The sequence below is a fragment of the Kitasatospora sp. NPDC056783 genome, assembly GCF_042789895.1.
Taxonomy (GTDB): Bacteria; Actinomycetota; Actinomycetes; order Streptomycetales; family Streptomycetaceae; genus Kitasatospora.
In genome coordinates, this window is sequence record NZ_JBHUAF010000012.1 from 1 (window position 1) to 52060 (window position 52060).

Annotated in this window: 46 protein-coding genes; 30 read left to right on the forward strand and 16 right to left on the reverse strand. The window is 73.6% G+C overall.

Going from position 1 to position 52060, the window contains the following annotated elements:
- Positions 1-36: 36 nt before the first annotated feature.
- A complete protein-coding gene (locus tag ACFRMQ_RS03905; protein ID WP_380726595.1) occupies positions 37-1308 on the reverse strand; it encodes a PLP-dependent aminotransferase family protein in 1272 nt (423 codons plus the stop codon).
- Positions 1309-1495: 187 nt separating this feature from the next.
- Between ACFRMQ_RS03905 and ACFRMQ_RS03910 the strand changes: the two genes are divergently transcribed.
- Positions 1496-2158 (forward strand): LysE family translocator, encoded by a 663-nt coding sequence (locus ACFRMQ_RS03910; protein ID WP_380726597.1) that lies wholly within the window; start codon positions 1496-1498, stop codon positions 2156-2158.
- A gap of 102 nt (positions 2159-2260) precedes the next feature.
- On the opposite strand, the gene ACFRMQ_RS03915 is transcribed toward ACFRMQ_RS03910, so the two are convergent.
- The 4 genes from ACFRMQ_RS03915 to ACFRMQ_RS03930 all read right to left on the reverse strand — a co-directional run bounded on the left by ACFRMQ_RS03915 (position 2261) and on the right by ACFRMQ_RS03930 (position 5264).
- Complete coding sequence (locus tag ACFRMQ_RS03915; RefSeq protein ID WP_380726599.1) at positions 2261-3340, reverse strand: serine hydrolase domain-containing protein; 1080 nt, start codon at positions 3338-3340, stop codon at positions 2261-2263.
- Positions 3337-4275: a DUF6895 family protein gene (locus ACFRMQ_RS03920; protein WP_380726601.1), complete on the reverse strand. Its 939-nt coding sequence runs from the start codon at positions 4273-4275 to the stop codon at positions 3337-3339. The genes ACFRMQ_RS03915 and ACFRMQ_RS03920 overlap by 4 nt, the downstream gene beginning before the upstream one ends.
- Positions 4272-4994, reverse strand: coding sequence for a hypothetical protein (locus tag ACFRMQ_RS03925; protein ID WP_380726603.1), 723 nt, complete (start codon positions 4992-4994; stop codon positions 4272-4274). The genes ACFRMQ_RS03920 and ACFRMQ_RS03925 overlap by 4 nt, the downstream gene beginning before the upstream one ends.
- A 66-nt stretch (positions 4995-5060) precedes the next feature.
- Positions 5061-5264, reverse strand: coding sequence for a hypothetical protein (locus ACFRMQ_RS03930; protein WP_380726605.1), 204 nt, complete (start codon positions 5262-5264; stop codon positions 5061-5063).
- Positions 5265-5419: 155 nt separating this feature from the next.
- On the opposite strand from ACFRMQ_RS03930, the gene ACFRMQ_RS03935 reads away from it, so the two are divergent.
- Positions 5420-6193 carry an SDR family NAD(P)-dependent oxidoreductase gene (locus ACFRMQ_RS03935; RefSeq protein ID WP_380726607.1) on the forward strand — a complete coding sequence of 258 codons (774 nt, stop codon included), beginning with the start codon at positions 5420-5422 and terminating at the stop codon, positions 6191-6193.
- 309 nt (positions 6194-6502) lie between these two features.
- Positions 6503-8425: an ABC transporter ATP-binding protein gene (locus ACFRMQ_RS03940; protein ID WP_380726609.1), complete on the forward strand. Its 1923-nt coding sequence runs from the start codon at positions 6503-6505 to the stop codon at positions 8423-8425.
- Positions 8426-8429: 4 nt separating this feature from the next.
- On the opposite strand, the gene ACFRMQ_RS03945 is transcribed toward ACFRMQ_RS03940, so the two are convergent.
- Entirely contained in the window at positions 8430-9098 is a 669-nt protein-coding gene (locus ACFRMQ_RS03945) for a lysophospholipid acyltransferase family protein (protein WP_380726611.1), read from the reverse strand.
- 176 nt (positions 9099-9274) lie between these two features.
- On the opposite strand from ACFRMQ_RS03945, the gene ACFRMQ_RS03950 reads away from it, so the two are divergent.
- Complete coding sequence (locus tag ACFRMQ_RS03950; RefSeq protein WP_380726613.1) at positions 9275-9487, forward strand: EF-hand domain-containing protein; 213 nt, start codon at positions 9275-9277, stop codon at positions 9485-9487.
- A 109-nt stretch (positions 9488-9596) separates the two neighbouring features.
- On the opposite strand, the gene ACFRMQ_RS03955 is transcribed toward ACFRMQ_RS03950, so the two are convergent.
- Positions 9597-11855 carry a CDP-glycerol glycerophosphotransferase family protein gene (locus ACFRMQ_RS03955; RefSeq protein WP_380726615.1) on the reverse strand — a complete coding sequence of 753 codons (2259 nt, stop codon included), beginning with the start codon at positions 11853-11855 and terminating at the stop codon, positions 9597-9599.
- An 861-nt stretch (positions 11856-12716) separates the two neighbouring features.
- On the opposite strand from ACFRMQ_RS03955, the gene ACFRMQ_RS03960 reads away from it, so the two are divergent.
- A complete protein-coding gene (locus tag ACFRMQ_RS03960) occupies positions 12717-12983 on the forward strand; it encodes a hypothetical protein (RefSeq protein WP_049650625.1) in 267 nt (88 codons plus the stop codon).
- A 283-nt stretch (positions 12984-13266) separates the two neighbouring features.
- A complete protein-coding gene (locus ACFRMQ_RS03965) occupies positions 13267-13728 on the forward strand; it encodes a YjbQ family protein (protein WP_380726617.1) in 462 nt (153 codons plus the stop codon).
- Positions 13729-13798: 70 nt separating this feature from the next.
- Here ACFRMQ_RS03965 and ACFRMQ_RS03970 read toward each other — a convergent pair whose 3' ends face one another.
- Positions 13799-14353 (reverse strand): DUF1990 family protein, encoded by a 555-nt coding sequence (locus ACFRMQ_RS03970; protein ID WP_380726619.1) that lies wholly within the window; start codon positions 14351-14353, stop codon positions 13799-13801.
- A 234-nt stretch (positions 14354-14587) separates the two neighbouring features.
- On the opposite strand from ACFRMQ_RS03970, the gene ACFRMQ_RS03975 reads away from it, so the two are divergent.
- Positions 14588-14806, forward strand: a complete 219-nt coding sequence (locus tag ACFRMQ_RS03975) for a hypothetical protein (protein ID WP_380726621.1) — start codon at positions 14588-14590, stop codon at positions 14804-14806.
- Between the two features lie 52 nt (positions 14807-14858).
- Here the strand turns inward: ACFRMQ_RS03975 and ACFRMQ_RS03980 are convergent, their stop codons facing one another.
- Together ACFRMQ_RS03980 and ACFRMQ_RS03985 are read right to left on the reverse strand one after the other, a co-directional pair.
- The gene (locus tag ACFRMQ_RS03980; RefSeq protein ID WP_380726623.1) at positions 14859-17897 is read right to left on the reverse strand and encodes an AAA family ATPase; all 3039 of its coding nucleotides are present in this window, start codon (positions 17895-17897) and stop codon (positions 14859-14861) included.
- A complete protein-coding gene (locus ACFRMQ_RS03985; protein ID WP_380726625.1) occupies positions 17894-19063 on the reverse strand; it encodes an exonuclease SbcCD subunit D in 1170 nt (389 codons plus the stop codon). Before ACFRMQ_RS03985 ends, ACFRMQ_RS03980 begins: the two co-directional genes overlap by 4 nt.
- A gap of 697 nt (positions 19064-19760) precedes the next feature.
- Between ACFRMQ_RS03985 and ACFRMQ_RS03990 the strand changes: the two genes are divergently transcribed.
- The 3 genes from ACFRMQ_RS03990 to ACFRMQ_RS04000 all read left to right on the forward strand — a co-directional run bounded on the left by ACFRMQ_RS03990 (position 19761) and on the right by ACFRMQ_RS04000 (position 23071).
- Positions 19761-20648: a hypothetical protein gene (locus ACFRMQ_RS03990; protein ID WP_380726627.1), complete on the forward strand. Its 888-nt coding sequence runs from the start codon at positions 19761-19763 to the stop codon at positions 20646-20648.
- Positions 20649-20954: 306 nt separating this feature from the next.
- The gene (locus ACFRMQ_RS03995) at positions 20955-21614 is read left to right on the forward strand and encodes an NUDIX domain-containing protein (RefSeq protein ID WP_380726629.1); all 660 of its coding nucleotides are present in this window, start codon (positions 20955-20957) and stop codon (positions 21612-21614) included.
- A 659-nt stretch (positions 21615-22273) separates the two neighbouring features.
- Entirely contained in the window at positions 22274-23071 is a 798-nt protein-coding gene (locus tag ACFRMQ_RS04000) for an SGNH/GDSL hydrolase family protein (protein ID WP_380726631.1), read from the forward strand.
- An 88-nt stretch (positions 23072-23159) separates the two neighbouring features.
- Here the strand turns inward: ACFRMQ_RS04000 and ACFRMQ_RS04005 are convergent, their stop codons facing one another.
- From ACFRMQ_RS04005 to ACFRMQ_RS04015, 3 genes are all read right to left on the reverse strand, one after another.
- The gene (locus ACFRMQ_RS04005) at positions 23160-24122 is read right to left on the reverse strand and encodes a nitroreductase/quinone reductase family protein (protein WP_380726633.1); all 963 of its coding nucleotides are present in this window, start codon (positions 24120-24122) and stop codon (positions 23160-23162) included.
- A gap of 552 nt (positions 24123-24674) precedes the next feature.
- The gene (locus tag ACFRMQ_RS04010; protein WP_380726677.1) at positions 24675-25784 is read right to left on the reverse strand and encodes a polysaccharide deacetylase family protein; all 1110 of its coding nucleotides are present in this window, start codon (positions 25782-25784) and stop codon (positions 24675-24677) included.
- 177 nt (positions 25785-25961) lie between these two features.
- Entirely contained in the window at positions 25962-27788 is a 1827-nt protein-coding gene (locus ACFRMQ_RS04015; RefSeq protein WP_380726635.1) for an AMP-dependent synthetase/ligase, read from the reverse strand.
- A gap of 574 nt (positions 27789-28362) precedes the next feature.
- On the opposite strand from ACFRMQ_RS04015, the gene ACFRMQ_RS04020 reads away from it, so the two are divergent.
- The 6 genes from ACFRMQ_RS04020 to ACFRMQ_RS04045 all read left to right on the forward strand — a co-directional run bounded on the left by ACFRMQ_RS04020 (position 28363) and on the right by ACFRMQ_RS04045 (position 35069).
- A complete protein-coding gene (locus ACFRMQ_RS04020) occupies positions 28363-31362 on the forward strand; it encodes a nitrate- and nitrite sensing domain-containing protein (RefSeq protein ID WP_380726637.1) in 3000 nt (999 codons plus the stop codon).
- The gene (locus ACFRMQ_RS04025) at positions 31359-31778 is read left to right on the forward strand and encodes a roadblock/LC7 domain-containing protein (protein ID WP_049652175.1); all 420 of its coding nucleotides are present in this window, start codon (positions 31359-31361) and stop codon (positions 31776-31778) included. Before ACFRMQ_RS04020 ends, ACFRMQ_RS04025 begins: the two co-directional genes overlap by 4 nt.
- 260 nt (positions 31779-32038) lie before the next feature.
- Entirely contained in the window at positions 32039-32368 is a 330-nt protein-coding gene (locus ACFRMQ_RS04030; protein WP_380726679.1) for a DUF742 domain-containing protein, read from the forward strand.
- A 136-nt stretch (positions 32369-32504) separates the two neighbouring features.
- Complete coding sequence (locus ACFRMQ_RS04035) at positions 32505-33053, forward strand: ATP/GTP-binding protein (RefSeq protein WP_380726681.1); 549 nt, start codon at positions 32505-32507, stop codon at positions 33051-33053.
- A gap of 421 nt (positions 33054-33474) precedes the next feature.
- Positions 33475-33678 (forward strand): hypothetical protein, encoded by a 204-nt coding sequence (locus tag ACFRMQ_RS04040; RefSeq protein ID WP_380726639.1) that lies wholly within the window; start codon positions 33475-33477, stop codon positions 33676-33678.
- Between the two features lie 488 nt (positions 33679-34166).
- A complete protein-coding gene (locus tag ACFRMQ_RS04045; RefSeq protein WP_380726641.1) occupies positions 34167-35069 on the forward strand; it encodes a winged helix-turn-helix domain-containing protein in 903 nt (300 codons plus the stop codon).
- A gap of 194 nt (positions 35070-35263) precedes the next feature.
- Here the strand turns inward: ACFRMQ_RS04045 and ACFRMQ_RS04050 are convergent, their stop codons facing one another.
- Positions 35264-36043, reverse strand: coding sequence for an IclR family transcriptional regulator (locus ACFRMQ_RS04050; RefSeq protein ID WP_380726643.1), 780 nt, complete (start codon positions 36041-36043; stop codon positions 35264-35266).
- 477 nt (positions 36044-36520) lie between these two features.
- On the opposite strand from ACFRMQ_RS04050, the gene ACFRMQ_RS04055 reads away from it, so the two are divergent.
- The 6 genes from ACFRMQ_RS04055 (at position 36521) to ACFRMQ_RS04080 (ending at position 42479) form a co-directional block, all read left to right on the forward strand.
- Positions 36521-37630, forward strand: a complete 1110-nt coding sequence (locus ACFRMQ_RS04055) for an ABC transporter substrate-binding protein (RefSeq protein ID WP_380726645.1) — start codon at positions 36521-36523, stop codon at positions 37628-37630.
- Positions 37631-37708: 78 nt separating this feature from the next.
- Positions 37709-38737, forward strand: coding sequence for an NrtA/SsuA/CpmA family ABC transporter substrate-binding protein (locus tag ACFRMQ_RS04060; protein ID WP_380726647.1), 1029 nt, complete (start codon positions 37709-37711; stop codon positions 38735-38737).
- Positions 38734-39600: an ABC transporter permease gene (locus ACFRMQ_RS04065; protein WP_380726649.1), complete on the forward strand. Its 867-nt coding sequence runs from the start codon at positions 38734-38736 to the stop codon at positions 39598-39600. Before ACFRMQ_RS04060 ends, ACFRMQ_RS04065 begins: the two co-directional genes overlap by 4 nt.
- The gene (locus tag ACFRMQ_RS04070) at positions 39597-40346 is read left to right on the forward strand and encodes an ABC transporter ATP-binding protein (protein ID WP_380726651.1); all 750 of its coding nucleotides are present in this window, start codon (positions 39597-39599) and stop codon (positions 40344-40346) included. The genes ACFRMQ_RS04065 and ACFRMQ_RS04070 overlap by 4 nt, the downstream gene beginning before the upstream one ends.
- A gap of 141 nt (positions 40347-40487) precedes the next feature.
- Complete coding sequence (locus tag ACFRMQ_RS04075) at positions 40488-41393, forward strand: ABC transporter substrate-binding protein (protein WP_380726653.1); 906 nt, start codon at positions 40488-40490, stop codon at positions 41391-41393.
- 3 nt (positions 41394-41396) lie between these two features.
- On the forward strand, positions 41397-42479 hold the full coding sequence (locus ACFRMQ_RS04080) for an LLM class flavin-dependent oxidoreductase (protein ID WP_380726655.1): 1083 nt from the start codon (positions 41397-41399) through the stop codon (positions 42477-42479).
- 185 nt (positions 42480-42664) lie between these two features.
- On the opposite strand, the gene ACFRMQ_RS04085 is transcribed toward ACFRMQ_RS04080, so the two are convergent.
- The gene (locus tag ACFRMQ_RS04085; protein ID WP_380726657.1) at positions 42665-43657 is read right to left on the reverse strand and encodes an aldo/keto reductase; all 993 of its coding nucleotides are present in this window, start codon (positions 43655-43657) and stop codon (positions 42665-42667) included.
- Positions 43658-44167: 510 nt separating this feature from the next.
- Between ACFRMQ_RS04085 and ACFRMQ_RS04090 the strand changes: the two genes are divergently transcribed.
- From ACFRMQ_RS04090 to ACFRMQ_RS04115, 6 genes are all read left to right on the forward strand, one after another.
- Positions 44168-45187 carry an LLM class flavin-dependent oxidoreductase gene (locus ACFRMQ_RS04090; protein ID WP_380726659.1) on the forward strand — a complete coding sequence of 340 codons (1020 nt, stop codon included), beginning with the start codon at positions 44168-44170 and terminating at the stop codon, positions 45185-45187.
- Positions 45188-45493: 306 nt separating this feature from the next.
- Positions 45494-46060, forward strand: a complete 567-nt coding sequence (locus ACFRMQ_RS04095; protein WP_380726661.1) for a TetR/AcrR family transcriptional regulator — start codon at positions 45494-45496, stop codon at positions 46058-46060.
- Positions 46061-46154: 94 nt separating this feature from the next.
- Positions 46155-46778, forward strand: a complete 624-nt coding sequence (locus ACFRMQ_RS04100; RefSeq protein WP_380726663.1) for a DUF4865 family protein — start codon at positions 46155-46157, stop codon at positions 46776-46778.
- A 17-nt stretch (positions 46779-46795) separates the two neighbouring features.
- Positions 46796-47341 carry a carboxymuconolactone decarboxylase family protein gene (locus ACFRMQ_RS04105; RefSeq protein WP_380726665.1) on the forward strand — a complete coding sequence of 182 codons (546 nt, stop codon included), beginning with the start codon at positions 46796-46798 and terminating at the stop codon, positions 47339-47341.
- The gene (locus ACFRMQ_RS04110) at positions 47338-48318 is read left to right on the forward strand and encodes a phosphotriesterase (RefSeq protein ID WP_380726667.1); all 981 of its coding nucleotides are present in this window, start codon (positions 47338-47340) and stop codon (positions 48316-48318) included. Before ACFRMQ_RS04105 ends, ACFRMQ_RS04110 begins: the two co-directional genes overlap by 4 nt.
- A 71-nt stretch (positions 48319-48389) precedes the next feature.
- Entirely contained in the window at positions 48390-48890 is a 501-nt protein-coding gene (locus ACFRMQ_RS04115) for a GNAT family N-acetyltransferase (RefSeq protein ID WP_380726669.1), read from the forward strand.
- 127 nt (positions 48891-49017) lie between these two features.
- Here ACFRMQ_RS04115 and ACFRMQ_RS04120 read toward each other — a convergent pair whose 3' ends face one another.
- Positions 49018-49782 carry an SDR family NAD(P)-dependent oxidoreductase gene (locus ACFRMQ_RS04120; RefSeq protein ID WP_380726671.1) on the reverse strand — a complete coding sequence of 255 codons (765 nt, stop codon included), beginning with the start codon at positions 49780-49782 and terminating at the stop codon, positions 49018-49020.
- Between the two features lie 137 nt (positions 49783-49919).
- Here ACFRMQ_RS04120 and ACFRMQ_RS04125 point away from each other — a divergent pair, with 137 nt between their 5' ends.
- Both ACFRMQ_RS04125 and ACFRMQ_RS04130 read left to right on the forward strand, forming a co-directional pair.
- The gene (locus ACFRMQ_RS04125) at positions 49920-50540 is read left to right on the forward strand and encodes a TetR family transcriptional regulator (RefSeq protein ID WP_380726673.1); all 621 of its coding nucleotides are present in this window, start codon (positions 49920-49922) and stop codon (positions 50538-50540) included.
- Between the two features lie 288 nt (positions 50541-50828).
- Positions 50829-51971, forward strand: coding sequence for an alpha/beta hydrolase (locus ACFRMQ_RS04130; RefSeq protein ID WP_380726675.1), 1143 nt, complete (start codon positions 50829-50831; stop codon positions 51969-51971).
- Positions 51972-52060 lie beyond the last annotated feature (89 nt).

A 52060-nucleotide genomic window follows, 5' to 3' on the forward strand; every position in this document is an offset into this window, starting at 1 on the left:
ATGGCGGTGACTCTGCGGTCTCGACCTGGTCGAGGGTCAAGCGGAGCGGTCGGTGAGGGGATCCACGGCGAAGGCCGCCGCAGGAGTGATCGAGATCCCGGCGCGCGCCGCCTCCGCCACGAAGGCCTCCGCCCGCCACCCCGCCGGCAGTTCCCACCACAGGTAGTACGAGCACGGATCGGACCGCAGCCGCTGCCCCGCCAGTACCTCGCGTGCCAGTAGTTGCCGGGCCGCCGCGTCGGCCCGCTTCGCCGCCTCCACCGAGGCCAGTGTGCCGTCCCCGATCCAGCGCACCGCCGCCTCCACCGCGAAGCCGCTCGGCGTCCAGCCGCCCGAGCGCAGCGCCCCCGCCACCCGCTCGCGCAGCGCCGCCGGGACGACCGCGAAGCCCGTGGTCAGTCCCGGAGCGAGCCGTTTGGAGAGACTGTCCACGAGCACGACGCGCTCCGGGGCGAGGGCGGCGAGCGGCGTCAGCTCGGGCCGGAGGAAGGACCAGACGGCGTCCTCGACCGCCGGCAGGTCGAGCCGCCGCAGCACCTCGGCCAGCGCCGCCGCCCGCTCGTCCGACAGGCTCGCGCCGAGCGGGTTCTGCAGCCGCGGTTGGACGTACAGCGCGCGCAGCGGTGCGGCCCGGTGGGCGGCCGCGACCGCGTCCGGCAGCAGCCCGTGCCCGTCCACGGCCAGTGGTACCAGCACGATGCCCAGCCGCTCAGCCACCGCCTTGACCACCGGGTAGGTCAGCTCCTCCACGCCCAGTCGCTGTCCGGGCGGCACCAGCGCGGACAGCGCCCCGGCGACGGCCTGCCGCCCGTTGCCGGCGAACAGCAGCCGTTCCGCCCCGACTTCCCAGGCCCCGGTCTCCCCGGCGCCGGTCTCCCGGGCCCCGGCCGACACCAGCCCCGCGAAGGCCCGTCGGGCCGCGTCCGTCCCGGCCGCGCCAACCGGCCGCAGGGCCTCGCCGAGCGCGTCCGGCCGCAGCAGCGGCGCCAGTCCGCCCGTCAACAGCTCGGCCTGTCCGGGGACGACGGGGTAGTTGAGCTCCAGGTCCACCGGGGAGTCGCCCGGTTCGGCGAGCGCCACCCGGACGCCCTCCATCGCGCGCCCGGCCCGGACGAAGGTGCCGCGCCCGACCTCTCCGACGGTCAGCCCGCGCCGGGCCAGCTCCCGGTAGACGCGCCCCGCCGTCGAGGCGGCGATGCCCCTGCTGCGGGCGAACGCGCGTTGGGTCGGCAGTTGCCGGCCGGGCCGCAGCCGTCCGTCCGCGATGTCGGCGGCGATCCGGTCGGCGATCAGGCGGTAGTCGTCCATCGGCGTTCAGCCCTCCCCGAGCCGTGCGGGTCCGGTCCGGAATCCGTTCCGGAACTTCCTGGAGCCCCTACGGAATCCGTTCCGGAACCCCGTCCCCGCGGTGGCGGCAGCGCCGTGGCGCGCCCACATTGCACCGAGGGCAAAGTCATCATTGCATCGACCCGGCGGCCCGTCCTAGCCTCCTCGCATGGACGCGTTGACATCCGCCCTGGACATCCACGCCGTGCTCGGGATCGCCGCCGTGGCCCTGGGCATGGTGCTGTCGCCCGGGCCGAACATGATCTACCTGGTCTCGCGCTCGATCGCGCAAGGCCGCCGCGCCGGGCTGATCTCGCTGGTCGGGGTCGCGGCCGGCTTCCTGGTCTACCTGGTCGCGGTGACGGCGGGGGTGGCCGCGGTGTTCTCGGTGGTGCCCGTCCTCTACACCGCGATCAAGCTGGCCGGCGCCGGGTACCTGCTCTGGTTGGCCTGGAAGGCGGTCAAGCCGGGCGGCGAGGCGGTCTTCGCCCCGCAGCAGCTGTCGCCGGACCCGCCGCGCCGACTGTTCACGATGGGCTTCCTGACCTGCCTGCTCAATCCCAAGATCGCCATCATGTACATCTCGCTGCTGCCCCAGTTCGTGGCCCCCGAGCGCGGCCACGTCGCCGTGCAGAGCCTGGTGCTGGGACTGGTCCAGATCGCGATAGGCGTGACCGTCAACGGCCTGATCGCGTGGAGCGCGGGCAGCATCGCGGTCTTCCTCGACCGTCGCCCCGGCTGGCTGCGGATCCAGCGCTACGTGATGGGTACCGTCCTCGCGGGTCTCGCCGTGCACATCGCCGCCGACCGCGCCAAGGCCGTCGCCGTCTGATCCCCTGATCCCCTGATCCCCTGATCGCCGTCCAGCCGCCCAGCGGCCCGGCCGTCCGGCCCTCCAGTCGTCCAGCCGTCCGGCGGTCCCGCCGCTGAACGGCTAAGCCCCTCGGCCGGCGTCGGGCTGCCCGGACCGCGTGACACCGGCGGCGCTCCGCAGCAACTCGTACCCGGCCTGGACGAACCGGCCGTCCAGCGCCGGGGCGGTGTTGGCCAGGACCGCGACGCCCGCCGAGCCGTCCGGTGAGAATCCCACGAAGGCGGTGAACCCCCGGGTGCCGCCGCTGTGGAAGCAGAGGTCGCGTTCGCCCGAGCGGCGGCGGTTCCAGATCAGGCAGAGCTCGTCGCCCGAGTGGCGCAGCCGCAGCCGGGGCCGCTGGACCTCGCGCAGCGCGACCGCCAATTCGGCGCGTTCCCGGCCGAGGTGCCGGCCCCGGTCGAGGTGCGCCCGGAGGTACCGCAGGAGGTCGGCCCCGCTGGAGCGGACACCGCCCGCTCCGGGCAGTCCGGGGATGCTCCAGGCCGGGAGCGGCTGCCCGCGCCGGTGCCCGGTCGCCCGCCCCGGCTGGTTCGGGGAGCAGGTCGTGTCGCGCAGGCCCAGCGGCCCGCAGATCCGCTCGGTGAGCAGTTCCCCGTACGGGAGTCCACCCGTTTCGGCGAGCGCGCGGCCGAGCAGTCCGGCTCCGTAGTTGGAGTAGCGGAACCGGCTGCCGGGCGTGCCGCGCACGGTGGTTCGGGCCAGACCGTCTCTCAACCGTTCGTCGTGGAACGTCTCGTACGGGTTGCTGAACCAGGTCGGCGCGGCTGTGGCGAGCAGGCCCGGGGGGAGGCGGGGCAGGCCGGAGGTGTGGGTGGCCAGGTGCAGCAGCCGGATGGGTTCGGCCGAACGGACCCGCGCCGTGCGCCAGTGGCGCGGCAGTCGCTCCTCGAGGAGGTCGTCCAGGGCGAGTTCGCCACGCGCGGCCAGGTCGGCGAGCAGCAGGGCGGTGAACGTCTTGCTGACGGAACCGAGTTCGAAGACGGTGTCGGGGGTGCAGGGCGGAGCCGAACGGTCCCGTCCGACCCGACCGAAGCAGCGCACTTGCGCCCGGGCTCCGTCGGCCAGGACGACCGTCACGGCGGTGGCGTACGGCCGGGCCGCCCGCACCACCGCCGTGACAGCGGCGTCCAGCCCGCTCAAGGGGCGGCCACCGGGGTGCCGCCGAGCGCCCGGGAGAGCGCGACGTCGGCGGCCACGACCCCGACCACCGCGGTGTGGCAGTGCTGGCGGAAGTCCTCCTCCGGGTCGTCGTTCTCGGGCGCGGAGCCCTCACACTTGATCATCCCGTCCTCCTGCTGGGCCGCGGTCAGCGCCTCCCAGCCGACTCGTCCGGTGACCGGCTCGCCGATGCAGGAGTCCACGATGAGCAGTTCGCCGGCGAGGTCCCACTGCTCGATCTCCAGCCAGATGTCGAGCCAGACGGGCAGCCAGTCGCGCAGGTAGTCGCGCATCGGCTCGGGCAGGCACTCCGGCCGGGCGCCCCAGTCGGTGAGGTGGAAGACGGTGTGGGTGACCTGGTAGGCGATCACCCAGGCGATGGTCCACGGTTCGGGCAGGGCGCCGAGCCAGGTGTTCCGGGCCAGTGTGGGCCAGTCCGGCTGGGGTTCGAGGCCCGAGATCCGCCGGGCGTTGGCGAGCGCGAGGTGGCGGCTGCCCTGGATCTCGACGGCGTGCACGGCGCGGAGCCGGCCGATCGAGGTGAGCAGTTCCTCCATGGCGGCGTGGCGGAATCCGGCCCGGGCGAAGTGGCCGTACGTCTCCAGCGGGTCGACGAGGGTCACGTGCCGCAACTGCCGTTCGAGCAGCAGGCCGCCCTCGCCCAGCTGGGCCCAGGCGGCTTCGAGGAGCTCCCGGGCGAGGCGGGTGTCGTGCGGGCCGGCGACGCCGTCGCGCAGTACCAGCGAGGAGGCCAACGCGGCCTCGCAGAGCGGCTTGTAGACGTCCTCCGGGTCGGCCAGGTCGACGATGGTGCTGTCCTCCAGCCGGCTGTAGCCGCGCTGGTAGCCGGCGTGCAGCCAGGCCAGTGACCGGGAGCCGAGCTGTTGGGCGGTGGCGAGCACCTCGGTGTCGGTCATCCCGTCACCCCGTTCAACAGTCGTTGGGCAATGGTGAGTTCGAGGAGAGAGCGGGCGGTCCCGTCGCCGGCCAGACGGATCCGGTCCAGGACGGGTTCGATCTCCAGGCGGAGCGGTCGGCCGTCGGCACGGGCCCAGGCGAGCCAGCGGGCGAGCCGGACGGCGGTGGTGGGATCGCGTCGGAGCATGCAGCGGACGGCGCCGCGGGCGAGGTCCAGGGTGTTGGCGCGGGCCGCCTCGTGCACCGGCCCGTCCAGGGTCGGCAGCGCCAGCGCGGACAGCTGGGCCATCCGCTTCGACCAGGCCTGCCAGCCGACGGCTTGGGGGCCGGGCAGTGGCTCGGGGGCCGGTCCGGCCGGCTCGTACGGGGCCGATCCGTACGGGGTGCGGGCGAGCAGTCGCCTGGCCGCCCAGTCCTGCCAGCTGACGACCAGTGCGGCCTCCGCGGAGGAGGGCGCCGGCGCGGGGAAGGCCGCGCGCGCCTCGGCGAGCAGGGCGGCGCCGGTGCCGTCCGGCTCCGCGCCGGTGAGGAGTTGAGGTGCGAACAGGTCCGCGCCCAGCACCCGTACCGCGGCCAGCAGGGGGCGGGGCACGATGCTGTCGGGGTCCGCGAGTGCGGCCGTGCCCTCGCCGTCCCGGAGGACGGCGAGGGTCCGGTCCGCCACCCGCTCGACCGCCGCGGCGAACTCGTCACGGAGAGGGGTCTCGGCGGTTGGCATGGTGATCGGGTCCCCCTTCAGGAGGATTGGTCACGGGCACACGGCCCGACAGGGGAGGAGCCGCCCTTACCGGGTCGGCTTCTCCTTCGGTCCCTTCGGCGAGAGCAGGAGCAGCGCGGCCAGGAGCACCGCGCCGGCGGCCTCGGGCAGGTACGTGGGCGCGTCGGACACGACGGCCTCGTCCTCCACCATCAGGCTCGCGAGTGTTTCGGCCTCGAGCGTCGCGCTGCGCGACGGCGAAGCGGTTTCGGTCCGGAACTGAGTAAGCATCAGATGTGCCTCCTCGAAAGGATTTCACCGCCCGGACGGGCGATGCCCCCGTTCGACAGTACGAGCACCTCCGGGGACCTGCATCCGCAAGCCGCTGAACTGGGTCGTTGCCGTGGATGTGGGCGTGGATGCGGCGAGTGGGTACGGTCTGGGGCATGACCACAGCCTTGATCACCGGCGCGACCGCCGGCATCGGAGCCGCCTTCGCCCGGCGGCTCGCCCGCGGCGGCTACCGGCTCGTCCTGGTGGCCCGGGACACCGAGCGCCTGGAGCGCGCCGCCGCGGACCTGCGTGCGAAGTTCGACGTCGAGACGGAGGTGCTCACCGCCGACCTCGCGACCGACGAGGGCATCGGCGCCGTGGAGGCCCGGCTGGCCGACTCCTCCCGACCGGTGGACCTCCTGGTCAACAACGCCGGCTTCGGCAACAAGGGCGCCTTCGGGGTCGTCCCGCTCCAGGACGAGCTGGACATGCTGAAGGTGCACATCGAAGCGATCCTGCGGCTCAGCACGGCCGCCCTGCCCGGCATGCGGGAACGCGGCCGGGGCGCCATCATCAATGTGGCCTCGGTGGCCGCCTTCGTGCCGCGCGGCACGTACGGCGCGAGCAAGGCCTGGGTGGTCAGCTTCAGTCAGGGCGTGATGCGCGACCTCGTCGGTACGGGGGTGCGCGTCATGGCGCTGTGCCCGGGCTTCACCCGGACCGAGTTCCACCAGCGGGCCGGCATGGGCACGGGCAACATCCCGTCCTGGTCCTGGCTCTCCGCGGAGCGGGTGGTCGACGAGGCGCTGCGCGACCTGGCGCGCGGCCGGGCCGTCTCCGTGCCCAGCAAGCGGTACAAGGCGGCCGTGGCCCTCGCCCGGGTGCTGCCCTCCGGCGGCCTGGGCGGCTTCTCGTCGAAGGCGGCGCGCACCTACCGGACGAACTGACGGTCGGGGCGGGGCGGGGCGGGCTGGGCGTCGGGCGGGGCCGGGCGTCGGGCGCGGGGCGGGGCCGGGCCGGCCGGGCGTCGGGCGCGGTCGGGGTGTCGGGCCGGGCGGGGGCCGGGCACGGTCGGTCGCCCGGCCGTTCACGGGCGGTGGCGGGGCGGCCGGGTGGCGGGTCCGAGGAATAGAGCAACCCTCACTATTAGCTTGTCTAACTATGAGCTACGCTCGCTATGCTGACCCCGGCCGGCCCGACCACCCCACCGGCCGTCCGCCCGTCCGCCCCTCCGTCCCAGCAAGGGAGGCCCGCCCTTGAGGCCCACCGCCATCGACTGGACCCCGCCCGAACGCGCCGAGGGCGAGCCCCGCCCGCCGGCCCAGTGGCGCCGCATCCTCGCGCTCTTCCGCCCGTACTCGGGCCGCCTGACCACCGTCGGCCTGCTGGTCGCAGCCTCCGCCGTGGTCTCGGTCGTCTCGCCGTTCCTGCTCAGGGCCGTCCTGGACACCGCCATCCCGCAGGGTCGCACCGGGCTGCTCAGCCTGCTGGCGCTCGGCATGATCCTCACCGCGGTGGTGAACAGCGTCTTCAACGTCCTCCAGACGCTGATCTCCACCACCGTCGGCCAGCGCGTGATGCACGACCTGCGCACCGCCGTCTACGGCCACCTCCAGCGGCAGTCGCTGGCCTTCTTCACCCGCACCCGCACCGGAGAGGTGCAGTCCCGGATCGCCAACGACATCGGCGGCATGCAGTCCACGGTGACCTCCACCGCGACCAGCCTGGTCTCCAATCTGACCGCGGTGATCGCCTCCGTGGTCGCCATGGTCGCGCTCGACTGGCGGCTGACCGTCGTCTCGCTGGTGCTGCTCCCGCTGTTCGTCTGGATCAGCCGACGGGTCGGCCAGGAGCGCAAGAAGATCACCACCGAGCGGCAGAAGCAGCTGGCCGCGATGAGCTCGGCGGTCCAGGAGTCGCTCTCGGTCAGCGGCATCCTGCTCGGCCGCACGATGGGCCGCTCCGGCTCGCTCGCCCGCGAGTTCACCGAGCAGTCCGACCAGCTCGCCGACCTGGAGGTGCGCGCCAGCATGGCCGGGCGCTGGCGGATGAACACCATCCAGATCGTGATGGCCGCGATGCCCGCGCTGATCTACTGGGCGGCCGGGCTGACCTCCGCCGCCGGTGCGCCGATCGTCTCGGTCGGCACCCTGGTCGCCTTCGTGACCCTCCAGCAGGGCCTCTTCCGCCCGACCGTCAGCCTGCTCTCCACCGGCGTGGACGTGCAGACCTCGCTCGCGCTCTTCCAGCGCATATTCGAGTACCTCGACCTGCCGGTGGAGATCGACGAGCCCGCCGACCCGGTCACCCTGACCGACATCCGCGGCGAGGTCCGCTTCGAGGCGGTCGACTTCCGCTACGACCCCGCGCAGGAACGCCCGACCCTGTCCGGCCTCGACCTCGACGTCCCGGCCGGAAGCTCGCTGGCCGTGGTCGGCGAGACCGGCTCGGGCAAGACCACCCTCAGCTACCTCGTGCCACGGCTGTACGACGTCACCGGCGGACGGGTCACCCTGGACGGCGTGGACGTGCGCGAGCTCTCCTTCGACACCCTGGCCCGGGCGGTCGGCGTGGTCTCCCAGGAGACCTACCTCTTCCACGCCTCGGTCGCCGACAACCTGCGCTTCGCCAAGCCCGGCGCGAGCGACGCCGAACTGGTCGAGGCCGCCAGGGCCGCGCAGGTCCACGACACCATCGCCGCCCTCCCGGACGGCTACGACACCCTGGTCGGCGAGCGCGGATACCGCTTCTCCGGCGGGGAGAAGCAGCGCCTCGCGCTCGCCCGGACGATCCTGCGCAACCCGCCGGTACTCATCCTCGACGAGGCCACCAGCGCACTCGACAACCGCACCGAGCGCGCCGTCCAGCAGGCCGTGGACACCCTGGCCGCCGGTCGCACCACCATCACCATCGCGCACCGGCTCTCCACCGTCCGCGCCGCCGACCAGATCGCCGTCCTGGACCGCGGCGAGGTGGTCGAACTCGGCAGCCACGAGGAGCTGGTGGCGCTGGACGGCCGGTACGCCGCGCTGCTGCGCCGGGAGGTGCCGGACGTACTGGACGTACAGGATGTTCCGGACGTGCCAGATGTGCCAGATGTGCCCGACACGTCGGACGTACCGGGTGTGCCGGAAGCGGTGCCGACGTCGGTGCCGGCGGCCGTCGGGCAGCCTGCGTGAGGGGTCAGGCCGCCTTCGGGGCCTCGTTGTAGCTCTCCGCGACCTCCTGGCCGGACAGCCGCTGGATGGCGGCCATCACCTCGTCGGTCACCTGCCGACGGGCCTTCAGCGAGCGGGCCTGCCCGTGCAACTCGTCGAAGCGCAGCGGCTCGCCGAAGCGCACCGTCACCTTCTTCAGCCGCGGCACCCGCTTGCCCACCGGGAGGATCTGCTCCGGGCCCTCCAGCGCCACCGGCACCACCGGCACGCCTGCGGTCAGCGCGAGCCAGGCGACGCCCGTCTTGCCCCGGTAGAGCCGGCCGTCCAGCGAACGGGTGCCCTCGGGGTAGATGCCGAAGGCCTTGCCGTCCTCCAGGATCTCCAGCGCCGACTCCAGCGAGGCCTGGGCGGAGCGGTAGGTGCCGCGCTCGACCGGCACCGCGCCGATCGCCTCGAAGAAGCCCTTGGAGAGCCGGCCCTTGAGCCCGGTGCCGGTGAAGTACTCGGCCTTGGCGAGGAAGTGGACCCTGCGCGGCGAGGTCAGCGGGATCACCACGCTGTCGATGAAGGACAGGTGGTTGCTGGCCAGGATCACCCCGCCCTTGCGGGGCACGTTCTCGATCCCCTCGATGGCCGGCCGCCAGATCCCCCGCGAGACCGGTTTCAGCACCAACTTGGTGGCGAGGTCGAGCACGATTCCCTCCCTGGGCGAACGGCCGCCCGGGAGGAGCCCGGGCCTGCGATCAGATCCGCAGACTACGACACCGACCCCCGAGCCCGTCCACTCCGGGAGACCGTGGCGCGCGCCACGGCCGGGGTAGGGTACGGCCGTCCGATCAGGGCACCACCCGTAGTACGCAGGAGGGCACGATGGAGACCACCGAGGCGATCAAGGCCTTTTTCGACCGTTTCGACAAGGACGGTGACGGCCGGATCACCGCGGCCGAGTACGCCCTGGCCGCCAATGAGATGGGCGACCACGACGTCACCCTCTCGATGGCCGAGGCGCTGATCCACAGCATGGACACCGACCACGACGGCGTCCTGACCTTCGAGGAGTTCCGGGCTGCCCGCCAGCGCTGAACCCGAGCCGGCGGAGCCGGGACCGTCGTAGCGGCGGCACCGGCCCCGTCAGGATCACCGCCGGCCCCGTCCGGGTCGCCGTGACCGCCGCTGCCGGACTCCTCCTCCGCTACTTCTCCACCGGCTTCCCGACCGGCTTCCCGACCGGACTCTTGACCTGGTTCTCCACCGGGAACACCCGGCGCACCACCCGCTCCGCCGCCCCGCCGTCGTCCCAGACGCAGAACTCCGCCCGGAACCGCGCCCGCGCCGCCGGCTCCGGGTCGCCCGCCAGCAGCGCCCGCGCCAGCCCGTCCGCGTCCTGGGTCACCGCGCCCGGAGGCTGCGCGAACAGGTCGAAGTAGACGCCGCGCTCCCGCTTGTACTCCTCCCAGTCCGGAGCGAAGATCACCACCGGCCGGTCCAGCACCGCGTAGTCGAACATCATCGACGAGTAGTCCGTCACCAGCGCGTCCGCCGCCAGGTAGAGGTCCTCGACCGTCGGGTGCCCCGAGACGTCCACGATCCCGGCCGAATCCGTACCGGTCCCCGTCAGGTCGCCCGGACCGCCGGTGTGGAAGTAGTGGGTGCGCACCAGTAGCGTGAAGTCCGGGCCCAACTCCCGGGCCAGCGCGGCCACGTCGAGCAACGGGACGTAGCCGCCCTTGCTGCCCCGGTGGGTCGGCGCGTACAGCACCGCCCGGGTGCCCGGGCGCAGCCCGAACCGCTCGCGCATCGCCCGGACCTCGTCCGAAGTGGCGTTCGCCAGACGGTCGTTGCGCGGGTAACCGGTGTCCAGCATCTCGTACCGGCCGGGGAAGGCGCGGGCGAAGTGCTCGCTGGTGTGCGGGTTGGGGGAGACGAGGAAGTCCCAGCGGTCGACGGCTTCCTGGAGCTGGTCGAAGTCCATCCCCTCGGCCGCCGCCGGGTGGTCGCGCAGGTCCATGCCCATCGCCTTGAGCGGCGTGCCGTGCTGGGTCTGGACGTGCACCGTGCCCGGCCGCTTCGTCATCGTGCGAGGGAAGTTGACGTTGTTGACGAAGTACTTGGCGGTCCCCATCGCCTTGAGGTAGGCGGGGGTGTTGACGATCACGTACGGCACTCCGGGCGGCAGCGCGGCGGCCTGGGCGCGGTTCTCCACCACCCACACCCCCCGGATCCGCGGGGCGAGTTCCTTCGCCTTCTCGTAGATCGCCGCCGGGCTGCACGCGTAACCCCGGTGCCAGTAGGCGGCGTAGACCGCGAGGTTCTCGTCCAGCGGCAGCCGGCGGAACGCGTTGTACGCGGTGAACCGGGCGCCGCTGCGCACCCCCTTCTTCACGGCGGGCGCCACCGCCCGTGCCCCGCGCTTGAGTTCGCGCGGCAGCCGGCCGGTGCGGCGCAGCTCCGCGTACGCGATCCGGGCGCCGCGGGCGGCCAGCCGGTACTGCACGCCGTGCACCCCGCCGGGGAAGCGGTAGTCGGCCGGGCGGTGGCGGTCGAAGTGCCGGGCGATCTTCCGGAAGAAGTCCTTGCGCAGTTCGGTGGGGACCAGCCCGGGGGTGTCGTAGACGTTCAGGGCCTGGCGGACGGTCCGGTCGAAGACCAGGGTTCGCAGCGAGTCCGGGACGGGCCGGCCGGGGCGGTCGGTGGCTTCGGGGCGGTCGAGGAAGGCGAAGATCGCGTCGTACTGGGCGAACACGTCGGCGTGCTTGGGGGAGGCGGTGGCGGTGATCGCGCCGTCCCTGCCGCGCCGGTAGAAGTAGCAGGGGCGGTCGAGGTAGCGCAGCCGTTCGGCGGCCAGCAGCGCCGGGTAGGTGACCGAGATGTCCTCGTAGTAGCCGCGCCCGAAGGAGACGCCGAGGCTGTTCAGGAAGTCGCGGCGGAACAGCTTGTTCCACACCGACATCACGGTCTGGAACAGTGCCGGGTGCTCGGCCAGCGTGCAGCCCTCGACCAGCGGGGAGCCGGTCAGCACGTGGCGCCACGGGTTGGGCTCGGTCCCGCCGTCGGGATAGACGTGGGTGAAGTCGGTGATCAGCACGTCGGCGGGGGTCTCCCGGCGACGCTCCTGGGTCAGCTCGTCCAGCAGTGTGCTGACCGTCCGCTCGGGCACCCAGTCGTCGCTGTCCACGAACCAGACGTACTCGCCGCGGGCCTGCGGCAGGGCGGCGGTGCGGGCGCCGCCGAGGCCCTGGTTCTCGGTGAGGTGCAGCACCCGCAGCCGGCTGTCGCGGGCCGCGTAGGCGTCCAGGATCGCGCCGGAGCCGTCGGGGGAGAGGTCGTCGACCGCGATCACCTCGAAACGGGTCTCCGCGGCGGGGGTGTCGCCGAGGATCGAGTCGAGGCAGCGGGGGAGGTACCGCTCCACGCCGTGGACCGGGAGCACGATGCTGAGGAGGAGGGACACGCTGGCCGAGTGTACCGACCCACCGGGAACGACCTGCGCGGACGCCCGCCGCGGGGCCTGCGGGGCCGGGGCCCGTAGGGCGGTGGTGCGGGGGCTCCGAGGTTCTTGGGGGTCCTCGGGGGTCCTCGGAGGGGCCCGGAACCGCCGGTGCCGGGCCCCTCGCGGGGCGGCACCGGCAGTCAGGTGGCGGCCCGGCCGACCCTCTACGGCCGGCCGCCGGTCCGGGCACCACGCGAGCCTGGCCGCCGCAGCGTCGAGGCGGCCGGGCAGTGGCTCGCGGGAGCCGGAGTTCTTCTCGCACCGTCCTTCATCACTCGAACACGCGCTTGAGTGCGGTGCGGGTGCGGACACGTGCAACAGATATTGCTTGGATGATCGGCGGGAGTCAATCCCTCAAATGTGTTCACTTCCTGAAGCCAGGCGGTGGCGGTGCGTTCGCCGCCGGGGATGCGGTGGGGATGCGGCGGGCGGTGTGGGGAGAGGGCTGCGCACGTCCTTGTGGACGGCTCCGTGAGCGGTGCTTCGAGTGGCCCCGAGAGCGGCCCCGTGAGCGGTGCTGTGAGTGGCGCCGTGAGTGGCTTCGGGGGTGTCCGGTGATCGCTTTGTCGATGTGGCGGCTGTCCCCTATATGGGAGACGTATACGCGGAGCGAGGAAGGGATGTTTCGCGGAACCGGTGACGAACGGCCGGTCGTGCACCATCATTGATGCCTAGTCGTGACCGGCCGGGCAGCCCCTGGTGCTTCGTCAGTTGACGTCGCACGATACGGTGGCCCAATACCAAGGGCGGTTGCGCGAAGGCCGTCCGTCACGGATAGTCTTCGCCTCACGGCCCTGGCGCCTCGTAGGGGTGGGAAAACTGATGGAACACATGCAAGTGCGGACTCGGCCCCGTGTGCCGGCGATCCAGTGCGGTGTCGGCACGACCGGCCGCCGGATCGACCGACACCTGGCCGTGCTCGGCGCGCCCGCACTCCCGGCGGTCGACACCGCCGAGGCGCTCGGGTTGATAAGGGAACTCACGCCGCGCGGCGCCGAGGCCCCGACGACCCGTCGTCGCCACACCAGGATCTCGCTGCTGACGCCGCTGCGTCGGCTGCGGCGGAGCCTCTTCGGCGGGCGCGGCTAGGACAGCCGGCGGTGCGGCCGACGCGGTGCGGGTCCCTCCCCGTCGCCCGGTCGGGAACCGACCCGGTGGACCATTCGGTCCGCCGGGTCTTCGGTGTGTCCGAGGGCGTTCGGCGCCGGCCGGGGAGTGTTCCGGCCGTGTGCGGGGGCGGTGCCCGGACGGGAGTCCCGGTTGTCCGGGGTGCTGTGGTCTGAACCTTTCACCCTACGCGAGTCCACCTCCTCGGCGCGGAGAGTCGGTGAGGGAGTACGCCCGGCCCCCTGACCTGGGACAGGATGGCGCCATGGCGGACAACAAACACTCCACCCAGACCGGCGCGCTCCTGACCAGCGGCTTCCAGAGCGGCACCTTCGAGATCACCACCGGCAGCCGCGAGGTCGCGCTCGACATCACCGACCGCTGCGCCGCTTTCCTCGACGAACGGGCCGCCGGGCGCGACGGCCTGCTCAACATCTTCGTCCCGCACGCCACCGCGGGGATCGCCGTGCTGGAGACCGGCTCCGGCAGCGACGACGACTTCCTCGCCGTCCTGCGCGACCTGCTCCCGGCCGACGACCGTTGGCGCCACCGGCACGGCAGCCCCGGCCACGGCCGGGACCACGTGGTGCCCGGCCTGGTCGCCCCGCACGCCACCCTGCCGGTGATCGGAGGGCAACTGGCGCTCGGCGTCTGGCAGTCGGTGGTGCTGGTCGACACCAACGGGGACAACCTGCGCCGGACGGTCCGGCTGTCCTTCCTCGGCTGAGGGCCGAGGGCCGAGGGCTGACGGCTGCCGCAGCCGGTTCACGTCCGGTGGGCGGGCTCAGCGGGCGGGCTCAGCGGACGTACGCGGCCACCGCGGCGAGGTAGCGCTCGATCGCCAGGTGCTGGCAGAGCAGTGCCACCGGCCGGCCCAGCCTGGCGTACCAGGCGGACAGCCGGGAGAACGCGGTGACCTCGAACCACACCTCGCCGTCGGCGTCCATCGACACCAGGAACGCCTCCTCGCCGCACTCCGGGTGTCCGGGGAGGGTGCCGTACCCGAACCCGATCCGGCCCGGCTCGTCCACCGTCCACACCACCCGGCAGGGAATCACCAGCCGTGGCCACCGGCTTCCCGGCAGATTCAGCCGCAGCAGCACCGTCTCGCCCTCCCGGGCCGGGCCGGACGGGAACACCGCGAAGCCGGTGCCCAGCTGGCTGCCCCAGCCGAGCACGTACCGGCCGGCTCGCTCCAGTACCTCCGGCCCGTGCCCCAGGTGGACCCGCCGTCGCAGGTGCGCGTAGCCGTCCGGCAGCCGCCCACCCCCGCCCCGGGTGGCGCCCACTTCGGGGTACGACGGGGTGGTGGCGCGGGCGGCGAGCAGGCGGCGGCGCGGGTCGGCGGTCACGTCGGTCACGGTAGTCGCCGGGTGAGGACGGGCGGGGACGGGGTGGGGTGAGGTTCGGCGGGCGGACTTCGGCGAACAGCTTTCAGAGGACAGCTTTCAGATGACGGATTTCAGCGAACGTTTTCTGAAATCTGTTCGCCGCCCTCCTGTCGCCCGCCCGCCGCTCTGCCCCGTGCCGGCCCCTGCCCCCGGGGTGGGTTGCGGCAGTGCAGGGGCGCGGAGTAGGAAAGCGGCATGAGCGACACCGGTACGAACGAGGAAGCCGCCGCCTGCGAACTCGCGCCCGACAGCGGAGCGGAAGCCGCACTGCGGCACGACCCGGAGGCGACCGGGCCCCGCGCCGACTGCGTGCTGTGCGGAGAGCCGACCGAACTGCCCGCCGACCACCAGGGCAGCACTCTCTGCCCGGTGTGCGCCTGGCAGCAGGCGCAGCGGATCGCCTGCTCCGGCTGACCTCGGGGCCCGACTTCTCCGGTCGGCCCCGCGGCCGGCCCGGCGGGTAGGCCTACGCGTCCTCCCGCCCGGCCGGCGCCAGGGTCGAGCCGTGTCGGCCCTTGCGGACCAGCAGCTGGGCGGGGATGCGGCTGCGCAGGTCGGCGACGTGGCTGACGATGCCGACCGCGCGGTCCCGTTCGCGAAGGCCGTCCAGGACGTCCATGACCTCCTCCAGGGTCTGCTCGTCGAGGGTGCCGAAGCCCTCGTCGATGAAGAGCGTGTCCAGCGGCATGCCGCCCGCCTCGTCGGTGACCACGTCGGCCAGGCCCAGCGCGAGCGAGAGCGAGGCGAAGAAGCTCTCGCCGCCGGAGAGGGTGGCCGTGTCCCGCTCGGTGCCCGTCCAGGCGTCGACCACCCGCAGGGCCAGGCCCGACCGCTTGCCGCCGGTGCCCCGGTCGTCGCTGTGGACCAGGGTGTAGCGGCCGCCCGACATCCGGACCAGCCGGTCGCTGGCCGCCGCTGCGACCTGCTCCAGCCGGGCCGCCAGGACGTACGACTCCAGACGCATCCGCAGCCGGTTCTCGGTGGAGGTGCCGGCCGTGAGCGCGGCGAGCCGGTTGATCCGCCCGTACCGGTCCAGCGCCGGGGCCAGCTCGGCGGCGAGGCCGGTCAGCTGTCGCCCGATCGCGGTCAGCGCCCCGCACCGTTCGCGGGCGGCGGCGTGGTCGGCGTGTGCCCGGCCGAGCCGCTCGGTGGCGGCACCGAGCGCGGCCGCGACGGCGGACAGGTCGACCGGCGGACGGCCCGCGGCCTCGGCCAGCTCCGGCAGCGCCAGCTCGCGGCGGACGGCGGAGGTCTCGGCGCGGTGCCGCTCCAGCCGGGCCTCCAGCAGCTCGCGCTCCCCGCGCGGCAGCAGCACCGCCAGTGCCGCCGCGGCGTCCGGGAAGCCCGCGGTGGTGGCGGCCCCGCGCAGCTCGTCCTCGGCCTCGCGGAGTCGGGCCGAGGCATCCGCGTGGGCCCGGGCGGCGATGGCCGTCGCCGCGACCGCCTCGGTGAGCCGGGTGAGGGCGGCGGCCCGGTCGGCCACCGAAACCGCCTCGCCTCGGGCCGCGGCCACCCGGGCGGCCAACGTCTGCCGCTCGGTGCCCAGCGCCAGCAGCCGGTCGGAGAGGACGGCGGCGCGCTCCTTGGCCTCCCGCAGCTCCTCGACCCGGCGGGCACGGTCCTGCGACAGTCGGGTGATCTCCTGCTCGACCAGGCCGAGCGCCTCCGCCGTGTGCCGCGCCTCGTGGTGCTCGCGCTCCAGCACGGCGAGCAGCCGGGCGAGCGCATCCGCGGTGTCAGGGCCGGCCGCTCCGGCGGCGGTGGCCTCGCGCACCCGCAACGTCGTGAGCGCCCGCTCGGCCTCCGCCCAGACCTGCTCGGCGTCGGCCTGGGCCAAGCGTGCCCGCTCCTCGTCCTCGGCGCCGACCCGGCTGTCGGGAGCGGATTCGGCGGGAGCCGGATGCTCGGGCGAGCCGCAGACCCGGCAGGCCTCACCCGCGCGCAGCTGCTCCGCCAGCTCGGCGGCCATGCCGCGCAGCCGCCTGTCCCGCAGGTCCAGGCTGTACTCACGGGCGTCCAGCGCGATGGTCCGCAGGTCGGCGACCCGCGGTTCGGCCTCGGCGATCTCGGCGCGTAGGCCGTCACGCTCCTGGGCCGCTCCCTGGCGGACCGTCAACTCGGTGCGCCGATCGTCCAGTTGCTCGACCTTGACGGTCGCCGCCCGGGCCTCGGCGTGCTGATGCTCAAGCCGGCTCAACTCGCCCTCGAACTCGCCCAGCCAGTCCTCGGCTTCCTCGGCCCGCTCCTCGACAGCGCGTTGTTCATCCGTCAGGGAGCGCTGCTCGCCCGCGAGTTCGGCGCAGCGTCGCTCCTCCGCCCGGGCCGCCTCCAGGCGGACCACCTCGGCCCGCAGCCGCAGCTCGGCCTGGGCCAACCCGGCCGCGTCCGCCCCGGCGAGCCCCCGCCCCTCGCCGCCGGCGCCGGACAGCGCCTCGCGGTGCCGGAGTTCCGCCTGCCGTGCGCGCCGCAGCGCCTCGGACGCGCTCTCCCGCAGCCGCAGCGCGGACTCCACCCCGACGGCCTCCTGGGCGGCGGCCAACCGCTGCCGGTCCGCGGCCGCGGCGGCCTCGAAGCCGGCCAGCCGCTCGGCCAGGCCGGACGCCTCCCGGTGACGGCGCTGGTGACCGGCCAACTCCTCGGCGGCCGCACGGTGTTCCTGGGCGGTCCGCTGGGCCGACTCGGCGTCCGCGAGAGCAGCCTCGGCGATGGTGAGCCGCTCGGTCGCGTCGCTGCGCAGGACCGCCGCCCAGCCGAGCACTCCGGCGGCCGGCACGGCGTCGTCCTCCTCGGCCGGCATCCAGCCCCCAGCGGGCTCGGCGTCCGGACCGGCCGCCTGTTCGGCCTTGCTGACGAGGTCCCGAAGTCGGCGTCGGCCGGACTGGACCGCGGCCTCCTGACCTCGGCGCTGCTCGGCCAGCCAGGCCTCCACGTGCTGGAACCGCTCGGTGTCGAACAGCCGCCGCAGCAGCTTGCCGCGTTCCTCCGAGTCGGCCTTGAGGAAGCGGGCGAAGTCGCCCTGCGGCAGCAGCACCACCTGGCAGAACTGCTCCCGGTTCATGCCGATCAGCCGGTGGATCTCCTCCCCGGCCTCCTGGTGCGACTTGCTGAGCCCCCGCCAGCCGGGCGCGCCGTCGCCCGCGTCGGCGACCCACTCGCGCAGCAGCGTCTGGGCCCGCTCGACGGTGGTGCCGGTGCCGACCTTCTTCGGGCGGCGCTGCTCCGGCAGCCGGGTGATCTGGAGCCGCCGCCCGCCGAGGGTCAGCTCCAGCTCGACCGAGGTCAGCCGTTTCGGGTCGGCATGGTCACTGCGCAGCCGGGTGGCCCGGCGGGCGCCCGGCGTCTCGCCGTACAGGGCGAAGCAGACCGCGTCCAGCACGCTGCTCTTGCCCGCGCCCGTCGCTCCGCGCAGCAGGAACAGCCCGCCGGAGGCGAGTGCGTCGAAGTCCACCGTCTCGCTGCCCGCGAACGGGCCGAAGGCGGTGACGGTGAGCCGGTGCAGCCTCATCGGGGCAGGTCCGCCTTCCGGTCGGTGGTCTCCCGGACCCGCTCGAAGCCCTCGCGCAGCCAGCCGAGCTCGTCCGGCCTCGGCTCCGCACCGGGGCGGACGTGTCGCAGGAAGCCCTCGGCGATCTCCAGGTCCGCGCGGCCGCTGACCCGCGCCGCGTACGACTGCGAGGGCTCGGCCTCGCCCCTCTCGGGGTCGAACAGCAGCTGGAGGGTGTGCGGGAAGCGGCGCCGCAGCCTTTCCATCGGCTCGCTCGGCCGGACCGCGTCGGTGAGCGTGGCCTGCACCCAGGACCGCTCGTGCTCGGTGTACCTCTCGTCGGTGAGCAGCGCGCCGAGGGTGTCGCGCAGGGTGGCCAGCCGGCGCGGTTCGGGACAGGGCACCCGCTCGGCCGTCACCGCGCCGTCGGCCGCGAGGTCGACCAGCCACATGGTCTTGCGCTGGTTCACCTCGGAGAAGGAGTAGGCGAGCGGGGACCCGCTGTAGCGCAGGTGCGGGGCGAGGGTCTGGCAGCCGTGGAGGTGGCCGAGCGCGGCGTAGTGCACCCCGTCGAAGACGGAGGCGGGCACCGAGGCGACGCCGCCGACCGCGATGTCCCGCTCGCTGTCGCTCGGCGCGCCGCCGGTGACGAAGGCGTGCGCCAGTACCACCGCCCGGGTGCCGGCCGGGCGCGCCGCCACGTCCGCCCGGACCTGGTCCATCGCCGCGCCGAGGACAGCGGCGTGCCCGCCCTTGGCCAGGCCGAACCGCTCGCGTACCAGCGTCGGTTCCAGGTACGGCAGCCCGTACACCGCCACCGGGCCGTGCTCGTCCGCCAGCAGGACGGGTTCGGCGCACTCGCCCGGGTCGGTCCGCAGGTGTATTCCGGCCCGGCCGATCAGCCCCGCCCCCACCCCCAGGCGGCGGGCGGAGTCGTGGTTGCCGCTGATGAAGACCGTCGGCACCCCGAGGTCGGCCAAGCGGTGCAGCACGTCGTCGAACATGGCGACCGCCTCCAGCCCGGGCAGCGCCCGGTCGTAGACGTCCCCCGCGACCAGCACGGCGTCCACGCCCTCGGAACGGACCACGTCCACCAGGTGGTCCAGGAAGGCGCGCTGGGCGTCGTGCAGGCTCTCGCGGTGGAACGAACGCCCGAGGTGCCAGTCGGAGGTATGCAGCAGTCGCATGGTCCCCGACCTTAACCCGCGACGCCGACAATCCCGCCCGGCCCGGTGGGCCCACGGGGCCCGGGGGGAACTCGGGGTGGCGGGGGCGAGGGGTCGGTGGCCGCCGACGACCGGCGGGCGACAGCTGACAGCTGACAGATTTCGAAATCTGTCATCTGTCATCTGTTACTTGTCATCCGTCGGTCGCGCACTGTCTGCCCGTGGCCGCGCCAGGCCCGGCCGCGAGTCCCGGTGGTGGCCGGGAGTGCGGCGCCGTCCCCGATGGTCGTCCCCGATGGCCGCGCCGGTGCGTCGCGGCCGGCGACGAGTGGCGCCAAGCTTGTTCGATTACTGGGGGTGAATTGTCAGTGGCTCTGTGTATGTTCCTCGACGTCGGCCGGTCCCCAGACGGGGCGGCCGGTGTGAGTCGGTGTGATCCGTGTCGGGAGAGCGAGAAGGAGAAGCCGTGACCGCTGTACGGGAAGTGGTGTGCGGGGCGCTGGGTGCTGCGGCGGGGCGGCCGTCGCGCGGGCGCCGGCGGGTGCTGGTGCTGGCCGGGCGGAGGCCGGGCGGCGGTGTCGGCGGGGAGTCGGCAGGCAGGCCCGGAGGGGCGGCGCCGCCCGGAGGCGGGCGACCGCCGGGCGCGCGTGCGGGAGGGGGTGCGGGGGTCGGGCGCGGCGGGCGGCTCGGAGGTGCGCCGCCGCCCCAGCCGGTGGCGGTGGCGCTGGCGGTCGATCCCGTGGACTTCGCCGGGCTGGCGAGGTACGGGATCTTCGGCGGGCTCGGTCACCAGGCCTACCTGCGGCGGGCGGAGGAGCAGCTGACCGCCCTGCACCGGCAGGGTCTGGAGATTCACCTGCGGGTCCTGGAGGCGGGCGACTTCGAGGACTACTGCGAGGCGCTCGGTCTCGATCCCCGGATGTCCGCCGCCCGGGTCGCCTACGCGGGAGATCCGGAGCTTGCCGGTGAGCCGTTCGTCTACGCGGGGGAGCGGCTGGCCGAGCTGGCTCCGGTGCTGCTGGACGACCACCGGGCACGGTTGCGGATGTCCGTGGCCTGTGTGGCCCTGCTGGACGCGGTCGGCGCGGACCCGGACGGGCAGTTCCGGATGGCGGCCGTGATGCGGTACGTGACGTCGGTCTACCTGGCGCTGGCCGAGGGGGCGGGGGCCGGGCGTCACCTGCTGACGCTGCGCTGTCACGGCCCCGAGGACGGGGAGGAGCTCACCTCGGCGGTGGACGTCTGCGTGGAGGACGGGCGGCTGAGGCCTGCGGGGCGGGACACCGAGGCGTTCTGCGTGACGCTCGCGGCGGGGGTGGCCTCGGGCGGGGAAGGGGCCCTGCTGCTGCACGGTGATCCGGCCGGCGCTCCACCCGGTGCCCCACCCGGCTCGCCGACCGCCGATGCCGGGCCGCCGCGGCCGCCGGTGCGCGGCTGGGCGCTGACGGACGGGCGGCTGCGGCCGATGACCGCGCACGAGGTGTTCGACGAGCTGGCCGACGACGCCGCTCGGGGGCTCCCTTTCCCGTCCGGGGTGGAGCCTCGGCCGGGGTTCCCATTGCCCGGCTTCCCCGGGCCCGGGGGAGGGGGTGGGCCCCTGGGGTGATCGGGGCGTTCACCGCCCCTGCGGCACCGCGTTCACCGGCACCGCATCCACCATGCGGCGCTGGGGACTGTTCATCGACCGCCTGTTCGGGGAAGATTCGGAGAAGATCAACAGCAGGAGCGTGCGGTGCCCCACGCCGCCGCTCCGGCCGCTCCGCTCCGTGCCGTGCCCCGCAGGTCCTCCCCGCGCACCGCCGGTCTGGCGAAGCCCGACAGCGAGAGGGGGACGGATGAGCGAGCGGAGCGAGCTCGGTGCCAGGGGGTGCGCGCGGGCGAGTGCCCCCGCCGAGCGTCGCGGGGCGAGAGCATGAGCCCGATCGAGTACAGCGCGGAGGTCGCGGAGCTGCTCGGGAAGGTGCGGCGGCGCCCCACGGCGGGCTGGCCGTGGCGGCCGGGCGAACAGGTGCCGGAGGGGCTGCCGGTCAAGCAGTCCTGGGGGTGGCTGTTCTCGCCGGACGGGCGGGTGCTGACACTGGTGAACCCCCGGGACGGCATCTGCTCGTTGCCCGGCGGCTCCCTGGAGCCGGAGGACGGCGGTGATCCGGCGGCGGCCCTGGCCAGGGAGGCGGCCGAGGAGGCGCAGGCCGTGATCGGCCGGCCGTACTACCTCGGCTACCTCTACGACCGGGTCGGCTCGGCGAACGGCGGGCACGAGTGCGCGCGGGTCCGGATGGCGGCGGCGCTACGGGCCGTCGGTCCGAGCGTGGCCGACCCGGCCTCGGGCCGGCACTACCGGCGGCTGCTGGTCGCGCCCGGCCTCGCCGTCGAGCTGCTCGGCTGGGGTGCGCCCGGGCTGCGCCAGGCCCGGGCGGCGGTCGCGACCGCCGCCCGCTGGCTCGGTGTGCCCGCGGCCGCGAACGAGGCGATCGAGGAACTGCCGGTCGAGGGCTGCGCGGTCTTCCCCGGCACCGTGTACTCGGGCGGCACGCACACCGGTGGCGGCCGCTCCGGCGCGCGCGGGGGCTGAACGCGCGAGTCGTCGCGCCCGCGCCCGGCGTTCCGGCCGGGTGCCCAGGCTCGCCGTCCGTGCCCGCCGTCCGCGCCCGCCGTCCGTGCGTGCCGTTTGTGCGTGCCGTCCGTGCGTGCCGTCCGTGCGTGCTGTCCGGGCGCGCTGCTCTGACGGGTCGTGGCGGTGCGCCCTCGTGGCGGTGCGCCGCCATGGCGACACGCGGCCCTTCCGCGTGCCCCCTTCGTGTGTTCCCTCCGCGCGCCTCCTTCGCACGGCCGCGCCACGTGGTTCCGGTCGGCCGCGGCGGTGAATTCCGACCATGCCACCGGTGCCCCTTTCCACCCCACCTCCTGACGTGTCATGAGGAGTTTCATCAGCCCCCCCTGCACCTGCTGACACCTGCTGACGCCCGGTTCGAATCTGACCCGGCGATGGCCAGGCGGCGACCGTCCGCTGACCTTGCACAGAATTTCCGCAAGTTTCCGCTCTGCGTGCGGTGCACTACGCGCGTCATGGTGCACCCCTGCTGACCTGCGCGAAATCACGGAATGTCGGTGGCAGTTCATCTCCGAGCTATCGGACGTCCCGTCAATATCCTTGGCATGACCGCTTCCGGGTTTGGCTACTGGCTGGTATCACTTCTGTGACCCTCGCCACGCCACCCCACTGGAGATGCGATGTTCCGCCCTGCCCGTGCCCTGTCCATTGCCGTCGTCGCCGCAGGCCTCAGCATGACGACGCTCTTCGCCGCCTCCTCCGCGAACGCCGCCGGCGTCAACTACGTGGCCCTCGGTGACTCGTACTCCTCCGGCGTCGGCGCCGGCAGCTACCTGAGCGACAGCGGCGACTGCAAGCGCAGCACCAACGCGTACGCGTACCTCTGGAAGAACGCGCACTCGCCGTCCTCCTTCAAGTTCGTCGCCTGTTCGGGCGCCAAGACCGGCGACATCCTGAACAGCCAGATCTCCGCCCTGGACGCCGGCACCACGCTGGTCAGCATCTCGGTCGGCGGCAACGACGCGGGCTTCGCCGACACCATGCAGACCTGTGTCCTCGGCTCGGACACCGACTGCATCAACGCCGTCAACACGGCCAAGAACTACGCCAACAACACGCTGCCCGGCCAGCTGGACAAGGTGTACTCGGCGATCAAGTCCAAGTCCCCGAACGCCCACGTCGTGGTGATGGGCTACCCGCACATCTACAAGATCGGCGGCAGCTGCATCTTCGGCATCAGCGACACCAAGCGCTCCGCCATCAACGGTGCCGCCGACACGCTGGACGGCGTCCTCGCGAAGCGTGCCGCCAACGCGGGCTTCGCCTTCGGTGACGTCCGCAGCATCTTCGCCGAGCACGAGATCTGCGGCTCGCTGACCACCTGGCTGAACAGCACCACCATCCCGGTCGGCGAGAGCTACCACCCGAAGGCGGCCGGTCAGTCCGGCGGCTACCTCCCGGTCTTCTCCTCGAAGTAAGGGCCGCCGCAACGGGCGCCCCGGCCCGGGATGTGCCCGCGCCGCCGCCCTCTCCCGCACCTCGGGAGAGGGCGGCGGCAACGCCGTTTCAACTCCCGGCAGGAATCCGCCCTGTCGGCGGGACGGGCCCGGTCGGCGGGAAGGGGATGCCGGCGAGCACCGGCAGCAGTTCCGCCTCCTCGAAGTCGAGGTGGGCCTCCAGTTCGGAGGCCATCCGGTCCAGTTCCGCCCGGAGCCGCGCCGGTTCGGCGTCCGCGATCCCGGCCATCAGCGCGACCAGGTCCGCCTTGATCCGCCCGATCGCCCGATGCTGTTCACCGAGCCGGTCCAGGACGTCCGCCAGCTCCGGGTGGCTGCGCGCCAGAGCGGGGAAGATCGCGGCGTCCTCGCCGGTGTGGTGGTGTGTCAGCCCGTCGCAGAACGCCAGGCAGTGTTGCCGTAGTTGGAACCCGAGTGCGACCGGTCGGCCGGGGACGTGGGCGTGCGCCTGCGTTCTCACGTGGCGCAGTTGCGCGCGCAACCACGTGTGCGCCTCCAGCAGCCTGTCGGCGAGGCTGCGCACCACGGGCTCCCGGCCGCCGGAGGACAGCCCGGATGGCTCGGGCCGTCCGGGCCGCGCGGGCCGTTCGGGCCGCGCGGGCCGTTCGGATCGTTCCAGGATGACGACCGGCAACTCCCGGTCGGTTCGCTCCTGGTAGTCGCCGTAGCCCGGAGCCTGCCGGACGACGGCGGCGAACAGCCGTTCCCGGCGGGCGCCTTCGGCGGGTACGGCGATGGTGTCGAAGGACTCGGTGCCGAGCTCGACCCGGGTCACCGGGTGGACGAGGAGGTTGCGGTACCACTGGGGGTGTTCGGGCGCTCCGGCGGCCGAGGCGACGACCAGGAGCAGCCCCTGAGCCCGGACGTATCCGAGCGGCACGGTGTGCGGCCGCCCGGAGCGTGCCCCGGTGGTGGTCAGCAACAGCAGGTCGCCGCCCTCGAACGGGCCGCCGACCCGCCCGCCGTTGGCGCGGAACTCCTCGATGACGTGCAGGTTGAAGGACATGGTCATGTGTGTGCGGTGAAGTCTCCACAGGGGAAGGGGGAACGCGGCCACACGCGGTGTCGGTGCCGTTGTCGGTGTCGTGACCGGTCTCGCATCCGGCGACGCCGGTCACGGGACGCGGGGTCGCAGGAGGCAGGTCATGGAGCGCCGGGCGCGGAACGCCGGTCAGCGGACGGGCGTCGCGGGGGCGCACCTCGCGCACCTCGTGTACCTCGCGTACGTGGGCACCACGGTGGCCGCCGGGCGTCAGATCAGGGCGGCGGAGAGAGTGCTCATCGCGCGTCGTCCCTTCGGCAAGGTGCTCGCTCGGCTGTCGGCCGGCCCACTGCTCTGTGGCCGACGCCGCGCTGCACGGCCCTATTACAGCGAGGCCGCGGCCGCGCTGTCAACGAGCGAGATCGCCGTCCGGTCGCCGCACCGAGCGGCGACTCACCTCGGTGCCGAACGGCGACGCGCCGCCGCTCCCTGCGGAGGCGGCGGCGCGTCGGGCGGTCGGTCCCGGGGCGGGTCCCTCCCGGGGCCGGTCGGCACGGACAGCCGGCCGACGCGGACAGTCACTCAGCGCAGGTAGTCGGCCAGACCGGCCGGCTTGAGCCCGGCGGCGTCGGCGGCGGCCAGGGCGCGCTGGAGGTCGGTGGCGAGGGTGTCGGTCCAGTGCATCAGCACGACGTCGCCCGGCTGCAGCAGGCCCGGGTGCCAGATGTTGGAGGCGCCCCAGCTGAAGTCCGCGTCGGCGGTGAGCACGGTGCGGATGCCGCAGTTGGCGGCGGCCTGCAGGGTGTCGGCGTTCCAGGAGAAGAACGGCGGGCGGAAGACCGTCGGCGCGGTGCCGAAGAGGCGGGTCAGCGAGTCACGGGCGTCGCAGATCTCGACCTGCTGCCGGTCCAGCGGGAGCGTGCTGAGGTCGGTGTGGGAGACGCTGTGGTCCTGCACCGAGGAGCCGGCCACGGCGGTGACCCGCTTGAAGAAGGTGGGGTCGGTGGCGGCCGGCATCGGCAGCGGGAAGGCGGTGACCGGCAACCGGTGGTCGGCGATGAACTTCTCCGCCTCCGGGGTGCGCTGCCAGCCGTCGTCCACGGTGAAGAAGACGACCTTGTCAGTGGTGGGGACGGAGCCGGCCTGCACCGCCGGGGCGGGTGCGGGGCCGTCCACCCGGACGTCGTCCACCGAGAACGGGCCCTGCTGGTACCAGCCGTGGACGTACAGCCGGATGCTGCGAGTTCTCGGGCCGGTGGTGAACCGGGTGGTCAGCCGCTGCCAGTCGCCGCCGGTGGACTCCGTCCAGGCAGGCGCGACGTCCTTGCCGGTGCCGGTGGCGCCCAGGTGGACGAAGTTGCCGCGCACCCACGCGGAGGCCGTGTAGGTGGTGCCGGGCTGGACCGCGACGGTCTGCGCGCACTCGCCGGTGGAGTCGTCGGTCGCCGGGGTGACGGTGAGCGCGGAGGTGCCGCTGTGCGCGGCGGTGGTGGTGACGGCCGCTTCGGCCGGGCCGCCGGTGCAGCTCCAGCCGGGGATGCCGCCCCAGTCGGCGAGGTCGGGGGAGGGCAGTTCGAAGCCGGGGTTGGTGGCGAGGTTGACGGTCGGGGGAGCGTCGGCGGAGGCCGCCGGCACGGTGAGACCGGTGAGCAGCGCGACCGAGGCGGCCAGCGCGGACAGGCGCGTGGACATCGACACGTGAGGACTCCAGCAGGTGGGGGCACGCCCGTGGGGAGGGCGTGAGCGGGAATCGCAACGATGGACTAGACCAATGGGGTCGTCAAGGGAACGGCGGATGAACCCGGCTCCATCGCGCCTGGGGCACAAGGGACGAGACGGTGCGTCAGAGATTCGGCGGGAGGTCCATGTTCAGGACAGGTACAGTTCCTCGATGTCCGCCGCGTAGTGCTCCGTGATCGCCGCCCGGCGCAGCTTGAGCGAGGGGGTCAGCATCCCCTGATCCTGGCTGAACTCCCGTGGCAGCAGCCGGAACGCGCGGATCGACTCGGCCCGCGACACCGCCGTGTTGGCGGCCGCCACCGCACGCTGGATCTCCGTGTGCAGCTCCTCGTCCGCGAGCACCGTCCACGGGTCGGCCTGCGCCCGGCCGCGGGTCTTCAGCCAGTGCGACAGTGCCGCCGGGTCGAGCGTGACCAGTGCGGCCACGTACGGCCGGTCGTCGCCCACCACCAGGCACTGGGAGACCAGCGGGTGCGCCTCGACCCGTTCCTCCAGGGCCGCCGGGGCGAGGTTCTTGCCGCTGCTGGTGACGATCAGGTCCTTCTTGCGGCCGGTGATGCTGAGGTAGCCGTCCTCGTCCAGCCGGCCCAGGTCGCCGGTCGCGAACCAGCCGTCGACCAGCGACTCGGCGGTGCAGCGCGGATGGTTGAGGTAGCCGCCGAAGACCGAGCCGCCGCGCACCCACACCTCGCCGTCGTCGGCGATCGCGACCGAGGCGCCCGGCACCGGTCGGCCGACCGTGCCGAGCTTCTGCCGCCCGGCCGGGTTGGCGGTGATCGCGGCGGTGGTCTCGGTCAACCCGTAACCCTCGTACAGCTGGAGGCCGGCGCCGGTGAAGAACAGGCCCAGCTCGCGCCGCAGCGTGGAGCCGCCGCACATCACGCTGCGCACCCGGCCGCCGAACACCGCCCGCAGCTTCGGGTAGACGGTCCGCTCGTAGGCGAGGTGGCGCAGCCGCAGGGTCGCACTCGGGCCGGGGCCGCGGCCGAAGGCCCTCTGCTCCCGGGCGGCGGCCCAGTCCACGGCCACCTGCCGGGCCTGCTCGAAGAGTTCGCCGCGCCCGGCGTCCTCGGCGGCCTGCCGGGCCTGCTGGAAGATCTTCTCGAAGACGTACGGCACGGCGTGCAGGACCGTCGGGCGGAAGGTCTCCAGGGCGGGCAGCAGCGCACCGGTGGAGACCTCGGGGATGTGTCCGATCCGGAGGCCGCCGCGGATCGCCGCGACCTGCACCGCCCGTCCGTAGACGTGCGCGAGCGGCAGGAACAGCAGGGTGGCGGGCCGGCCGCCGCCGGTGTCGCGCAGGACCTCGCCCCAGCCGGCGAGCAGGGCGTCGGCCTCGGCGGCCAGGTTGGCGTGGGTGATCAGGCAGCCCTTGGGGCGGCCGGTGGTGCCCGAGGTGTAGACGACCGTGGCGATGTTCCCGGCGGCGACGCCCAGGCGCCCGCGGTGCACCAGGGAGTCCGGCACGCCGCGGCCGTCCTCGGTGATCGTGGTGACGCAGTCCCGGTCCAGCTGCCAGATGCCGGTGAGGTCGGGCAGCGCGTCGCAGACCGCGCCGACCGTCATCGCGGCGTCCTCGTCCTCGACCAGGCAGGCCACCGCCTGGGTCTCGGCGAGGATCCAGCGCACCTGTTCGGGAGCGGCCGTGGGGTAGACCGGGACGGTGATCGCGCCGATCGACCAGAGTGCGTAGTCGAACAGCGTCCACTCGTAGCGGGTGCGGGACATCAGGGCGACCCGGTCCCCGTAGCGCACGCCGTGGGTGAGCAGGCCCTTGGCGAGGGCGAGCACCTGGTCCCGGAACTGCCGGGCGGTGACGTCCCGCCACTGCCCGTCCTCGGTCCGCCAGGACAGCTGGACCAGGTCGGGGGCGCGCTCGGCGGTGTCGTACAGGGAGTCGGCGAGTCCTCCGGCGGCCTCGGGCGCGGCCGGGGCGGGGGTGGTGAACTCGCGCACGGTCCTCCCCGGTTCGGTGACGGTGGTTCGAAGTGGGCCGAAACTATCGGATCACTCCGTCACTGCCCAGGGTTGTGTCGGTGACACGACGAGATCGGCACGGGTCGCCACCGGTGGTGTCGTGGCCGGGGAGGTGCGGGCGGTCACGGGGAGGCGGCGGGGACGAACCGCGGAGGAACCGGGGAGGGCGCGGGGTGTCCGGGCCAGGCGGACATGCCGTTCATCCGGGCGATGCCGGGCGCATGGCGGGCGCATGGCGGAGGCGGGGCGACCGGTTTCCGGCGCGTGCGGGGCGAGACCGGCAAGTGGACTGGTTCGCCCCTCGAACGAGTGGTCAGGGCGTAGTAGAGTCTCGCAGACCTACGGCCGGGAGCCCTCCCCAGACCTTTTCCCAGACCATTCCCAGGACCCTTCGATCCGCCCCCGAGCCGCTCCGCCCCACCCCCGACCCGCCAGCCCCGAACCGGCCCGCCACGGCACCGCCCCGACCCGCTCCGACCTCGCCCCGACCCCGTCCGCCCACCGGCCCCGCCGCTCCCCGTCCGCGCCCGGCACCTTCCCGCACGAGGACTCCATGCGTCTGCGCAGCAGCTCGATCCGCGCGAAGATCATCGCGCTGCTCCTGGTGCCCATCGTCGCGCTCACCGCCCTGTGGGCGTACGCGACGATCGCCACCACCGGAGACGTCTGGAACCAGCTCGGGATCACCCGTACGTACAAGGAGTTCGCGGGCCCGGTCGACCAGTACACCGGCGACCTCCAGAACGAGCGTCGTGCCGCCGTCCGGCGGCTGGCCGACCCGCGTACGCCGGCTGCCAGGGAGGACTACGAGCGGGCCAAGGCCGCCACCGACCGCAGCCTGGAGGTGCTGCGGCAGAAGAAGGACGGCTCCGGAGGCAAGCTCTCGGCCCCCCAGCGCGGCCGCTTCGTGCAGATCATCGCCGCCGCCGACCAGCTCGGACCGCTGCGCGCCCAGGTCGGCCGCTCGGCGCTGAACTGGGAGTTCGCGCTCGGCCAGTACAGCGACCTGGTCAAGCCGGTGTTCGGCTTCCGTTCCGCCTACGTCGCCCGGCAGAGCGGCCAACTACCGCGCCAGGGGACCATCCTGATCGAGCTGGTGCGCGCCCGCGAGTACCTGGCGCAGGAGGACGCGGCGATGGAGGGCCTGCGCACCGGCGTGGCCAAGCCCACCGCCGAGCAGTACCAGGCCGCGCTGGACGCCCTGCACAACCAGCAGGCCCTGTTCACCGTCTACGTCGCGGAGCTCGAACCCGCCGACCAGTCCGACTACCTCGCGCTGCGCGGCGGCGAGGCCTGGGGCGCGCTCGCCCGGGCCGAGGCGGACTTCGTCGGTGCCGGCGGCCCCGACCGGGTGGTCCAGGCGCTCACCAGCGACTCCTGGCGGGAGACCGCCGACCGGGCACTGGGGGACCTGGCCTCGATCAACGCCCGGATCTCCGCCGGGCTGGACGAGCGCGCGCGCTCCACCGCGATGGGGATGCTCTGGCGCGGCGGCATCGCCGGTGCGGTCGGCCTGGTCGCGGTCGTGCTGTCGATCATGATCTCGTTCCGGATCGGCCGGGGCCTGGCCCGCGAACTGATCGGCCTGCGCAACGCGGCCGACGAACTGGCCGGCACCCGGCTGCCGTCCGTCATGCTGCGGCTGCGCCGCGGCGAGCCGGTGGACGTGGCCGCCGAGGCGCCCGAACTGCACTTCGGCGACGCCGAGATCGGCCAGGTCGGCCAGGCCTTCAACGCGGTGCAGCGGGCCGCCGTCGAGGCCGCCGTCGAACAGGCCGAACTGCGGCGCGGGGTCTCGGCGGTGTTCGTCAACCTGGCCCGGCGCAGCCAGGTGCTGCTGCACCGCCAGCTCACCCTGCTCGACACCATGGAGCGCCGCACCGAGGACCCGGCGGAGCTGGAGGACCTCTTCAAGGTCGACCACCTCACCACCCGCATGCGCCGCCATGCCGAGGGTCTGATCATCCTGGCCGGCGGCTCGCCCGGGCGCGCCTGGCGCAAGCCGGTCCGGATGGTGGACGTGGTCCGGGCGGCGGTCGGCGAGGTCGAGGACTACGCCCGGGTGATCGTCCGTCCCTTCCCCGGCACCGGCCTGCTCGGCAGCGCCGTCGCGGACGTCACCCACCTGGTCGCCGAACTCGTCGAGAACGCGGCGGTGTTCTCCCCGCCGACCACCCAGGTCACCGTCCAGGGCGAGGTGGTGGCGCACGGCTTCGCGCTGGAGATCGACGACCGCGGCCTCGGGCTGAGCGAGCAGCTGCTCGCCGAGATCAACGAACGCCTCGCCGTGGAGCAGGAGTTCGACCTCGCCGACACCGACCGGCTGGGCCTGTTCGTGGTCAGCCGGTTGGCCCGGCGGCACGGCATCCGGGTGCACCTGCGGCCGTCCCCGTACGGCGGGACGACGGCGGTGGTGCTGATCCCGCGCGAACTGCTCGCCGAGGCACCCGACGGGCTGCCGGAGCCGGGCGCGGCCGCGCCGCGGCCGGTGGCGTCGGGCGGGCGGCGCGGGCAGCGGGACCTGGTCGCGGTGCCCGGGTCGGGGGGTGCCGGTTCCGGCGGCCGTGCCGGTGCCGGTGCCGCTGCTAGGGCAGGGGCGGGGGCGGGCGACGGAGGCCGGCACCGGGGGACGACGGGCGGGCCGCGGCCCTCCGTGACGGAGCCGGGCCGCACGGCGGGCGGGCTGCCGCGCCGGGCCTCGCGGGCCACGGGCGGGCCGGTCCTGGTCGCCGCGCCGTCGGCGGACACCGAGGACGCGCCGGGGACGGGGCGGCACCGGCGGGATGACGTCGTGGTGGCGGCGGCCGAGGCTGCGGTCGCCGCGGCAGCGGCCGGACCGGCGGCCGACGCTGTCCGGGCGGGCGCTGCCCCGTTCGCGCCGGCCGTCCCGGTCGAGGCGGCGCCCGTGGACGCGGTGCCCCGGACGGCGGGTGGCCTGCCCCGGCGGGTCCGGCAGGCGAACCTGGCGCCCCAGCTCAGGGAGCAGCTCACGGATCAGCTGAAGGAACGGTTGCGTGCCGGGGACGGAGCCGACGGCGGGGCCGGGGGCCGGACGGCCGCGGGCGGCACCGGAACCGGGGAGACCCGGGAGACCCGGGAGGTCCGGGAGGTCCGGGAGCGTTCGCCCGAGGAGGCCAGAGCCACCTTCGCCTCGTTCCAGCGCGGCTTCACCCGGGGGCGCGGCGCTCCGTTGACGGATCGTCCCGGGACGCCGGACGATCGTTCCGGACAGGGGAACGGGCGGCCCGCCGCCGTCCCGGCCTGGCAGCCGCCGGACCGGTCGCGCAAGGCGATCAGCCCGGGGCCGGCCCCGGCGGCGCTGCCCGCGCCCCGGGACACCGGCAGGGCACCGCTCGTCCGTCGGCTGCCGCCGGTACCGCCCGTACCGACGGGGTCGGGCACCGGCCCTCGGGTGTCCGGTGTGCCGGGTGCGCCCGTGCCACCGGGCGTACCGGAACCACCTGTTGTGCCCGAACCGCCCGCACGACCCGCACGACCCGCTCCACCCGCACGACCCGCACCACCCGCTCCAGCGGAAGGAACTGATTCATGACCACGTCGATGCAGTCGTCCGGAGACCTCAACTGGCTCCTGGACGACCTGGTGGGGCGCGTCGCGGCCCTGCGGCACGCGGTGATCCTCTCCAACGACGGCCTGGCCACCGGTGCCTCCCGCGACCTCGACCGCGAGGACGCCGAACACCTGGCAGCCGTCGCCGCCGGCTTCCACAGCCTGGCGAAGGGCGCCGGAGGGCACTTCAAGGTCGGCGGCGTCCGGCAGACCATGGTGGAGCTGGACGAGGCCTTCCTGTTCATCACGGCCGCGGGCGACGGCAGCTGCCTGGCCGTGCTCAGCGAGGCCGAGGCGGACATCGGCCAGATCGCCTACGAGATGGCGCTGCTGGTCAAGCGGGTCGGCGAGCACATGGCCGCCGAACCGCGCACCGAAACCGCCCCGCCGGTGAGGTGAGCTGTCCGATGGCGGATCCGAACGCGGACGTGCCGGACGGCCCGAAGGCGTCGGACGGCCCCCAGGTGCCGGTGGGCACGGTGGGGCCGTCCGGGGCCGGTGGGCCGTCCGGCGCCGACGCTCCACCGGGCCCGGCGGCGTCGGCCGAGGACGGACAGACGACCCCGGACACGCCCGACATCGACCTGTTCCGGCCGCGCACCCCGGTCGACGACCGCTGGTTCGACGACGAGGCCGGGCCGGTGGTGCGGCTCTACTCGATGACCCGCGGCCGCACCCGGCCGGTCGAGGAAGGGCTGTTCGACCTGATCTCGCTGATCACCGCCGTCGACCCCGGGCCGGTCGCGGGGGCCGTGCCCGCGCACGTCCTCGACCCGGAGCACCAGACGCTGCTCGCCCTGTGCCGCCGCGAGCCGCTCTCCGTCGCCGAGCTCGGCTCCTACACCGACCTGCCGGTCAGCGTGGTGCGGGTGCTGCTCGGTGACCTCTACGACGCCGACCTGATCAGCGTCACCCGACCCGTTCCGCTCGCCGAGCTGCCGGACGAGCGCCTGCTGCGAGACGTGATCAATGGACTCCGTGCGCTCTGACCCTCACCCCCGCCCCCGCCTCGAGGCTCAAGCGGCCCAGGGCGGGGCCCATGACAGGGCCCGTGACGGGGCCCGTGACGCGGTCCATGACGCGAACGCCAACGACCCGCGCTGGCGCGGCGGTCCGGCCGTCGCGGTGAAGATCCTGGTCGCGGGCGGCTTCGGCGCGGGCAAGACCACCCTGGTGGGCTCGGTCAGCGAGATCCGGCCGCTGCGCACCGAGGAGGAACTCAGCGAGCTGGGCCGCCCGGTGGACGACACCTCGGGGGTGGAGGCCAAGCGCACCACCACCGTCGCGATGGACTTCGGCCGGATCGACCTGCGCCCGGGCCTTGCCCTCTATTTGTTCGGGACCCCGGGGCAGGACCGGTTCTGGTTCGTCTGGGACGAGTTGGCGCGGGGCGCGCTCGGCGCCCTGGTGCTCGCGGACACCCGGCGGCTGGCGGACTGCTTCCCGTCGGTCGACTTCTTCGAGCAGCGCGGCATCCCGTTCGTGGTCGCGGTGAACTGCTTCGACGGCACCGAGCGGTTCGCGCCGGACGAGGTCCGCGAGGCGCTCGACCTCGGCCCGGAGATCCCGGTGCTGCTGTGTGACGCGCGGTCGCGCCAGGACGGCAAGGACCTGCTGGTGGCGTTGGTCGAGCACGCCGCCGCCCGTCGGCACCGCGCGCCGGTCGGCGCCTGACGGTGGCCCGGCCGCCCCGGCGGGTCGCCTCCGTGAGGCTGCCCCGTCGGGGACGCCACGCGTCTCGGCGGCCGCCCCACCCCGGCCCCACCCCGGCCTGACCCCGGACCCGGCCTCGACTCGGCCTCGACCCGTCCGGGCGGCTCGGCCGGTGCGCCGAGCTGCCTATTCCTCCACGCGTCTCATCCAGAGGTCCACATCCCGGACAGTCGCTGCGCGGAAGGTTGCCTAGACCGGCCTCGGCGTGGAAGGCTCTGTGGACGAGGGCCGCCCGGCCATGCCGTCGGGAGCGCCGGAAATGCCCCGTTCACACGGGCGTTGCCGAACGGCGGACGGCCTTCGAAGAACCGGCGAGGCATCATCGGCGGGTACCGGCAGCGGTACGCCGCCGCATCAGGGAACGAAGGGGGAGGGCAGCGGAATGACCGTCGGACGACGACGCATCCTCACTGCCGTTCCCGGCTTCCCGACGGCCGGCGCCCGGACGGCCGACGCTTCGGCGGCCGGCGACTCCATGTTCGGTGGCACCGCGTCCGGTGCCGCCATACCCGGTGCCGCCGCTCCGGCGCTCACCGTCCGCCGCTACATCGACCACGCGCTGATCTGTAGCGCGTGTTGTCGCTGACCGGCCTGTCCTTCCCGGTACGTCCCCCGGCGCTCCCGGCCCATCCGGCCCGGCGTCCGACGCACCGCCGAATTCCGTCGACCAGGCCGTAGCGGACCGCCCGTCCGGCGTGCCCGCGGCCGACCAACCGGACCCGCCCAGCGGAGAGACCAACCAGTGAACATCGTCTGCCCCAGCACCGCCCCCGGCATCGTCGGCCGTACTCGAACGACCGGGACGGCCCCCGCGATGCGCGCGGACGGACGGACCGGACGGTGGAACCGGTGCGGGAGCCGCGCCGTGGACAGCCGACGGGGTCGCCCCGACCTCGAACCGTTCTGGACGTCCCGGCAGCCGCACCTGTTCGATCAGACGTGTCCCGGCTCGCCCAGCGCGTCCCGGCTCTCCGCCCGCTGACCCGGTTCGATCCGGTCCAGCCCCGGCAGTACGCCCGGTCGACGCGCAGACGACTCCACCCCGTCCGTCACGCGCGAAATGAGCGGCACACCATGTCTTCTTCTTCCACGGCCACCCTGCCCCTGCCCACCGCGACCCCGCACCTGCGCGCGGTCCGTTCCGTCCCGCCGGTCTCCTCCGTCCCCGTCGCCGTGCCGGTCGGTCCCGGCGCGTCCGGGGCCGCGGGGCCGTCCGTTCCTCCGACCCCGGTGTCCGACCGGTGGCACGGAGCGGCGGCGCGTGCGCCGCACGTCCGTCCGCCCCATGCCGGCCCGCCTCACGTCGGCCCGGCGCACGCCGGTCCGGCCCGTCCGACGCCCGCAGTCCCGCAGCCGGGCGCGGCCGTCCCGCAGGTGCCCCAGGCGTTGCTCGCCGCGCTGCCGGAGGGGGCGGCCGTCGTCGCCGCCCTGCCGCAGGGCGTGCTGCCGCAGGGCCTGCTCGCCCAGTACGGCACGCAGTTCGGCGGCCTGAACGGCAGTCCGATGGTCGGGTACCTGGTGCTGGTGCCGACCGACAGCCCCGTCTCAGGGCCCGCCGGCCTGCCGGGGGTGCCGGTCGCTCCGGCCGGCACCGTCGTCGGGACTCCGCCGGTCTCCGGGGCACAGCCGTCGACGGGCGGGCCCGGCGCCCAGACCGTGGCGGGCATCCGTCCGGCCCGCCCGGCCGGACGCGGCATCTCCGTCGACACCGAGCGGCGCAACGCCTATGTCGACGGTCGGCTGCTCGACCTCACCTACCTCGAGTTCGAACTGCTCGCCCACCTGACCGAGCACCCGCAGCGGGTGCACACCCGGGACCACCTGGTCTCGGCGGTCTGGGGCTACGGCCACGTCGGCGACGGGCGGACGGTCGACGTGCACGTCGCCCGGCTGCGCCGCAAGCTCGGAACGGCGTACCGGGACACCATCGTGACGGTCCGCCGAGTGGGCTACAAGTACACTCCGGCGACGGTCTGACGAGCCTGACGCCACCTGTCGGTCGAAGCAGCGGACCGTCCGTCCCGCATCCGGGCGGCGGCTCGCTGCTTCGTCGTGTCGCGCCGGGCGGTCGACGGGGGCGCCGGGGTGGTTGGGGACGCCGGGGGAGCCTGGGGCGGTTGGGGACGCCAGGGGTGTCGGGGATGTCGGGGATGTCGGGGCGCCTCGGGCTCTCAGGGCCGTTGATCCGGTGGCAGGAGGAGGACGGTGAGGGCTTCCGCGCAGGTGCGGGTGTGGCCGAGGAACCAGTCCAGCCGCGCGTCGGTGAGGTCCGCCGGGGTCGAGCGGACCGCCAGGGCGAACCGCGCCTGCCCCGCGCCGTCCAGCACGGGCACGGACACCGTCCGCACCCCGGTGGCCGACTCGCCGTCGTTGAGGGCGAACCCGGCCTCCCGGACCCTCGCCAACTCATCCTCCAGTAAAGCCGGTTCGGTGATGGTCCGGTCGGTGAAGGAGGGGAGCGGGCCGAGCGCCGACAGTGCCCCCTCGCCCGGGCGGGGCCAGGCCAGCAGGACCTTGCCGAGCGCCGTGGAGTGCAGCGGGCGGCGCAGGCCCAATCCGGTGTCCGGGCGGACCGAGCCGCCGACCAGGATCACCGCGTGCGTTCCGCTGCGGATCGCCAGGTCGGCCGTCGCCTTGGTGCGCCGGGACAGCAGCTCCAGCTCGGGTGCGGCGAGGTGCAGGCCGCGCTGGTGGAAGCTGAGTTGGCCGAGTTCGGCGACGGCCGGACCGAGCCGGTAGCGGGCGGTCTGTTCGTCCTGCTCCAGGAACCCGGCGCTGACCAGCGTGCGGGCCAGCCGGTGCGCGGTGGAGACGGACAGTCCCATTCGGCGGGCCAGGTCGGAGGCGCTCAGGTCGGGGCCGTTGTCGTGGAAACAGTGCAGCAGGCCGAGCGCGCGCTGGACGGCCTGCGCACCGGCCGGCGGACTCTGGACGGCGGCGGCCTCGGCCATGGCACCTCGCGTTTCGGTTCGGAACTCCGGCCGGACGGCCGGAGGCGGTCTCAGCGTAGGGCAGTCCGCGCTGCGGGTTTGTGTCGACGACGTTGCAATAGCGTGGCGTTGATGAACAACTGATCCCACCATGTGGCAAACGCTTGCCTCCGGCTCACCTGCCGTGGAACGCTCGTCGCATCGCGTCGGACGGCCACTCGGCCAAGGCGGCGCCTGTCCCGATCCCATGGAAGGAGAAGCGCCGTGACGTCCCACCGGTGTCTCTCCCTCCGTGCGTGTTGTCGCTGACCGAAACCTCTCGCGTCGCCTGCCCTGGTCGCATCCTGATGCGCAACTCCCTCGCGCACCAAGCTTCATGGGTCATCGTTCGGCGATCGGTCGCCGATTTCCCGAGCTTCCCGAACTCTTCGACTCCCAAGCCCGCGAGCCCCCGAGCTCCTCCGGCCGTGGCCGGATTCCCGTGGAGGACCGACTCCGTTGTCCAGTCGCACCCAAGGCGCCGCCGCGCTTCCCGAGACCCTCTGGTTCACCCGCTGCCCGGTGCCCACCGCGACCGGTATCGCCGCTGATCAGGGTTGGCTCGCCCGCGAGTTCGCCCCCGAGGGCATCGCGGTCCGCTCGCTCCAGGAGGTCCCGCCCGAGGTGGCCGCGGACCACCACTACACCCACGCGCTGACCGGACTCTTCCGGGAGGGCGGCAACGTCCCCGCGCTGTGGGCCCGTTCGCGGGGTGAGGCGACCAGGCTGGTCGGTCTCACCTGGATCGAGGAACGCCAGGTGGTCCTGGTCCGGGCCGGCAGCGGCATCACCGAGCCCGCCCAGCTGCGTGGGCTGCGGCTGGCCATCCCACGCCATGGCATCGGCATCGACTTCTGGCGGGCCATGGCCCTGGCCGGGTTCCGCGGCGCCCTCGGGCTCGCGGGCCTCACCCTGGCGGACTCCGAACCGGTGGACGTCCCCGGCATCCCCGGCGGCGGTCAGTGGTCCGCCGAGCTGGCCGCGCTGCGGGACGGCACGGTGGACGCGGTGTACGTGAAGGGGGCGCTCGCCGTCGAGGCGGCCCGCCGCATCGGGGCGGAGGTGGCCGTGGAGCTGGACGCGGCGCCGGACCGTCGGGCCCGGGTGAACAACGGCACCCCCCGGCCGATCACCGTCCACCAGCGGCTGCTGGACGAGCGGCCCGAGCTGGTCGCCCGCTTCCTCGCCGTGCTGCTGGAGGCGGCCGACTGGGCGGCGGAGCACCCGGTGGAGGTGGCCAGGATCCTGCAGGCCGAGACCGGGGCCGGAGCCGAGGGCGTCGCCGGGGCCTATGCGTCGGGCAGCCACCGCACTCTGCACCTCGACCTGTCGGCGGAGCGGCTGGAGCTGCTGGGCGCGCAGGAACGCTTCCTCGGGGAGCAGGGCTTCCTCGCCGCACCGGTGAACGTCCAGGCGTGGGCCGACCCGGAGCCGCTCCGCGCGGCGCGTGAGCTGCTGCGAGCGCGCCGGGCGGCCGGCGGAGGCGCTGCGGGTGCCGGTGCCGGTGCCGGTGGCGGTGGTGACTTCCGTGCCGGCGGCGGTGCCGTTCGGATCACAGACTTCGACTGACAGCGTTCAGATAACAGATTTCGAAAGTTGTCAGCTGTCGGTTGTCAGCTGTCATCTGCCACTCGCTTGGAGATTCCCGTGAAGACCCCCCGCCTCGCCGTCGCCGCCACCGCGCTGCTCGCCTCCACCGCCCTGGCCGCCTGCGGCTCGTCCGCCGACGGGGCCAAGGCCTCCGCCGACGGCGGGGCCGGCGGCAAGGCCGATGTGGTGCTCCGCCTGCCCGACCCGGGCAACAACGGATTCCTCGCCCGTGGCAAGAAGGACGGTTCGCTGGACCGCGCCCTGGCCGCCGTGCACGCCAAGGTCGCCTGGACCGGCAGCGCCGGCCCCTTCGCCCCCGCTGCCCAGGCCCTCTCCGCCGACCAGCTGGACGTCGCCCTGGGCTCGATCACCTCGGCCGTCGCCGCGCTCTCCCAGAAGCCCGGCTTCAAGCTGTTCGCCCAGACCGCGCCCGACGGTGTCGGCGAGGGCATCCTGGTGAAGAACGACTCACCCATCAAGTCCGTCCAGGACCTCGTCGGCCGCAAGGTCGCCGTCTCCCAGGGCGGCACCAGCGAGTACCTGCTGCTCAAGGCGCTGGCGAAGAACGGCGTCCCGGCCGACAAGGTGGAGCGGGTCTACCTGCGCGCCGACCAGACCTCCGGCGTCTTCAACTCCGGACAGGTGGACGCCTGGGCGACCTGGAACACCTTCTCCACGCCCGCCATCGCCAACGCCGGCGCGCACTTCCTGGTCAACGGCCAGGAGGTGGGCTCCGACAACTACGCAGTCTGGGCCGTGCGCAACGGCTTCGCCGACAAGCACCCCGAGGTGGTCAAGGCGTTCTACACCTACCTGCGGGAGAACGGCCAGAAGGAGAAGGCCGACCCGGCCGCCTACCTCAACGTCTTCACCGACGCGGGCCCGACCGCCGTCACCCCCGCGGAGAAGGACCTCGCGGTGAACGTCAGCCGGCAGGGCGCCCCGGCCGACGCCATCTCCGACGCCGACACCGCCCGCTTCGGGACGGTCGCCCAGTTCTTCGCCGACCAGAAGGTCACCAAGCAGCTGGTGGACGTCAAGCCGTACCTGATCGACATCGACAAGCTCGGGAACGGTGCCAAGTGACTGCCACCGCCGTGAAGTTCACGCCCGAAGAAACCCGGACCGCGGTGGAGGCCGGACTGGTCGCCCCGCGGACCCGGCGGCACCGGCCCCGCCCCCGCGCGCTCGCCGTGACCCTGCGCACCATCGGCCCGCTCGCCCTCCTCGGCGGCTGGGCGCTGGCCTCCGCCACCGGCGCGCTCACCGAGGACGTGCTCGCCTCACCCGCCCAGGTCGCCCAGGCGGTGGGGGAGTTGTGGGGCAACGGCCAGCTGGCCGACGCCCTGTCCGTCTCGCTCACCCGAGCCGGTCTCGGCCTGTTCTTCGGCGCCGCCACCGGTCTGGTGCTCGGTGTGGTCACCGGATTCACCCGCCTCGGTGAGGAGTTGCTCGACTCCGCCATCCAGGTCCTGCGGACCGTGCCGTTCCTGGCCCTGGTCCCGTTGTTCATGGTCTGGTTCGGCATCACCGAGACCGCGAAGGTCGCCCTGATCGGAGTCGCCACCAGCTTCCCGATGTATGTGTCCGCCTCGGGCGGGGTCCGCAGCACCGACCGGAAACTGGTCGAGGCGATGCGCAGCTTCGGCCTCGGCCGCTGGGCGATCGTGCGCACCGTCGTGCTGCCCGGCGCGCTGCCCTCACTGCTGTCCGGACTGCGCCTGTCGATGACGCTCAGCGTGATCGCCCTGATCGCCGCCGAGGAGATCAACTCCACCGAGGGAATCGGCTACTTGATGGCCCAGGCGCAGAACTACTCGCGCACCGACGTCCTCGCCGTCTGCATCCTGATCTACGGACTGCTCGGTCTCGCCGCCGACGGCATCGTCCGAGTCCTGGAGCGCGTGCTGATGCCGTGGCGCCAGGCAGTCCAGGGAGGGGCCCGATGACCGCCGGAACGTCCGCCACCGCCACGCTGCCGCCCTCGGCTCCGGGGGAAGCGCTCCCGGCCGTCCACCTGCGCGGTCTGCGCCGGGTGTTCGGCACCCGGGCCGTGCTCGACGGCGTCGACCTGTCCATCGCCCGCGGCGAGTTCGTCGCCCTGCTGGGCGCCAGCGGCACCGGCAAGACCACGCTGCTGCGCATCCTCGGCGCCCTCGACCAGGCCGACGAGGGCACCGTGCTCGTCCCGCCGGTCCGCACCGTGGTGTTCCAGGAGCCCCGGCTGGTGCCGTCCAAGCGAGTGCTGGCCAACGTCACGGTCGGCCTGCCGCGCGGCGCGGCGACCCGGGAGACCGGGCTGAAGGCGCTCGCCGAGGTCGGTCTGGAACGGCACGCCGAGGCCTGGCCGGCCACCCTCTCGGGCGGCGAGGCGCAGCGAGTCGCGCTCGCCAGGGCGCTCGTCCGGGAGCCGCAACTGCTCCTGCTCGACGAGCCGTTCGCCGCGCTGGACGCGCTCACCCGGCTGCGCATGCAGGACCTGGTCGGCGACCTGGTGCGCCGCCACCGTCCGGCGGTGCTGTTGGTCACCCATGACGTGGACGAGGCCGTACGGCTCGCCGACCGGGTCGTGGTGCTGCGTGACGGCCTGGTCGCCCGGGACGAGGTCGTCACCGTCGACCGCCCGCGCGATCCGGCCGATCCGGCCTTCGCCGAGCTGCGGCGCCGACTGCTCTCCGATCTCGGCGTCCACTGACCCCGAGCACTCCGACGTTCCCGGCTTCTCCCGGCGTCCCTCGTCGTTCCCCGCCCTCCACTGACCCGGCTCGCCCCAGGCCTTCCCGGCCGACCTCCCCGACTTCCGACAAATCGATTTCCCACCACCGGAGTTGACCAGATGACCGTCACCCTCGGCGTCCACGCCAGCAACCCCTCGCTCTACTACCTCGCCCGACTCCCGTACCTGGACGAGGAGCTGGCCCCGCTCGGCGAGACCGGCGCCTTCCACCACTACGCCGACGGAACCCGCACCGGCACGCTGCTCGCCGAGGGCGTCATCGACTTCGGCGGCACCGGTTCGACTCCGCCGATCACCGCCCAGGCGGCCGGTCACGACCTCGTCTACGCGGCGGTCTCCGCGCCCCGCCCGGACCACGGCGCCCTGCTGGTCCTGGGCTCCGGCCCGGTGCGGACGGTCGCGGACCTCAAGGGCGCGACCGTCGTCCTCTCCGTCGGCTCCTGGCAGACCCACCTGCTCGCCAAGGCCCTGCACGCCCAGGGACTTTCCTACGGCGATGACGTCACCCCGGCGCGTCCCGGGGCCGGTGAGGACCAGGCGCAGCGGTTGCGCGACGGTGAGATCGCCGGCTGGATCGCCCAGGGTGCCGAACTCGCCGCCGCCCGCCGCGGCGGGGAGTTCCGCGAACTGATCCGCACGGGTGACGTCATCACCGACCGCTCGGTGTTCTTCACCCGCCGGGACTTCGCGACCGATCGCCCCGAGGTGGTCGCCGCGATCGCCACCGCGCTGCGCCGCGCGGACGCCTGGGTGGCCGCCCACCCGGCCGAGGCCGCCTCGATCGCCGCGGAGGAGCTGGGCGGCGCGGCGGAGGACTGGCAGTCCGCGCTGGTCGCGCTGCCCTGGCAACTGGAGCCCGCCACGGCCGGGTTCGTCGCCGAGCAGCAGGAGGCGGCGGACATCTTCCACGGTGTGGGTTTCATCGACCGGTCGCTGACCGTCGCCGACGCCCACCTCCCGGCCCTGGAGGCCCCGGTGGCCGCCGCGCTCGCGAAGGCGGTCTGACCCGTGGCCTCCGAAGTCCTCTGGTACCTCATCCCGCGCGAAGGCCACTACCCCTGGGAACCGGCCGGGCGCCGACCGGTCGACCTCCGCTATCTCCAGCAACTGGCGGGCAGCGTCGAGCGCTTGGGTTACACCGGCGCACTGCTCGCGACCGACCTGTACGACGTCTGGACGCTCGGCAGCGCGCTGGCGGCCGCCACCACCCCGGCCTTCAAACCACTGCTGGCCGTCCACCCGGGGCTGGTCTCGCCCACCCTGCTCGCCAAGATGGCGCTCAGCTTCGACCACCTGCACGGCGGCCGGCTGCGCTTCAACGTGGTGAACGGATCGACCGCGCAGCTGCGCGAGTACGGCCTGGACGTCGAGCACGACGACCGCTACCGGCTCAGTGCCGAGTACTGGTCGATCGTCAAGCGGCTGACCGCAGGCGAAGTCTTCGACCACAAGGGCGAGTTCTACGAGCTGACGAACGCGGGCGCGAGCCTGCGCGAGCTCACTCCGGTGCAGCCCGGCGGCATCCCGCTCTGGTTCGGCGGCAGCTCGGCGGCCGGCATCGAGATGGCGGCCCAGCATGTGGACGTCTACCTGACCTGGGGCGAGCCGCCGCACCTGCTCAAGGAGAAGCTGGACCTGGTCCGCGAGCGCGCCGCCGCCCACGGCCGGGCCCTGCGGATCGGGCTGCGGCTGCACCTGATCGTCCGCGACACCGAGGACGAGGCGTGGGTGGCCGCCGACCGACTGCTGGACGTCACCAGCGAGGCCACCTACGCGCGGCAGCTGGGCGAGGCGAAGGGCGAGGACGGGGTCGGCTGGCAGCGGCAGTTCCGTCAGCACGGCGGCAAGGTGCCGGCGCGGGCCCGGGAACTGGAGGCCTACCCCAACCTCTGGCCGGGGATGAGCCTGTTCCGCCCCGGGCCGGGAACGGCGGTGGTCGGCTCGACCGCCCAGGTGGTCGAGCGTTTGCAGGAGTTCGAGGAGCTGGGCGTCGACACCTTCATCCTCTCGGGCAATCCACTGCTGGAGGAGGCCCACCGGGTTGCAGAAACGGTTCTGCCCGCCCTGGGCGTCAAGCCGGCCGGCCGATGAGCGGCTGACAAGCAACGGGTGACGGGCAACGGGTGACAGATGACAGCTGACAGATTTCGAAATCTGTCAGCTGTCATCTGTCACCTGCCGGTTCCGCCCTCCGGCTGCCAATGACCAGCCGTCATCCGGCGACCGCCGTTCGTCGACCGTCGTCCGCCGACCGTCATCCGCCGGCCATCGCTCCCTCAGCGGCTCGACCGGTCGATCTCCGCCAGCTCCTCCGCCGTCAGCGGCCCGCCGGCCAGCGCGTCGAGGTTCTGGTCCAGCTGCGCCACACTGCTCGCGCCGATGATCACCGAGACCACCCGCGGGTCCCGCAGCACCCAGCACAGCGCCAGCTGCGCCAGCGTCTGCCCGCGTCCTTCGGCGACCTTGTTCAGCGCCCGCAGCTGCTCCAGCTTCGCATCGGTCAGCGCCTCCTCGGTGAGGGACGTCCCGGCCGACATCCGCGAGCCCGCCGGCACCTCACCGGACAGGTAGCGGTCGGTCAACAGTCCCTGCGCCAGCGGCGAGTAGGAGATCAGGCTGGTGTCGGTGTCGCCCACCGCGTCCAGCACACCGGCGTCCTCCACGTACCGGTTGAGGATCGAGTACGCCGACTGGTTCATCAGCACCGGCGTCCCCAGTTGGCGCAGGATGGCGACCGCCTCCCGGTGCTGCTCCGCCGGGTAGTTGGAGATCGAGGCGTACAGCGCCTTGCCCGAGCGAACCGCGTGGTCCAGGGCCCCCATCGTCTCCTCGATCGGGGTCTCCGGGTCGTACCGGTGCGAGTAGAAGACATCGACGTAGTCCAGCCCCGTCCGCTCCAGCGACTGGTCGAGGCTGGCCAGCAGGTACTTGCGGCTGCTGCCGTCGCCGTACGGGCCGGGCCACATGTCCCAGCCGGCCTTGGTGGCGATGAAGAGCTCGTCCCGGTACGGCCGGAAGTCCTGGGCGAACAGGTAGCCGAAGTTGCGCTCGGCGCTGCCGTAGGGCGGGCCGTAGTTGTTCGCCAGGTCGAAGTGGGTGACGCCGCGGTCGAAGGCCCGGCGCAGCACCGCCCGCTGCACCTCCAGCGGCTGGGCGTCGCCGAAGTTGTGCCAGAGCCCGAGCGAGACGGCGGGCAGTCGGACTCCGCTGCGGCCGGCCTTCCGGTAGGTCATCGAGTCGTAGCGGTCACCCGCGGCGAGGTAGGTCATGCCGGACATCCTGCCAGCCGGGCTCCGCGGATCCACCCTTGCCCCGCTTCCGGCCGGTGCCTATGCTGCGGAGGATCGTGTGCGTGCGGGGCGAAGGGGGAGGCGAGATGGCAGTCCGGACCGTGGCCGCCGACGTGGCCCGCTGTTGTTGTCGCCGCCACCGCAGCACCGAACGCTGACGCCGCCGCGCCACCTGCCGCCCGCCTGATCGGCCGGATGCCCGACCGGTCCGCCGCTCGCCCGCTCCACCGTCGGATCGGCTCACCGCCGGACCGGCCCGTTCGACCGGGACGCCGGCCGACCGTCAGCGATTCCCCCGGTGCCGTCCGCGAGGCCGCAGCGCCGGATCACCGTCCCGGCTTCCTGCGCCCCGCGCACGGCTCTCCGGACTCTTCCCGAGCCCTCCAGCCCGGCCAGGGGCCCCGCCAGGCCCGTCAGCTCCGCCAGCGTCCGACCCGAGCCCCGTCCGAGCCCCGTCCGAGCCCCGTCAGAGCCCCCAAGGAGACCGTCGTGCGGTTCACCGTCTCGTCCCTCGTCGCCAACGCGCCCGATCCGGTCACCGGCGTTCGGCGCACCCCGCAGCAGAAGCTCCACAGCGTCATCGAACAGGCCGTCCTCGCCGAGCGGCTCGGTTACGACGGCTACGGCGTGGGGGAGCGGCACGGCGAGCCCTTCCTCTCTCCGGCGCCGCCCGTGCTGTTGAGCGCCATCGCCGCCCGCACCTCCAGCATCCGGCTGTTCACCACCGTGACGGTGCTCAGCATCCTCGACCCGGTCAGGGTCGCCGAGGACTACGCGATGCTGGACCAACTCTCCGGAGGTCGCCTTGAATTGATCGTCGGCAAGGGAAACGACCCGCGCCACTTCGGACTGTTCGGCCTCCCGGAGGAGCGTCAGTGGGAGGCGCTCGCCGAGAACTACGGTCTGCTGCGCAGGCTTTGGCGTGAGGAGAAGGTCACCTGGGAGGGCTCGACCCGCCCGCCGCTCCGGGACGCCACCGTCTCGCCACGCCCGCTCCAGGACCCGGTCCCGGTGTGGCACGGCAGCGCGACCAGTACGTGGTCCACCGACCTCGCCGCCCGCCACGGCGACCCGCTCTTCTCCGCCAACGCTTTCCATCCGCTGGAGAAGTACCGGGCGCTGGTCGAGCACTACCGCGAGCGCTGGGAGCACTACGGGCACGACCCGAAGCTGGCCAAGGTGGGCGCGGGTTTCGGCGGACTGTACGTCGCCAAGCGCTCGCAGGACGCCGTCGAGGGCTTCCGCCCGTACTGGAACGCCCTGTTCGACTCGGCCGCCGGCCGGCACAACAACTCGCCGTTCGCGTCGTTGGAGGACGCGCTGGAGCACGGCTCGGCGTTGGTCGGGAGCCCGCAGCAGGTGATCGAGAAGATCCATCGCTACCACGAGGCCTTCGGCAACGAGGTGGTCGGCATCGGGGTGGACGGGCTCACGGAGGGGGCGCAGCGCGAGCAGCTGGAGCTGTTCGCCGACGAGGTCGCCCCGGAGATCCGTCGCGCGCTGCCGTAGCGGCCCGTGGCCGCCGGCGGTCGCCCGGGGCGTCGCGCGGTCGCCCGAAGCCGCCGCCCGCCCGCGCAGTGCGCCGTGCACCCCTACGCGGCGTGACGCCCGCCACCGTCCGTGACGTGACGCGCGCCACCGGGTGCGCCGGAATGCCGTTCGGCGGTGCGGGGGATGACGAACGGTCGAGGGGCCGTGGCCGCCGGGGGGCGGCGCACGGTCCTCGGCCGTTCCGGTCGGCGGGGAGGAGGCCGCGGAGGCCGGCGCGGAAGCCGAACTGGCTCACTGTACCTACTGGTATGTACAGTGATCCGCATGAGCACCCAGGACCGCCTCATCGAGAGCACCCAGGCCCTCCTCTGGGAGCGCGGCTACGTCGGCACCAGCCCCAAGGCCATCCAGCAGCGCTCCGGGGTGGGCCAGGGCAGCATGTACCACCACTTCACCGGTAAGCCGGACCTCGCCGCCACCGCCCTGCGCCGCAGCGCCGAGCAGATGAGGGGCGTGGCCGAGGCCGACCTCGCCGCCCCCGGCACCGCCCACGACCGGATCGCCGCCTACCTCCGGCGCGACCGGGACGTGCTGCGCGGCTGCCGGATCGGCCGGATGGCCCAGGACCCGGACGTGGTCGCCGACCCGCACCTGCGCGCGCCGGTCGAGGAGACCTTCGACTGGCTGCGCGGCCGGATCGCCGAACTGATCACCGAGGGTCAGGGGGACGGCGAGTTCGCCCCGGGCCTCGACCCCGCCGACACCGCCGCCGCCGTGGTGGCGGTCGTCCAGGGCGGGTACGTGCTGGCCCGCGCCGCCGACAGCGCCGAGCCGTTCGACCAGGCGGTCCGTGGCGCCCTCGGCCTGCTCGCGGCACACCGCACGTCCTGACTCGCGCCGCACGTCCTGACCCGCGCCGCGCGTCCTGACCGGCGTCGCACGTCCTGACCCGCGTCCCGCCCCGTCGAACCCGAGGAGCCTCACCGTGCACGCCATGCAGTACGAGATCACCCTCCCCGCCGACTACGACATGGGCATCATCCGCAAGCGCGTCGCCGACAAGGGCCACCTGCTCGACGCGTACCCGGGCCTCGGCCTCAAGGCCTACCTGGTCCGCGAGCGCGGCCTGGACGGGTCGTCCGTCAACCAGTACGCGCCGTTCTACCTCTGGCACACCGCGGAAGGCATGAACGGCTTCCTCTGGGGTCCGGGCTTCCGCGCCCTGAGCGCCGACTTCGGCCGCCCCGCCGTCCGTCACTGGCTCGGCGCGGGCCTGGCCCACGGCACGGGGGTGGCAGGCACCAAGGCGGCGGGCGCGGAGCCGGCGACGGGGGAGCCGGCCGCGCCCCCGACCACCGCCACCCGCGAGACCGTACGGCTGTCGGAATCCGCCGACCCGGCCGAGGCCGTCGAGCGGGCACTGGCCGGACTTCCCGCGCACCCCGCCCTGCACACCGCCGCCGTGGCCGTGGACCCGAGCCGCTGGGAACTGGTCCGCTTCGCCCTCTGGCACGGCCCGGCCCCGGAGGAGGCGCCCGGAGTTCGGTACCGGGTGCTGCACCTGTCCCGTCCCGAACTCGACCGGCTGCCGGCCGGCCGCCACTGGTGAGAGGCCCGACCGCCCCGATGACTTCCGCTCCGCCGGTTCCCGCCCCCGATCGCACCGACCTCACCCGGGCCCCCTTCGACCGCGCGGCAGGCTACGCCCTGCTCACCGACCTCGCCGGGCCGGACGCCGCCGCCTCCCTCGGCGGGCTCGACGCCCTCGCTCCCGGCTTCCCCGACTGGATCGTCACCAGTCTGTTCGGCGGCAGCTACCAGCGCCCCGGCCTCGCCCTGCGCGACCGCCAGATCGCCAACCTGGCGGCCCTCACCGCCCTCGGCGGCGTCGAGCCCCAGCTCGCCGACCACGTCCGGTACAGCCGGCGGATCGGCATGACGGAGTCGGAGATCGTCGAGGTGATCGTCCACCTCGCCCCGTACGTCGGCGTCCCCAAGGCCCTGGCCGGTCTGCGCGTCGCCACCGCCACCTTCACCGAGCCGGGCGCTCCCGCCGACACCGTCAACAGCACCGGCACCGCCAACAGCACCGCCGGCGCGGCCGAGACCACCGGCACCGCCGACAGCACCGGCACGGCCGAGACCGCCGGCACCGCCGAGGCCGGGGAATGAGTCGCACGGTCCGTACCGTCCTCGGCGACCTCGACCCCGCCGACCTCGGCGTCACCGACTCCCACGACCACCTGTTCATCCGCAGCCCGCTGCTCCCCGGCCAGGAGCTGGACGACCCGCGGGCCGCCGAGGACGTCCTGCGGGCCTATGCCGCCGCCGGTGGCCGAACCCTCGTCCAGTGGACCCCGTTCGGCCTGGGCCGGGGCGCGGACTCCCTCGCCGGGCTCTCCCGGGCGACCGGTGTCCACATCGTCGCCGCGACCGGCGCGCACCAGGCGGCCCACTACCCACCGGGCCGCTTCCCCGAGCCCGCCACCGCCCCGACCGGGCACCCCGTCCCGACCGGGCACCCGGACCCGACGGAGCGCCCGAACCCGTACGCCGACCTCGCCGAACGCTTCGTCACCGAACTCACCGTCGGCCTGCCGGGCGCGCCCGAGGGCGTCCGGGCCGGTTTGATCAAGGTCGCGGCCGACGCCGGGCCCGAGAGCCGGCACACCCGCCGGGTGCTGGCGGCGGCCGCGGAGGCGCACCACGCCACCGGCGCGCCGATCGCCGTCCACCTCGAAGCCGCAGGCGATCCGCACGCCGTCCTGCGCCGGCTCCACGGCCGGCACGGCGTCCGGCCCGACCGGATCATCCTCGGGCACCTCACCCGGCTGTCCGACCCCGCGTCCCACCGGGCCCTCGCGGCCGAGGGCGTCCACGTCGCCCTGGACAGCCCCTCCCGAGCCGGGCACCCCACCGACCACCAGGCCTTCGAGGTCATCGCCGACCTGGTCGAGGCAGGCCATGCCACCCGGCTGCTCCTCGGCGCCGACACCACCACCCGAACCGCCCGCGAGGGCGGCGGCCCGGTCCGCCTGCTCACCGACCTCGCCCCGCGCCTCGCCCGCAGCCACGGCCCCGAACTGCCCGAGCTGCTCTTCACCACCAACCCGGCCACCGCCTTCGCCGCCGACTGGCGCACGCCCTGAGGCACTTCCGGGACCGGACGACCCCGCCGCGCGGGGAAACGGACTGACGGCCGCCGGTCGCGCCCGTTACGGTGCCGGACACGGCCGCACTGACGCTCCGAACCCTCACGGCCGCCGACTGGCCGCTCTGGCGGGATCTCCGCCTCGCCGCCCTGTCCGAGGCGCCGGACGCCTTCAAGACAGGGCTCGCCGACTGGAACCACGGCGGCGAGGACCGCTGGCGGGCCCGGCTGCTTCGTCCGGACGCCCACCACGTCGCCGCCTTCCTGGGCGGCAGCCCGGTCGGCCTCGTCGGCTGCCTGCCCGGATCGCCGGACGGCGTAAGGGAGTTGCGGTCGCTCTGGGTCACCCCGCAGGTGCGCGGTCGAGGTGTCGCCGACCGTCTCATCGAGGAGGTCGAACGCTGGGGCCGGGCAGTCGGCGGTACCACGCTGCGCCTCGCCGTGCTCCCCGGCAACGAGGCGGCGCTCGCGCTCTACCGCCGCCACGGCTTCGTCCCGCTCGCGGAGCCCGGCGCGTTGCTCGCCGACGGCGTCACTCGCGAACTCTTCCTGGTGAAGCCCCTGCGATGACCGCCGCGGTCCCCGATGCCCTGGCCCGCGGCGGTGCCCGGAACCCCACCGTGCCGTTGACGCGCGACGGCGGGGCCTGTGCCGTACGGGGGATGGCACAGGCCCCGCCGTCGACCGGACCGGCGGGTCACATGTGGGTGCCGCCGTCTATGCGGAGCTCGGTGCCGGTGACGAAGGCGCCGTCGTCGGACGCGAGCATGGCGATCACGCCGGCCACCGTCTCCGGGCCCGCGAAACCCTGGCCCAGAGCGGGGGAGAGCTTGGCCAGCAGGCTGAAGTCGGCGTCGGCGGGCAGGCCCGGATCGTGGGTCATGCCGCTGTCGATGCTGCCCGGCGCGACGCACACCGCGCGCAGGCCCTGCTTCGAGTACTCCGAGGCGATGGCGTGGGTGAAGGACTGGATGCCGCCCTTGGTCGCGGCGTACGCGGCCATGTAGGGGTGGGCGAAACTCGCGGACGTGGAGCTGAAGTTGACCACCACACCCGTGCCGCCGGCGAGCAGCGCGGGGAGCGCCTCGCGGGTCATCAGGAAGGTGCCGGTCAGGTTCACCGCGAGGAGCTTGTTCCAGAACTCCAGGGTGGTCTCGTGGGTGTGCGAGGAGCGGAGGATGCCGGCCGCGTTGACCAGTACGTCCAGGCCGCCCAGACCGGCGATCGCCTCGGCGACGCCCGCGACGACGGCCGCCTCGTCCGAGATGTCCAGGACCTGGATGGTCAGGCGGTCCGCGGTGCCCTCGGCGGTGGCGCGGTCCAGGGTCTTCTTCAGGCCGTCCTCGTTGACGTCGACGGCGACGACCTTTCCGCCCTCGGCGAGGATCCGGTGCACGGTGGCCTGGCCGATGCCCGAGCCGCCGCCGGTGATCAGGACGTTCCGTCCGCTGAAGCGCTCCATGGTGGTACTCCGTTCGTTCGTGGTCTCTCGACCTCGAAAGACACAGTACGCCCGAGTGGCACGTCGTGCCAAAAAGTCTTTTCATGCCACGTTGTCGCAATGTGCCGACATGGCGTCCGTCCGCGTAGGCTGGGCCCGTGACCGGACGCCCGACCCTGACCCAGCGCCGCCGCGAGGCCACGCGACTGGACATCGCCCGTGCCGCCGCCGCGCTCTTCGCCGAGCGCGGCACGGAGGCGACCACCGCGGAGGAGATCGCGCTCGCCGCGGGCATCTCGCTGCGCACCTTCTACCGGTACTTCTCCGTCAAGGAGGACGCCGTCGCCCCGCTGCTCGCGGCGGGTGGGCGGGAGTGGGTGGAACTGTTCGCGGCGAGTCCGCCGGACCTCCCGCTGCGGGACGCGCTGGAGCACGCGGCGGTCGCCTCGCTGACTCCGGCCGACGAGGCGCGGGTCGAGATGATGCGATGGGCCCGCGGCCTGCTGCGAGACCCGAAGCTGGGCCCCACCTGGCAGCGCGTCCACGCCGACTCGGAGGAGCGCCTGCGCGCCGCCCTCGCCGAGCGCTGCCCGGACGGCACCGATCCGGTGGAGATCAGGCTCGCGGCCGCCGCCGCGAGCACGGCGATCCGGGTGGCCCTGGAGCAGTGGGCCTCCTCCGGCGCCGCCCTCACCGGCCCGGGCTCCCCGCAGGACCTCGGCGCACGCTGCATGCGCGAGCTCACGGCGGGGCTGCGGCTCTGGGAGCGGGTGGGCTGAGCCGCCGAGAATCCTGAGTCGCCGACAATCCTGGGCAGCCGGCAGCCGGCAGCCGGCAGCCGGCAGCCGACAGGTTTCAGGTTTCAGACTTCAGATGACAACTTTCGAAATCTGTTATCTGAACGTTGCCACCCACCCGCCCCACTCCCCGTCACCTCCCAGCCGCGATCAGCTTCCTCCCAGCTGGCGCTAGGGTTGGTCCTCGCGCCCCGGCGGGGGAACCGGGGTGACCGCCCCGGATGTCCCCAGCGGAGGGGCTGGAGTTCGAGGTGTGGGAGCAAGCGGGACATGGGTCTGACGAGCCACAAAGTGCTGGCGCTGACCGTACTGATCGCGGTCGTGATGATGGGCGGCACGGTCTGGCTGTGGCCCAGACTCGCGAGGAAGACCTGGCAGGCGGTGCTCGGCCGGATCGGCGCGCTGCTCGCGACCCAGCTCACGGTGCTCGCCGCGCTCGGCCTGGTCGCGAACAACTACTTCGCGTTCTACAGCAGTTGGGACGACCTGCTGGGCATCGGCGACACCGGTCCGGTGGTGATCCACAACAAGGCGGACGCCTCCGGCCGCCTGATGGTGGAGACGATAGGCCAGGCTGCGGTCAAGGGCGGCGGCGCGATGGGGCGGGAGCCCAGCCAGTCCGGTGAGATCCGCAAGGTCCGGATCGACGGCGCGGTCAGCCGCCTGTCCACCGAGGGCTACGTCTACCTGCCCCCGCAGTACTTCCAGCCGGAGTACGCGCAGAAGCAGTTCCCGGCCGTGATCGTCAGCACCGGATTCCCAGGAATCGCCGAGAACCTGATCACCCGCTTCAACTACCCGGGGGCGGCGCTCAAGCTCCTCCAGGAGGGGCGGATGCAGCCGACCGTCATGGTCCTGATGCGGCCCTCGCCCGCGCTGCCGCAGGACACCGAGTGCGAGGACGTCCCCAACGGCCCGCAGTCCGACACCTACTTCACCAAGGACGTGCCCTCGGCCATCGAGGCCAGCTTCAGGGTCTCCGCCGACCCGCAGGCCTGGGCCTTCATGGGCAACTCGACCGGCGGCTACTGCGCGCTCAAGCTGGCCATGCGCCACCCGGACGTCTTCCCGACCGCCGTCGCCCTCTCCGCCTACTACGACGCCGCCGACGACCCGACCACGGGGGACCTGTTCGGTGGCAGCAAGCAGCGCCGCGACGAGGCCAACCTGATGTGGCGGCTGCAGAACCTGCCGCAGCCGAAGGTGTCCGTGCTGCTGGCCGGTACCAAGAAGGGCGACGGCAACTACCGCCAGGAGACCGAGTCCTTCGTCAACGCGGTGCAGAGCCCGATGAAGGTCTCGTACAGCATGCTGGAGAACGGCGGCCACAACTTCGAGACCTGGAGCGCCCTGCTGCCCTCCTCACTGGAGTGGCTGTCCCAGCACCTCAAGGTGCCCGGCCAGGCCGTCTGAGCGGGAGCCCTTCCGAAAAGCGGGAAGAGCGGACCGAACAGGCCGGCCGAGCCGGAACGGACCGGACCCCGGGAGCCACAGCCCCGGGG

What these genes read in the sequence shown, in the direction of transcription:
- ACFRMQ_RS03905 (WP_380726595.1), bottom strand. Translation starts at nt 1,308, where the DNA reads ATGGACGACTACCGCCTGATCGCCGACCGGATCGCCGCCGACATCGCG.
- ACFRMQ_RS03910 (WP_380726597.1), top strand. Translation starts at nt 1,496, where the DNA reads ATGGACGCGTTGACATCCGCCCTGGACATCCACGCCGTGCTCGGGATC.
- ACFRMQ_RS03920 (WP_380726601.1), bottom strand. Translation starts at nt 4,275, where the DNA reads ATGACCGACACCGAGGTGCTCGCCACCGCCCAACAGCTCGGCTCCCGG.
- ACFRMQ_RS03925 (WP_380726603.1), bottom strand. Translation starts at nt 4,994, where the DNA reads ATGCCAACCGCCGAGACCCCTCTCCGTGACGAGTTCGCCGCGGCGGTC.
- ACFRMQ_RS03930 (WP_380726605.1), bottom strand. Translation starts at nt 5,264, where the DNA reads ATGCTTACTCAGTTCCGGACCGAAACCGCTTCGCCGTCGCGCAGCGCG.
- ACFRMQ_RS03935 (WP_380726607.1), top strand. Translation starts at nt 5,420, where the DNA reads ATGACCACAGCCTTGATCACCGGCGCGACCGCCGGCATCGGAGCCGCC.
- ACFRMQ_RS03950 (WP_380726613.1), top strand. Translation starts at nt 9,275, where the DNA reads ATGGAGACCACCGAGGCGATCAAGGCCTTTTTCGACCGTTTCGACAAG.
- ACFRMQ_RS03960 (WP_049650625.1), top strand. Translation starts at nt 12,717, where the DNA reads ATGGAACACATGCAAGTGCGGACTCGGCCCCGTGTGCCGGCGATCCAG.
- ACFRMQ_RS03965 (WP_380726617.1), top strand. Translation starts at nt 13,267, where the DNA reads ATGGCGGACAACAAACACTCCACCCAGACCGGCGCGCTCCTGACCAGC.
- ACFRMQ_RS03975 (WP_380726621.1), top strand. Translation starts at nt 14,588, where the DNA reads ATGAGCGACACCGGTACGAACGAGGAAGCCGCCGCCTGCGAACTCGCG.
- ACFRMQ_RS03980 (WP_380726623.1), bottom strand. Translation starts at nt 17,897, where the DNA reads ATGAGGCTGCACCGGCTCACCGTCACCGCCTTCGGCCCGTTCGCGGGC.
- ACFRMQ_RS03985 (WP_380726625.1), bottom strand. Translation starts at nt 19,063, where the DNA reads ATGCGACTGCTGCATACCTCCGACTGGCACCTCGGGCGTTCGTTCCAC.
- ACFRMQ_RS03995 (WP_380726629.1), top strand. Translation starts at nt 20,955, where the DNA reads ATGAGCCCGATCGAGTACAGCGCGGAGGTCGCGGAGCTGCTCGGGAAG.
- ACFRMQ_RS04000 (WP_380726631.1), top strand. Translation starts at nt 22,274, where the DNA reads ATGTTCCGCCCTGCCCGTGCCCTGTCCATTGCCGTCGTCGCCGCAGGC.
- ACFRMQ_RS04005 (WP_380726633.1), bottom strand. Translation starts at nt 24,122, where the DNA reads ATGACCATGTCCTTCAACCTGCACGTCATCGAGGAGTTCCGCGCCAAC.
- ACFRMQ_RS04010 (WP_380726677.1), bottom strand. Translation starts at nt 25,784, where the DNA reads ATGTCCACGCGCCTGTCCGCGCTGGCCGCCTCGGTCGCGCTGCTCACC.
- ACFRMQ_RS04020 (WP_380726637.1), top strand. Translation starts at nt 28,363, where the DNA reads ATGCGTCTGCGCAGCAGCTCGATCCGCGCGAAGATCATCGCGCTGCTC.
- ACFRMQ_RS04025 (WP_049652175.1), top strand. Translation starts at nt 31,359, where the DNA reads ATGACCACGTCGATGCAGTCGTCCGGAGACCTCAACTGGCTCCTGGAC.
- ACFRMQ_RS04030 (WP_380726679.1), top strand. Translation starts at nt 32,039, where the DNA reads ATGACCCGCGGCCGCACCCGGCCGGTCGAGGAAGGGCTGTTCGACCTG.
- ACFRMQ_RS04040 (WP_380726639.1), top strand. Translation starts at nt 33,475, where the DNA reads ATGACCGTCGGACGACGACGCATCCTCACTGCCGTTCCCGGCTTCCCG.
- ACFRMQ_RS04045 (WP_380726641.1), top strand. Translation starts at nt 34,167, where the DNA reads ATGTCTTCTTCTTCCACGGCCACCCTGCCCCTGCCCACCGCGACCCCG.
- ACFRMQ_RS04050 (WP_380726643.1), bottom strand. Translation starts at nt 36,043, where the DNA reads ATGGCCGAGGCCGCCGCCGTCCAGAGTCCGCCGGCCGGTGCGCAGGCC.
- ACFRMQ_RS04070 (WP_380726651.1), top strand. Translation starts at nt 39,597, where the DNA reads ATGACCGCCGGAACGTCCGCCACCGCCACGCTGCCGCCCTCGGCTCCG.
- ACFRMQ_RS04075 (WP_380726653.1), top strand. Translation starts at nt 40,488, where the DNA reads ATGACCGTCACCCTCGGCGTCCACGCCAGCAACCCCTCGCTCTACTAC.
- ACFRMQ_RS04085 (WP_380726657.1), bottom strand. Translation starts at nt 43,657, where the DNA reads ATGACCTACCTCGCCGCGGGTGACCGCTACGACTCGATGACCTACCGG.
- ACFRMQ_RS04095 (WP_380726661.1), top strand. Translation starts at nt 45,494, where the DNA reads ATGAGCACCCAGGACCGCCTCATCGAGAGCACCCAGGCCCTCCTCTGG.
- ACFRMQ_RS04105 (WP_380726665.1), top strand. Translation starts at nt 46,796, where the DNA reads ATGACTTCCGCTCCGCCGGTTCCCGCCCCCGATCGCACCGACCTCACC.
- ACFRMQ_RS04110 (WP_380726667.1), top strand. Translation starts at nt 47,338, where the DNA reads ATGAGTCGCACGGTCCGTACCGTCCTCGGCGACCTCGACCCCGCCGAC.
- ACFRMQ_RS04120 (WP_380726671.1), bottom strand. Translation starts at nt 49,782, where the DNA reads ATGGAGCGCTTCAGCGGACGGAACGTCCTGATCACCGGCGGCGGCTCG.
- ACFRMQ_RS04130 (WP_380726675.1), top strand. Translation starts at nt 50,829, where the DNA reads ATGGGTCTGACGAGCCACAAAGTGCTGGCGCTGACCGTACTGATCGCG.